Origin of the sequence: Promicromonospora sp. NPDC023805, from assembly GCF_040639635.1 — a bacterium.
Classification (GTDB): Bacteria; Actinomycetota; Actinomycetes; order Actinomycetales; family Cellulomonadaceae; genus Promicromonospora.
This window is the reverse complement of the sequence record NZ_JBFAAH010000022.1, coordinates 56,316-107,253: the sequence shown is the minus strand read 5'-3', so window position 1 is coordinate 107,253 and position 50,938 is coordinate 56,316. Positions and strand designations below refer to the sequence as shown.

At 70.1% G+C, this 50,938-nt stretch carries 44 protein-coding genes (1 of these 44 running past the window's edge); 15 read left to right on the top strand and 29 right to left on the bottom strand.

Features of this window, described 5'->3' with window-relative positions; translation table 11 throughout:
• Positions 1-149: 149 nt before the first annotated feature.
• The gene (chvE, locus tag AB0F70_RS20400) at positions 150-1,325 is read right to left on the bottom strand and encodes a multiple monosaccharide ABC transporter substrate-binding protein (protein WP_357452352.1); all 1,176 of its coding nucleotides are present in this window, start codon (positions 1,323-1,325) and stop codon (positions 150-152) included.
• A 270-nt stretch (positions 1,326-1,595) separates the two neighbouring features.
• Positions 1,596-2,696 carry a LacI family DNA-binding transcriptional regulator gene (locus tag AB0F70_RS20395; protein ID WP_357452350.1) on the bottom strand — a complete coding sequence of 367 codons (1,101 nt, stop codon included), beginning with the start codon at positions 2,694-2,696 and terminating at the stop codon, positions 1,596-1,598.
• A gap of 116 nt (positions 2,697-2,812) precedes the next feature.
• Between AB0F70_RS20395 and AB0F70_RS20390 the strand changes: the two genes are divergently transcribed.
• Positions 2,813-4,363, top strand: coding sequence for an alpha-L-arabinofuranosidase C-terminal domain-containing protein (locus AB0F70_RS20390; RefSeq protein ID WP_357452348.1), 1,551 nt, complete (start codon positions 2,813-2,815; stop codon positions 4,361-4,363).
• 66 nt (positions 4,364-4,429) lie between these two features.
• On the opposite strand, the gene AB0F70_RS20385 is transcribed toward AB0F70_RS20390, so the two are convergent.
• The 7 genes from AB0F70_RS20385 to AB0F70_RS20355 form a co-directional block, all read right to left on the bottom strand.
• Positions 4,430-5,209 (bottom strand): GTP pyrophosphokinase family protein, encoded by a 780-nt coding sequence (locus AB0F70_RS20385; protein WP_357452345.1) that lies wholly within the window; start codon positions 5,207-5,209, stop codon positions 4,430-4,432.
• Positions 5,210-5,356: 147 nt separating this feature from the next.
• On the bottom strand, positions 5,357-8,983 hold the full coding sequence (locus AB0F70_RS20380) for an alpha-L-arabinofuranosidase C-terminal domain-containing protein (RefSeq protein WP_357452342.1): 3,627 nt from the start codon (positions 8,981-8,983) through the stop codon (positions 5,357-5,359).
• Between the two features lie 104 nt (positions 8,984-9,087).
• Complete coding sequence (gene yjfF / locus AB0F70_RS20375; protein WP_357452339.1) at positions 9,088-10,086, bottom strand: galactofuranose ABC transporter, permease protein YjfF; 999 nt, start codon at positions 10,084-10,086, stop codon at positions 9,088-9,090.
• Entirely contained in the window at positions 10,086-11,150 is a 1,065-nt protein-coding gene (locus AB0F70_RS20370) for an ABC transporter permease (RefSeq protein WP_357452336.1), read from the bottom strand. The genes yjfF and AB0F70_RS20370 overlap by 1 nt, the downstream gene beginning before the upstream one ends.
• The gene (locus tag AB0F70_RS20365) at positions 11,147-12,673 is read right to left on the bottom strand and encodes a sugar ABC transporter ATP-binding protein (protein WP_357452333.1); all 1,527 of its coding nucleotides are present in this window, start codon (positions 12,671-12,673) and stop codon (positions 11,147-11,149) included. The genes AB0F70_RS20370 and AB0F70_RS20365 overlap by 4 nt, the downstream gene beginning before the upstream one ends.
• Before the next feature lie 159 nt (positions 12,674-12,832).
• The gene (locus AB0F70_RS20360) at positions 12,833-13,837 is read right to left on the bottom strand and encodes an ABC transporter substrate-binding protein (protein ID WP_357452330.1); all 1,005 of its coding nucleotides are present in this window, start codon (positions 13,835-13,837) and stop codon (positions 12,833-12,835) included.
• 169 nt (positions 13,838-14,006) lie between these two features.
• Complete coding sequence (locus AB0F70_RS20355) at positions 14,007-15,518, bottom strand: alpha-N-arabinofuranosidase (RefSeq protein WP_357452328.1); 1,512 nt, start codon at positions 15,516-15,518, stop codon at positions 14,007-14,009.
• A 195-nt stretch (positions 15,519-15,713) separates the two neighbouring features.
• Between AB0F70_RS20355 and AB0F70_RS20350 the strand changes: the two genes are divergently transcribed.
• The 5 genes from AB0F70_RS20350 to AB0F70_RS20330 are packed head-to-tail and all read left to right on the top strand — an operon-like array spanning position 15,714 to position 20,945.
• On the top strand, positions 15,714-17,063 hold the full coding sequence (locus AB0F70_RS20350; protein WP_357452325.1) for a sugar ABC transporter substrate-binding protein: 1,350 nt from the start codon (positions 15,714-15,716) through the stop codon (positions 17,061-17,063).
• Positions 17,063-17,959, top strand: a complete 897-nt coding sequence (locus AB0F70_RS20345; protein WP_357452322.1) for a sugar ABC transporter permease — start codon at positions 17,063-17,065, stop codon at positions 17,957-17,959. The genes AB0F70_RS20350 and AB0F70_RS20345 overlap by 1 nt, the downstream gene beginning before the upstream one ends.
• 16 nt (positions 17,960-17,975) lie before the next feature.
• Positions 17,976-18,896 carry a carbohydrate ABC transporter permease gene (locus tag AB0F70_RS20340; protein ID WP_357452319.1) on the top strand — a complete coding sequence of 307 codons (921 nt, stop codon included), beginning with the start codon at positions 17,976-17,978 and terminating at the stop codon, positions 18,894-18,896.
• A 1-nt stretch (position 18,897) separates the two neighbouring features.
• A complete protein-coding gene (locus AB0F70_RS20335) occupies positions 18,898-20,295 on the top strand; it encodes an arabinan endo-1,5-alpha-L-arabinosidase (protein WP_357452316.1) in 1,398 nt (465 codons plus the stop codon).
• On the top strand, positions 20,292-20,945 hold the full coding sequence (locus tag AB0F70_RS20330) for a DUF624 domain-containing protein (protein ID WP_357452313.1): 654 nt from the start codon (positions 20,292-20,294) through the stop codon (positions 20,943-20,945). Before AB0F70_RS20335 ends, AB0F70_RS20330 begins: the two co-directional genes overlap by 4 nt.
• 1 nt (position 20,946) lies before the next feature.
• On the opposite strand, the gene AB0F70_RS20325 is transcribed toward AB0F70_RS20330, so the two are convergent.
• Complete coding sequence (locus tag AB0F70_RS20325; RefSeq protein WP_357452310.1) at positions 20,947-22,011, bottom strand: LacI family DNA-binding transcriptional regulator; 1,065 nt, start codon at positions 22,009-22,011, stop codon at positions 20,947-20,949.
• A 110-nt stretch (positions 22,012-22,121) separates the two neighbouring features.
• Here AB0F70_RS20325 and AB0F70_RS20320 point away from each other — a divergent pair, with 110 nt between their 5' ends.
• Positions 22,122-23,210 (top strand): arabinan endo-1,5-alpha-L-arabinosidase, encoded by a 1,089-nt coding sequence (locus tag AB0F70_RS20320; protein ID WP_357452307.1) that lies wholly within the window; start codon positions 22,122-22,124, stop codon positions 23,208-23,210.
• A 9-nt stretch (positions 23,211-23,219) separates the two neighbouring features.
• On the opposite strand, the gene AB0F70_RS20315 is transcribed toward AB0F70_RS20320, so the two are convergent.
• The 12 genes from AB0F70_RS20315 to AB0F70_RS20260 all read right to left on the bottom strand — a co-directional run bounded on the left by AB0F70_RS20315 (position 23,220) and on the right by AB0F70_RS20260 (position 36,998).
• Entirely contained in the window at positions 23,220-23,906 is a 687-nt protein-coding gene (locus AB0F70_RS20315; protein WP_357452304.1) for a GPP34 family phosphoprotein, read from the bottom strand.
• Positions 23,907-24,144: 238 nt separating this feature from the next.
• Complete coding sequence (gene araA, locus AB0F70_RS20310; protein WP_357452301.1) at positions 24,145-25,659, bottom strand: L-arabinose isomerase; 1,515 nt, start codon at positions 25,657-25,659, stop codon at positions 24,145-24,147.
• The gene (locus AB0F70_RS20305; protein WP_357452298.1) at positions 25,656-26,426 is read right to left on the bottom strand and encodes an L-ribulose-5-phosphate 4-epimerase; all 771 of its coding nucleotides are present in this window, start codon (positions 26,424-26,426) and stop codon (positions 25,656-25,658) included. The genes araA and AB0F70_RS20305 overlap by 4 nt, the downstream gene beginning before the upstream one ends.
• Entirely contained in the window at positions 26,423-28,090 is a 1,668-nt protein-coding gene (locus AB0F70_RS20300) for an FGGY-family carbohydrate kinase (RefSeq protein WP_357452295.1), read from the bottom strand. Before AB0F70_RS20300 ends, AB0F70_RS20305 begins: the two co-directional genes overlap by 4 nt.
• Before the next feature lie 232 nt (positions 28,091-28,322).
• A complete protein-coding gene (locus AB0F70_RS20295) occupies positions 28,323-29,726 on the bottom strand; it encodes an RICIN domain-containing protein (protein WP_357452292.1) in 1,404 nt (467 codons plus the stop codon).
• A 147-nt stretch (positions 29,727-29,873) separates the two neighbouring features.
• Positions 29,874-31,223, bottom strand: a complete 1,350-nt coding sequence (locus tag AB0F70_RS20290) for a sugar ABC transporter substrate-binding protein (RefSeq protein ID WP_357452290.1) — start codon at positions 31,221-31,223, stop codon at positions 29,874-29,876.
• 58 nt (positions 31,224-31,281) lie between these two features.
• Positions 31,282-32,145 (bottom strand): carbohydrate ABC transporter permease, encoded by an 864-nt coding sequence (locus tag AB0F70_RS20285; protein ID WP_357452287.1) that lies wholly within the window; start codon positions 32,143-32,145, stop codon positions 31,282-31,284.
• Entirely contained in the window at positions 32,145-32,948 is an 804-nt protein-coding gene (locus tag AB0F70_RS20280) for a sugar ABC transporter permease (RefSeq protein WP_357452373.1), read from the bottom strand. The genes AB0F70_RS20285 and AB0F70_RS20280 overlap by 1 nt, the downstream gene beginning before the upstream one ends.
• Before the next feature lie 393 nt (positions 32,949-33,341).
• Positions 33,342-34,343, bottom strand: a complete 1,002-nt coding sequence (locus tag AB0F70_RS20275; RefSeq protein ID WP_357452370.1) for a LacI family DNA-binding transcriptional regulator — start codon at positions 34,341-34,343, stop codon at positions 33,342-33,344.
• 46 nt (positions 34,344-34,389) lie between these two features.
• Positions 34,390-35,193 (bottom strand): pyrroline-5-carboxylate reductase, encoded by an 804-nt coding sequence (proC, locus tag AB0F70_RS20270; protein ID WP_357452284.1) that lies wholly within the window; start codon positions 35,191-35,193, stop codon positions 34,390-34,392.
• Between the two features lie 22 nt (positions 35,194-35,215).
• Positions 35,216-35,869 carry a hypothetical protein gene (locus AB0F70_RS20265; protein WP_357452281.1) on the bottom strand — a complete coding sequence of 218 codons (654 nt, stop codon included), beginning with the start codon at positions 35,867-35,869 and terminating at the stop codon, positions 35,216-35,218.
• Positions 35,870-35,984: 115 nt separating this feature from the next.
• Positions 35,985-36,998, bottom strand: coding sequence for a phosphatase PAP2 family protein (locus AB0F70_RS20260; RefSeq protein WP_357452278.1), 1,014 nt, complete (start codon positions 36,996-36,998; stop codon positions 35,985-35,987).
• A 110-nt stretch (positions 36,999-37,108) separates the two neighbouring features.
• Here AB0F70_RS20260 and radA point away from each other — a divergent pair, with 110 nt between their 5' ends.
• Positions 37,109-38,566: a DNA repair protein RadA gene (gene radA / locus AB0F70_RS20255; protein WP_357452275.1), complete on the top strand. Its 1,458-nt coding sequence runs from the start codon at positions 37,109-37,111 to the stop codon at positions 38,564-38,566.
• 59 nt (positions 38,567-38,625) lie between these two features.
• Positions 38,626-39,702: a DNA integrity scanning diadenylate cyclase DisA gene (disA, locus tag AB0F70_RS20250; protein ID WP_357452367.1), complete on the top strand. Its 1,077-nt coding sequence runs from the start codon at positions 38,626-38,628 to the stop codon at positions 39,700-39,702.
• A gap of 39 nt (positions 39,703-39,741) precedes the next feature.
• Here disA and AB0F70_RS20245 read toward each other — a convergent pair whose 3' ends face one another.
• Positions 39,742-40,419 (bottom strand): hypothetical protein, encoded by a 678-nt coding sequence (locus AB0F70_RS20245; RefSeq protein ID WP_357452272.1) that lies wholly within the window; start codon positions 40,417-40,419, stop codon positions 39,742-39,744.
• 304 nt (positions 40,420-40,723) lie between these two features.
• Here AB0F70_RS20245 and AB0F70_RS20240 point away from each other — a divergent pair, with 304 nt between their 5' ends.
• Positions 40,724-41,620, top strand: a complete 897-nt coding sequence (locus tag AB0F70_RS20240; RefSeq protein ID WP_357452269.1) for an A/G-specific adenine glycosylase — start codon at positions 40,724-40,726, stop codon at positions 41,618-41,620.
• Positions 41,621-41,631: 11 nt separating this feature from the next.
• Here the strand turns inward: AB0F70_RS20240 and AB0F70_RS20235 are convergent, their stop codons facing one another.
• Positions 41,632-42,165 carry an amino-acid N-acetyltransferase gene (locus tag AB0F70_RS20235; RefSeq protein WP_357452267.1) on the bottom strand — a complete coding sequence of 178 codons (534 nt, stop codon included), beginning with the start codon at positions 42,163-42,165 and terminating at the stop codon, positions 41,632-41,634.
• A gap of 196 nt (positions 42,166-42,361) precedes the next feature.
• Here AB0F70_RS20235 and AB0F70_RS20230 point away from each other — a divergent pair, with 196 nt between their 5' ends.
• The 3 genes from AB0F70_RS20230 (at position 42,362) to glpK (ending at position 46,507) form a co-directional block, all read left to right on the top strand.
• Positions 42,362-44,107, top strand: coding sequence for a glycerol-3-phosphate dehydrogenase/oxidase (locus tag AB0F70_RS20230; protein ID WP_357452265.1), 1,746 nt, complete (start codon positions 42,362-42,364; stop codon positions 44,105-44,107).
• A 103-nt stretch (positions 44,108-44,210) separates the two neighbouring features.
• Entirely contained in the window at positions 44,211-44,942 is a 732-nt protein-coding gene (locus tag AB0F70_RS20225; protein WP_357452263.1) for an MIP/aquaporin family protein, read from the top strand.
• A 50-nt stretch (positions 44,943-44,992) separates the two neighbouring features.
• The gene (gene glpK, locus AB0F70_RS20220; protein WP_357452260.1) at positions 44,993-46,507 is read left to right on the top strand and encodes a glycerol kinase GlpK; all 1,515 of its coding nucleotides are present in this window, start codon (positions 44,993-44,995) and stop codon (positions 46,505-46,507) included.
• A gap of 230 nt (positions 46,508-46,737) precedes the next feature.
• Here glpK and AB0F70_RS20215 read toward each other — a convergent pair whose 3' ends face one another.
• The 4 genes from AB0F70_RS20215 to AB0F70_RS20200 are packed head-to-tail and all read right to left on the bottom strand — an operon-like array spanning position 46,738 to position 48,909.
• Positions 46,738-47,331 carry a helix-turn-helix domain-containing protein gene (locus tag AB0F70_RS20215; protein ID WP_357452257.1) on the bottom strand — a complete coding sequence of 198 codons (594 nt, stop codon included), beginning with the start codon at positions 47,329-47,331 and terminating at the stop codon, positions 46,738-46,740.
• The gene (locus AB0F70_RS20210) at positions 47,315-48,025 is read right to left on the bottom strand and encodes a hypothetical protein (protein ID WP_357452254.1); all 711 of its coding nucleotides are present in this window, start codon (positions 48,023-48,025) and stop codon (positions 47,315-47,317) included. Before AB0F70_RS20210 ends, AB0F70_RS20215 begins: the two co-directional genes overlap by 17 nt.
• Before the next feature lie 27 nt (positions 48,026-48,052).
• Positions 48,053-48,457 carry a HepT-like ribonuclease domain-containing protein gene (locus AB0F70_RS20205; RefSeq protein ID WP_357452251.1) on the bottom strand — a complete coding sequence of 135 codons (405 nt, stop codon included), beginning with the start codon at positions 48,455-48,457 and terminating at the stop codon, positions 48,053-48,055.
• Entirely contained in the window at positions 48,454-48,909 is a 456-nt protein-coding gene (locus tag AB0F70_RS20200) for a helix-turn-helix domain-containing protein (RefSeq protein ID WP_357452248.1), read from the bottom strand. The genes AB0F70_RS20205 and AB0F70_RS20200 overlap by 4 nt, the downstream gene beginning before the upstream one ends.
• A 70-nt stretch (positions 48,910-48,979) precedes the next feature.
• Here AB0F70_RS20200 and AB0F70_RS20195 point away from each other — a divergent pair, with 70 nt between their 5' ends.
• Together AB0F70_RS20195 and AB0F70_RS20190 are read left to right on the top strand one after the other, a co-directional pair.
• On the top strand, positions 48,980-50,275 hold the full coding sequence (locus AB0F70_RS20195; protein WP_357452245.1) for an alpha/beta fold hydrolase: 1,296 nt from the start codon (positions 48,980-48,982) through the stop codon (positions 50,273-50,275).
• A 50-nt stretch (positions 50,276-50,325) separates the two neighbouring features.
• A complete protein-coding gene (locus AB0F70_RS20190) occupies positions 50,326-50,616 on the top strand; it encodes a hypothetical protein (RefSeq protein ID WP_357452242.1) in 291 nt (96 codons plus the stop codon).
• 18 nt (positions 50,617-50,634) lie between these two features.
• On the opposite strand, the gene AB0F70_RS20185 is transcribed toward AB0F70_RS20190, so the two are convergent.
• Positions 50,635-50,938, bottom strand: the 3' end of a protein-coding gene (locus AB0F70_RS20185) for a hypothetical protein (RefSeq protein WP_357452239.1). It continues 374 nt past the right edge of the window; 304 of the gene's 678 nt are visible here — the last part of the coding sequence; its start codon lies off the right edge, out of view — the gene reads right to left on this strand; the stop codon is at positions 50,635-50,637.

The window sequence follows — 50,938 nt, the reverse complement described above, 5'->3', positions numbered from 1 at the left end:
CTCAGTTCAGGACCGAGTGGCTCCGAGCCATGGCTGGATCTGCGAGGGGATCAGGAGGAGGCGGTTTCGGAACCCGACAAGCTCGACCACCGGATGACCGCAAGAAAGTCAGCGGCGTCGGACCGGTACTACCAGGAGGTCAGTCCGTCCTACTCGTCGACCTGGCCGGACGCGACCTCTTCTTCGGTGAGGTAGCCGGACTCGACCAGCGCAGCCTCGAGGTTGTCCTTGGTGACGATCTCCGTGGGGAGCAGGAACGACGGCACGATCTCCTCGCCGTTGTCGTACGTCTCGGTGTCGTTGGCCTCGGGTGTCTCGCCCTCGAGGAAGGCCGTGGCGGCGGTGACTGCCTGCTCGGCGAGGAGCCGGGTGTCCTTGAAGATGGTCGAGTACTGCTCGCCGTCCACGATCAGCTTGGCGGAGGCCGCCTCGGCGTCCTGGCCGGTGATGATCGGCATGTCCAGGTCACCCTTGCCGTAGCCCGAGTTCTTCAGGGCGGTGATGATGCCACGCGACAGCACGTCGGCCGGGGCCAGCACGCCGTCGATGGTCTGGTCGCCCTTGGTGTAGGTCGACGTCAGCAGGTTCTCCATCCGCTCCTGCGCGCCCTCCTGCTCCCAGCGCTGGATGGCGACGGTGCCGAACTTGACCTGCTTCGAGGGCACGACGAGCGTCTTGTCGTCGATGTACGGCTGGAGCACGGACATCGCACCGTCGAAGAAGAACCCGGCGTTGTTGTCGTCGGGCGAACCGGCGAAGAGCTCGACGTTGAACGGGCCCTCAGGGGCGTCGGCGGCGGGCTCGCCGTCCTCGCCCAGGATGCCGAGCCCGGTCAGCAGCGAGGTGCCCTGCTGCACGCCGACCGTGTAGTTGTCGAACGTGACGTAGAAGTCCACGTTCTTCGAGTCGCGGATGAGGCGGTCGTACGAGATCACCGGGATGTTCGCGGCAGCGGCGGCGTCAAGCTGCGTACCGAGCGTGGTGCCGTCGATGGAGGCGATGATCAGCGCCTCGGCGCCCTTGTTGATCATCGCGTCGATCTGCGCCTGCTGGGTCGGGATGTCGTCGCCCGCGAACTGCAGGTCGACGTCGTACCCGGCCTCCTTGAGGCCCTCCTCGACAGCACCGCCGTCAGCGATCCAGCGCTCGTACGTCTGGGTGGGCATCGCGACGCCCACCAGGCCGCCCTCTTCGCCGTCCCCGGCACCGGCACCGCCACCGCCACCGGCGCCGGCACCGCCGCCGCCGCACGCAGCGAGCGAAACAGCCATCGTGCCCGTCGCCAGCGCAGCCAGACCGCGCTTGGCCCACAGCTTCCTCGCCATGACATCTCCTCTTCGAGTTTGCCCGGGCAACGTCTCTGCAACCCGGCCGACTTCACATTGTGAACGCAACAGATTGTGAACGCTCACACGTCTGTTGGTCAAAACCGGGTCGGCTGAACTTAGCCACAACCGACCGGTGACCGTGCCCACCGTAGCCGGGGTCGAGGGCTAGTAAGGAGAACTTACTGGATGGTTACGGCATCGATACAGTCAACTCTTGAATCCGGGAAGCGCCGTTCTGGGTAGTCCGCGTCACCGCACACTGCCGAGCTACCGGCTGTCCGCTACCTCGCCGACCACCTGAACGAGCTCCGTGCCGCCCTGCTGGACACCCACCACGCGGCTGTCCTGGCCCGGCACGACGTCGCCCGTCGACTCGCGGCCCACGATCCGCGAGTCCGGCACCACCTTGCGGAACGGCGCCGGATCGCCGGTCGCGCCGATGCGCTCCAGCAGCAGCTCGACGGCGGTGCGCGCGATCTGGGCCCGGCCCGGGTCGACAGAGGACAGCGCGGGAACCGCGTACTTCGCGTCGTCGACGTCGTCGAACCCGATGAGCGCCACGTCGCCCGGGACGTCGATCCCGCGGGCGTGCAGCGCGTGCAGGGCGCCGAGCGCGAGCGCGTCGTTGAGCGCGAAGACCGCGTCGATCTCGACGCCGTCGTCGAGCATGCGGCGCATCACCTCCGCGCCGGTGGAGCGGTGCCAGAGGCCCGCCTCCCCGATCAGCGCCGGGTCGTGCGGCAGGCCGGCCTCCGCCAGCCCTTCGAGGTACCCGGTGGTGCGCAGCGCGGCGGACCCGACCTGCTCCCCCTCGTGCGCCCCGATCAGCGCGATCCGACGGCGGCCGAGCGACGACAGGTGCAGGGTCGCCGCCTTGGCCGCCGCGACGTTGTTCATCGTCACGTGGTCGGCGGGTGCGCCGAAGACGCGCTCGCCCAGGATCACTATCGGGAAGTCGACGGTGAACAGGGCGATGTCGTCAGGGCCGAGCGCCAGGGGCGAGAAGATCAGGCCGTCCGTGAGGTGCCTGCGCCGGCCCGAGAGCACGTCGGTCTCCCGCTCGCGGCTCGCGCTCGTCTGCTCGATGAGCACGGTCCACCCAGCGTCGTCGGCGGCGGAGATGACGGAGTCGGCGAGCTCCGCGAAGTACGGGAGCGAGAGCTCCGGAACCGCCAGCGTGATCAGCCCCGTGCGGCGCGTACGGAGGTTCCGCGCGGACATGTTGACGCGGTAGTCCAGGTCCTCGATGGCGGCCTGGACCCGCTCCCGGGTCGCGGCGCGGATGTACGGGTAGCCGTTCACCACGTTCGACACAGTCTTGATCGACACGCCTGCGCGCTGCGCCACGTCGTGCATCGTCACAGCCACGCTGCCAGCCTCCGCTCCTGAGTTTCCCACAGGGTAGAGGACGGCCGTCGCTCACGCGTCGCCGATCGGATAGTGTGCAACGTTGTAGAACAGACCGACCGATCCAGCGAGGAACAATGACGACCTCCCGCACCCGCGTGCTGCTGCACCCCGACTTCACCGTCGGCACCGTCGACCGCCGCCTGTTCGGCTCCTTCGTGGAGCATCTCGGGCGTGCCGTCTACACGGGCATCCACGAACCGGGCCACCCGACGTCCGACAGCCACGGCTTCCGCAGCGACGTCGCCGACCTGACGCGCGAGCTCGGCGTCACCACCGTCCGGTACCCCGGCGGCAACTTCGTCTCGAACTACCGGTGGGAGGACGCCGTCGGGCCCGTCGAGCAGCGCAAGCCGTTCCTCGACCTCGCGTGGCGCACGGTGGAGCCCAACGTCGTGGGCACCGACGAGTTCCTGCAGTGGGCCGAGCGCGAGGGCATCGAGCCCATGATGGCCGTCAACCTCGGCACCCGCGGCGTCGAGGAGGCGGTGGCCCTGCTCGAGTACTGCAACGGCGAGGCGGGCACCCGCTGGGCCGACCTGCGCATCGCGAACGGCCGCGAGGAGCCCTACGGCGTCAAGCTCTGGTGCCTGGGCAACGAGATGGACGGCCCGTGGCAGATCGGGCACAAGGACGCGCACGAGTACGGCAAGCTGGCACGCAACGCCGGCGCAGCGATGAAGCTCGTGGACCCGTCCATCGAGCTGGTCGCATGCGGTTCGTCGTCCATGGGGATGCCCACGTTCGGCGAGTGGGAGCGCACGGTCCTGGAGTACACGTACGACCTCGTGGACCACATCTCGATGCACGCCTACTACGAGGAGATCGACGGCGACCGCGCGTCGTTCCTCGGGTCGGGTACCGCGATGGACCGGTTCATCGAGCGGGTGGTGGCCTCGGCGGACGCCGTCGGCGCCCAGCGTCGCTCTGACAAGCGCATCACCATCTCGTTCGACGAGTGGAACGTCTGGTACCTGACCACGCGCTTCCCCGGCGAGGCGAACCTGCCGATCCAGAAGGACGCGCCGCGCATCATCGAGGACGTCTACTCCGGGCTCGACGCCGTGGTCGTGGGCGACCTCCTGGTCACGCTGCTGAACCACGCCGACCGGGTGCCGGTCGCGTGCCTCGCGCAGCTCGTCAACGTGATCGCACCGATCATGACCGAGCCGGGCGGCGAGGCCTGGCGGCAGCCGACCTTCCACCCCTTCGCGACGACGGCGCGTCTGGCGCAGGGCGAGGCGCTCGACCTGCGCGTGTCCACGTCCACCATCACCACCAAGGCCCACGGCGAGGTACCGACGGTCACGGCGGCGGCCACCCTGGCGGACGGCGGCGCCGTCGCGCTGTTCCTGACCAACCGGTCCGCCGAGCCGGTAGAGGTGGAGCTGGCCCACCTGGGCGCGGCGCTGGAGGTCGCCGAGGGCTGGGCCATGACGGCCGACCACGAGGCCGCCGTCGTCGGGCCGGAGCATGCGGAGAAGGTGGCCGCGGAGCACTGGGGCGAGTTCGACGTCGCCGGTCGCATCGTCAGGGGTGGCGGGCGGGGAACCGAGAGCGCGACGACGAAGGTGACGCTGGCCCCCGAGTCGTGGACGGCACTGTCGGGGACCCTCAAGGCCCTCTGAGCGCACCCGTTGGCCGCGCTTGCCGGGACCCGGTCCCGGCAAGCGCGCCAGCGGTAGGGCCGGCGCCTACTTGTCGGTGCCGAAGTCGAATCCGCCGTCGGCCTCGGCCGCCCGCCAGAAGTCCCGCAGCATCTCCTCGGGCGTGTGGAGGTTGTGCCGGCTCGCCACTGGTTCCTCGTCGCCCGAGATGGCCTTGACCTCGTCGTGGATGCGCTCCATCGAGGTGTCCAGCGACCAGGCGACGTCCGCCGCGAGCTTGAGCGAGTCGGTGAGGTGCCTGGGCACGTCGCCGTCGTACTTGTAGTAGATCTTGTGCTCCAGGCTGGCCCAGAAGTCCATGGCGATGGTGCGCAGCTGGATCTCGACGATCACGTCCTCGACCCGGTCGGACAGGTACACCGGGATCTGCACGATGAGGTGCAGCGACTTGTACCCGGTCGCCTTCGGGTGCTTGATGTAGTCGCGCTCCTCCAGGAGCGTCAGGTCCGCCTGCTTGAGCAGCATGTCGCGGACGAGGTAGATGTCGTTGACGAAGCTGCACGTGATCCGGACGCCGGCGATGTCGAACATCCGCGCCCGGACGCCGTCCGGCGTCAGCGGGATGCCCTTGCGGCGGCACTTGGCGACTATCGACTCGAACGACTTGAGCCGCGAACCCACGTGCTCGACGGGGTTGTAGTTCTGCATGTGCCGGAACTCGTCGCGCAGGATCGAGACCTTGGTCATCACCTCGTCGATCCCGAACTTGTAGGTGAGCACCAGGCGGCGCAGCTCTGCGACCAGCGTCCGGAGCTCGGCTGGATCAGGTATCGGGTGTTCCCGGAGGTCCTCGGGCAGCTTGCTCACGGGCACCACCGTACGGGTAGGTGGCGCCGCCGTGGGCTCCAAGAGACCCCTGGCGAAGTAGACACGCAGCGAGGTAGTCACCCAGCGCGAACTGGGTGACTACCTCGCCGGACCACTACCTCGCTACCTGTCTACTTCGGCGCCGGGTCAGCTTCCCCCGGACTCGTTCAGGCGGAGGAACGTGATCGAGCGGGGCGCGAAGTCGTAGCTGAACTCCGTGTCGTCGCCCGACCGCGACACGTCGAGCGCCGCCCTGCCCTCCACCGGCACTATCCGCTCCGGCTGCGTCTTGGTGTTCATGGCCGACGGCGCCCCGGTCATCTCGATGACCTCGGCGTCACCGTCCACCGCGTACCCGTCGACGGACACCGCCGTCCGTGCGACCGAGTCGAACGGGTTGACGACCTTGAGCACCAGCTCGCCGGTCTCGACGTCCCGCGTCACCACCTGGTACAGCGACTCGGTGGTCGGCTCGGTGTACGTCATCTGCAGCGCGCCGTCGAGGTAGAGCTTGATGGTCCGCCCGGAGACCACTACCTTCACGTGGTAGTCCCGGCCGGTCTCCATGGAGTGGCCCTCCACTGCCGCGACCTCGCCCGCGCCGCCGCCGTCGGCCCGCTGCAGCGCCTGGCGGCTGTTGTTCCAGCCGCCCAGGTTCCACCAGTAGAAGTCGTCCTGGCCGCCTGCCGCGAACCCGACGAGGAACGCCTCGCTGCCGCCCAGCTTCCGGGCGTCGAGCTCCAGGGTGTAGTTGTCCCAGTCCTTCGTGTACGCATCGGTGATGATCGAGCGCGCGTCGGTGACGTTGCCCGCGGACTGCACGTACTCGCCGTCGGTCACACCCCACGAACCCGCCTTCGGGTCCCACTGCGCGGCGTCGTCGAACGAGTCGGTGAAGAGCACCTCGCCGGACTCGTTGTCAGTGACCTTCACGTCGTCGTAGGCGGCCTGGGTGTTCCAGGTCGACAGGAAGACGCCGCCGGAGATGTCCGCAGGGGTCTCCTCCGGGCCGTCGTGCGCGGACGGGACCACCTGGTCGCCAGTGTTCGTCATGAACATCTGCTGCGTGTAGTACGACGTCGAACCCCACGACTCGTCGTTGTCGAACCACATCAGGTCCGGGGACCACTGGACGTGGTCCTCGTTGGCGAACATCGGCGCGTAGGAGGCGAGCTCCACCAGGTCGGCGTTGCGCTCGATCCCCGTCATGTACGCGGCCTCGGACAGCGAGTTGGCCCAGGCGTTGCCGCGCGAGGCGTACTCGCCGAGGAACACGTGCGGACCCTCGCGGTCGTACGAGTCGTACCGCTCGGTGTTCGACAGGAACCACGACGGGTCGTTGTAGTAGTGCTCGTCGACCATCGCGACGTCCTGCTCGCGGTTGAAGTCCCAGAGCTCGTCGAACCGGGCGCCGGCGTCGTCCGGGCCGGAGTTCGAGATCACGGTGACCTCGGGGTGCGCGGCCTCGACGGCGTCGCGGAACCGCGGGAAGTTCGCCTGGAACGTGTCGGTGTTCTCCTCGTTGCCGAGGCCGATGTACTTCAGCCCGAACGTGTCGGGGTGGCCCAGCGCGGCGCGCTTGGCGCCCCACTCGGTGTCCACGGACCCGTTGGCGAACTCGATGAGGTCGACGGTGTCCTGCACCCAGCGGTCGATGCGGACGTCGTCGGTCATCTCGGGGATGTTGCTGCCGCACCCGTTGGCACCGACGGACAGCACGGGCAGCGGCGACGCCCCCAGGTCCTCGGCGAACTCGAAGTACTCGAGGTAGCCCAGGCCGTAGGTCTGGTTGTAACCCCAGAAGTTCCAGTTGGTCGGGCGCTCCTCGACCGGCCCGATGGTCTCCTTCCACTGGTACGTCCGACGGCGGTCCGCGCCGTCCGACTCCAGGTAGGTGTCGAACGTGCCGACGTTGGTGACGCAGCCGCCGGGGAACCGCAGGAAGGACGGCTCCAGGTCGGCGACCTTCTGCGCGAGGTCGGCGCGCAGCGTCGAGCGCCCGTTGACCGGGCCGTCCCACGTTTCACGCGGGAACAGGGAGACCATGTCCAGGCGCAGCGTGCCGGCCGCGCCGCCCGTCACGACGAGCCGGGCGTCGTTGGCGGTCCCGTTGGCGGTCAGCTTCGCCGTGTGCTTCTTCCAGCTGTTCTTGCCGTTGACGTCGATGGTCGTGGACGCGTACGTAGTGCTTCCGTCCGGCGACTCGAGGCTCACCGTCAGGCGCTGCTTGCGCTCGGCGCGCGCGAACACCGAGAAGTCGTACTTCTTGCGCTTCTCGATCGCGAAGCCCTCGTTGTAGCTCGCGTTGCGCACGCCGACGCCGGGGCCGTCAGCCTCGACGGTGAGGTAGGCGCGGTTGGCGTCGTTGAGCCACTCGCCCCGCTCGGACTCGACCGCGGCGGTGCCCGTGGACCCGCGCCGCTGCACCACGTCCCAGCCCGTCATCCCGGTGAAGTCCCGGTTGTCGGTGGCCGCGAACTCGAAGGACCGGTTACGGACCAGCTCGGCGTACAGGCCGCCGTCGGCCGCGTAGTTGATGTCCTCGTAGAAGACGCCGTACAGGTCGTCGCTCATCTCCTTGCCCGCTGCAGCGGCGTCGACGTCGAGCGTGTGCTCCTGCACCGGGGTCTCGGCCGGCGGGTACGCGGCAACGAGACGCTCCCGCTCCTCGGCAGTGATCGGCAGGACCGTCCCGTGCCGGGGGCTGGCCGGCAGGGTCGCGTCGAGGTTGGCGGTCCACTCGCCGCTGCTCAGGTCGTCGGACTCGAAGAGCATGTAGCCCTGGCCGCCGTGGTAGCTCGGCTGGTCCTGCAGCAGGTACCAGCGGTCGTCCGTGAGCGACGGGAAGAGCGTTGGCCCCTCGCCGCCGGTGAACGTGCCGCCCCACGGGTTCGGCTGCCCGAACCCGACGCGCTCCTTGATCAGGTCCCAGCCGTCACCCTCGGACACGCCCTGGGTACGGCGCAGGTCCGTCGACGACTCCTGGCGCATCCCCATGTACGACTCGTCCTTGGTGAGGCGGTAGTAGACGCCGTCCTCCTCCTGGACCGTCGAGTCGATCATGCCGAGGCCGTCGCCCTGCGGCTCGTCGATCCACGGCTTCGGCTCCGAGAAGGTCTCGAAGTCCGTGGTGGTCGCGTACAGCATGCGCTGGTACGAGGTCCGGATGTCACGCTCGGCGGGCGGGACGTCGGCCGGGTACAGGGCGGAGGCCCAGTAGACGACGAACTCACCGGCCGCCTCGTCCCAGTACGCCTCGGGCGCCCACAGGTTGCCCGCGTTCTCGGGCGCGAGCTCGATCTCGCGCTGCTCGCCCCAGCTCACCAGGTCCGTGGACTCCCAGACCATGATCTTGCGGCTGCCGGTCTCCTGGGCGTCGCCGAAGTTGCCGCCGCCGTAGATCTGCAGGTCGGTCGCGAGCAGGTAGTACGTACCGTCGCCGCCGCGGATCAGGAACGGGTCACGCAGGCCCTTGGTGCCGAGCGTGGAGCTGAGCACCGGCTCACCGCCGTTGAGCGTGGTCCACTCCAGCGGGTCCGGCCCGTCCGAGACGGCGAACGAGATGGTCTCGCCGTCGGCGGTGGACTCGCCGGTGAAGTAGGGGAAGAAGTAGGCGGCGTACTCGCCGTCCGCCGCGGCCGCCGCCGTCGTCTCCGTGGACGGCGCCGGAGCGGCGCCCGGCGCGGCGACGGAAGGCGCCACCGCTCCCGCCAGGCTCACCGCGAGTGCGGCGCCGATCGCGAGCGCACCTCGTCTATATCGTTGTAGATCCATGTCGTTTCGATCCCTTCGTCACGTCGGTGTGGAGTGGGTCGTCGTGCGGTCGTGCTGCGGCCCTGGCTCGGCGTACCGGGTACGCCGAGCCAGGGCTCGGGGGGTTACGTGCGACGGAGCGTCAGGATGCGCTGGAGGGCCACGAAGACCAGCAGCAGCACGCCGATCACGATCTTGGTCCACCAGGAGCTGAGGGTGCCCTCGAACGTGATGATGGTCTGGATCAGACCGAGCACCAGCACGCCGAGCACGGAGCCCAGCACGAAGCCGGTGCCACCCGTCAGCAGCGTCCCGCCGATGACCACCGCGGCGATGGCGTCGAGCTCCATCGCGACACCGGTCAGCGAGTAGCCCGACCGGGAGTACATGGCGAACAGCAGGCCGCCGAGACCGGCGCACGTGCCGCTCACCACGTAGGCGAGCACCTTGGTGCGGGCCACGGGCAGGCCCATGAGCAGCGCGGACTGCTCGCCGCCGCCTATCGCGTACACCGTGCGGCCGAACCGCGTGAAGTGCAGCACGAGGAAGCCGAGGCCCACGACGACCAGCGCGATGAGCACGCCCGACGACATCCGCCAGCCGCCGAAGATCTGGACCCAGCTCGCGAGCTCGCCGAACGACGCGTCGTTGATGGCGATGGACTCCGGCGCGATGAGGAAGCACAGGCCGCGGGCGAGGAACATACCCGCGAGCGTCGCCACGAACGGCTGTACCTGGAAGTACTGCACCATCACACCGTGCGCCAGGCCGATCACCGTCCCGGCGCCGACGGCGAGCGGGATCACCACTGCGGGCGGCAGGCCAGCCTGCAGCAGCGCCGCGGTGACCACCGTGGACAGGGCAAGCACCGATCCGACCGACAGGTCGATCCCGCCGGTCAGGATCACGAAGGTCATGCCCACCGCGAGCACTATGAGGTGCGCGTTGTTGATGAACAGGTTGGACACCACTGCGGGCGTCAGGAAGTTCTCGTACCGGGTGCCGCCCACGATCAGCATGAGCGCCAGCACGACGAACGTGCCCACCACCGGGAGGTAGCGCCGGTCCAGCCGGGTCGGGATCTTCAGCGAGCGCGAGGCGCGCACGGGGGCCGACGTAGCCATCAGGCCTTCACCTCCGTCGGGTCGGGGCGCGCAGCGGGCTGCGGCTCGGGGGGCGTCGTGGCGACCGGACGACGGGTGGCGGCCGTCAGCCGCTCCCGCATCCGGGGCGACTGGAGCAGGGTCACCGCGATGACGACGAGCGCCATGAACAGTGGCGTGACCAGCGGCGAGATGCCGAGGACGGTCACCGTCCGCTCGAGGGTGGCGATGACGAGCGCGCCCACCAGGGTGCCCGACAGGTTGAACTTGCCGCCCGAGAGCGCGGTCCCGCCGATCACGACCGCCAGGATGGCGTCGAGCTCGATGAACACGCCTGCGTTGTTCGCGTCGGCGGCCATGGTGTCGGCGCTGATGAGCAGACCCGCCAGGCCGGCGAACAGGCCCGACGCCGTGTACACGGTCCAGGTCAGCGTCTTGGAGCGGACGCCGGAGAGGCGGCTCGCGGCCGGGTTGATGCCGGTCGCCTCCAGGAGCATGCCGAGCGCGGTACGCCGCACCACGAGCGCGACCACCGCGAACACGCCGAACGCGATGACCGCCGCGACGGGCAGCCCGAGCCAGAACCCTGAGCCGAGCACCTTGAACGGCGCGCTGTTGATCGTGGTGATCATGCCGCCCGTGATGAGCATGGCGACGCCGCGGCCCGCGGTCATCAGGATGAGCGTCGCGATGATCGGCTGAATACCGAGCACCGAGACCAGGAACCCGTTCCACACGCCGAGCACCAGGCACAGCGCGAGGGCCAGGCCGATGGCGGTGAGCACCGTCACCGGTGACTCGGGGTTCGGCGACGACGCGATGTGCGACAGGGCGACCGCACCCGAGACCGCCACCACGGCGCCGACCGAGAGGTCGATGCCGCGCGTGGCGATGACCAGGGTCATACCGAGGGCGACGAGCAGGAGCGGCGCGGTGGTCCGCAGGATGTCGATCGGGGCACCGAACAGGTGCCCGTCCCGGATGCTGATCGCCAGGAAGCTCGGCCGGGCGATGGTGTTGGCCACCAGCAGGGCGACGAGAGCCGCGACCGGCCAGAAGAGGTAGTGGCGCAGTATCTTCGTCACTTCGTCCCACCTCCGGCGATGAGGTCGACCACCTGGTCCATAGTGGCTCCTCCTCCATCGATCTCCGCCACCTTGCGACGGTCCCGCATCACGGCGATGCGGTGGGATATACGCAGCACTTCTTCGAGCTCCGCCGAGATGAAGACGACGGACATGCCCTCGGCCGCCAGGTCGGCGACGAGCTTCTGGATCTCTGCCTTGGCACCGACGTCGATGCCGCGGGTGGGCTCGTCCAGGACGAGCAGCTGCGGCGCCGTGGCGAGCCACCGCGCGAGCAGCACCTTCTGCTGGTTGCCGCCCGACAGGTTGCGCAGCAGCGCCTCGGGGTTGGCCGGCCGGATCCCGAGCTGCTTGATGTACGACGCGACCAGGTCGTCGACCTGCTTGCGGGGCAGCGGCCGGATCCAGCCACGCCGTGCCTGCAGGGCGAGCACTATGTTCTCCCGCACGGTGAGGCCGTCGACGACGCCCTCACCCTTGCGGTCCTCCGACGTGTAGGCGATGCCGTGGCTCATGGCCGCGCGCGGCGTGCGCAGGCGGGCCGGTGCTCCGGCCACGCGGGTCTCGCCGACGTCGGCCCGGTCGGCGCCCGTGAGCAGGCGTGCCAGCTCCGTGCGGCCCGAGCCGAGCAGACCGGCGAGACCGACCACCTCGCCCTCGTAGAGCTCGAGGTCGAAGGGCTGTACCGAACCCTTGCGGCCGAGGCCGACCACCTGGAGCAGCGGGGTGGCGTCGGCGGGTCGCTCGGTGTGCTCGAGCACCTCCTCCGCTGCCTCCAGGACCTCCATGGAGCGGCCGATCATGTGCTGGACCAGCTCGGCGGGCGGCAGGTCGGCGGTGACGTACTCCCCTACCAGGCCGCCGTTGCGCAGCACGGTCATCCGGTCGGAGACCTCGTAGATCTGGTCGAGGAAGTGGCTCACGAACAGGATGGCGACGCCTTCGTCACGCAGCGTGCGCATGACGGTGAACAGGTGCGCCACCTCATCGGTGTCCAGGCTGGAGGTGGGCTCGTCGAGGATGAGGACCTTGCAGTCACCCACCGTGGCGCGGCAGATCGCGACGAGCTGCTGCACCGCCAGCGAGTGCGACCCGAGCGACGACGCCGGGTCGATGTTCAGACCCATCCGCTCCAGGTGCGAGGCTGCCTGACGGCGCATCGCCGACCAGTGCAGGCCGCCCAGGAGCCGCGGCTCGGCGCCGAGCATGATGTTCTCCGCGACCGTGAGGTTCTCGCAGAGGTTCACCTCCTGGTACACGGTGCTCACGCCGTGCGCCCGCGCGTCGGCGGGGCCGGTGAACCGGCGCTCGACGCCGTCGACCACTATCGTCCCCGCCGTCGGCGAGTGAATGCCGGTGAGGGCCTTGATCAGGGTGGACTTGCCGGCGCCGTTCTCGCCCATGAGGGCGTGGATCTCGCCGGGCCGCAGGCGAAAATCGACCCCGTCGAGGGCCTTCACCGGGGGAAACTCGACACTGATGCCGGTCATCTCGACGACGGCTGGTGCTGTCTGCTGGGTCATCCTCGACCTTCTTGTCTGGCGTGTTGCGGCGCTTGAGGGGTACGTCGCCCCGTCGCCGAAGTAGAGCGCCTGTCCGGACGCACGCTCTACCTCGGCGTGGCTCGATCACCGAAGTAGAGCGTGTGTCCGGACAGGCGCTCTACTTCGGCGACACGGACGTCAGTACTCGCGCGTGGGGAGCGCTTCCTTCGCCGACTCCTGGTCGAACGCCAGGTCCTCGACGACGATGCGCTTCTCGACCTCTTCGCCGGCGATGACCTTCTTCGCGATCTCCGCCAGGTCCGGGCCGAGCAGCGGGTTGCACTCGACGATGTAGTTGATCTTGCCGTCGGCGAGCGCCTGCATACCGTCCTTGACGGCGTCGATGGTGACGATCTTGATGTCGTCACCCGGCGTCATCCCGGCGGCCTCGATGGCCTCGATCGCGCCGAGCCCCATGTCGTCGTTGTGCGCGAACACGAGGTCGATGTCGTCGTGCTTGTTGAGGAAGCCCTCCATCACGGTCTTGCCCTCGGCCCGCGTGAAGTTACCGGTCTGGCTGTCGATGATCTCGACGTCGGTGCCCTCGATGGCGGACTCGAAGCCCTCCTTGCGGTCGATCGCCGGGGCGGCGCCCGTGGTGCCCTGCAGCTCGACGGCCTTGAAGCCCTCGCCGTCGTACTGCTCGGCGACCCACTCGCCGGCCATCTCACCCTCCTTGACGAAGTCGGAGCCGATGAACGACTCGTAGAGGGTCTCGTCGCTCGAGTCGACGGCGCGGTCCGTCAGGATCACGGGGATCCCTGCGGCCTTGGCCTCCTGGAGCACCGGGTCCCAGCCCGTCTCGACCACCGGGGAGAACGCGATGACGTCCACACCCTGGGTGATGTAGGAGCGGATCGCCTGGATCTGGTTCTCCTGCTTCTGCTGCGCGTCGGAGAACTTCAGCTCGAAGCCGTTCTCCTCGGTGAGCGTGTCCTGGATGGACTTGGTGTTCGCGGCCCGCCACCCGGACTCGGCGCCCACCTGCGAGAAGCCGAGGGTGATGACGCCGTCGTCGGCGCCGGTGGTCTCGCCTCCGCCTGCGGGCTCACCGCCTGCGTCAGATGCGCAGGCGCTCAGCGCGACCAGCGAGGCTACGGACACCGCGGCCAGAGCGGTGCGGGTCAGGATCGTGCGTGCCATGTCTCCTCCTTGAGATCCCGCACGGCTTCGTGCGAGGACTAGCGGGTATTTGCCCGCCTCGAATGTTAGCGCTCACATGGGCCGGATTCATAGTGCGCGACGTCACGTTCCAGTAACGAGTGTGCAGCGTTTCGCCCAGTGACGGAACCGCCGGAGCCGGGCGCCTGGCTCACTCCCGGACCAGGCGCAGCATCGACCAGGAGACAGCGGGCAGCTCCGCACGCACCCGGTCGTCCGCGACCTTCGCCGAGGTGTTGGGCCGCGGCAGCACGCTGGTGTCGTCGTCCGCCGTCGCGGACCAGGTGTGGTCGGGGTTCGACAGCGTGACGGCCTCGGCGAGGCGCATACCCGGGAAGCCGCGCAGGTCGACGTCGAGCACCACGTCCTCGGTCAGCGACCGGTTCACGGCGAACACCACCACGTCACCGGACTCGGCGTCGTGCGTCGCGACGGCGTCGAGCACAGCGACCTCGCCGAACCTGGCGGTCTCGTGCACCGGCGAGTCGATCGCGAGGCGCAGCACCTCGCCGGCCGCGTGCCGGGCGGTCAGCGCGAAGGGGTGGAAGATCGTCTGCTTCCAGATGCGCCCGCCGGGCTCGGTCATGATCGGCGCGATCACGTTGACGAGCTGGGCCATGGACGCCGAGTGCACGCGGTCGGTGTTCCGCAGCAGGGAGATGAGCATGTTGCCCACCACCACGGCGTCGGCCACGTTGTAGCGGTCCTCGAGCAGCACCGGCGCCACCGGCCAGTCGTCGCCCGACGGCGGCCGCGACTCGGCGCGCTTCTGGTACCAGACGTTCCACTCGTCGAACGAGATGTGCACCCGCTTGGTCTGCTTGCGGGCGGCGCGGACGGCGTCGGCGGTGGCGGCCACCGACTCGACGAAGTGGTCCATGTCCACCACGGACGCGAGGAACGACGCCAGGTCGCCGTCCTCCTCCCAGTAGTAGGCGTGGGCCGACACGTAGTCGACGTGCTCGTACGCCTCGGTGAGGACCACGCGCTCCCACTCGCCGAACGTGGGCATCTCCGATCCCGACGACCCGCAGACCACGAGCTCGAGGCCAGGGTCGATCATCCGCATGGCGCGGGCGGTCTCGGCGGCCAGGCGCCCGTACTCCTGCGGCGTCTTGCTGCCGATCTGCCACGGGCCGTCCATCTCGTTGCCCAGGCACCACATCTTGATCCGGTAGGGGTCCTCCGCGCCGTTGGCCCGGCGCTGGTCCGCCCAGAACGAGCCGCCGGGGACGTTGCAGTACTCCAGCAGGTCGAGCGCCTCCTGCACGCCGCGCGTGCCGAGGTTGACGGCCATCATGGGCTCGACGCCGGCCTTGGCCGCCCAGCGCATGAACTCGTCCACACCGACGAGGTTCGGCTCCATCGAGTGCCAGGCCAGGTCCAGCCGGGACGGGCGCTGCTCGACCGGCCCCACGGCGTCCTCCCACCGGTAGCCGGACACGAAGTTCCCGCCCGGGTAGCGGACCGTCGAGACGCCGAGCTCCCGCGTGAGGTCTACGACGTCGCCGCGGAAGCCGTCGGCGTCGGCGGTGGGGTGGCCGGGGTCGTGGATGCCGGTGTACACGCAGCGCCCGAGATGCTCGACGAACGAGCCGAAGGTGCGACGACGCACGGGGCCGACCACGAACGCGGGGTCGAGCGAGACGGTGGCGGAGTGCATGGGGTCCTCTCGTGACGGCAGCGATGCCGCGGGTATACATCGTTGTAGACGGGATGCTAGCGTGTGCCGCATCGATTCTCCATCGATGTAACTTCAAGGTCGAAGAGACAACCGGCACGCTTTGCGACACGTTGTGTCCGCCACTTCCGGCGGCACGGCCCGCACCAAGCGGCCCGGCTCACGAGAGGAACCGTGATGAAGAAGTCACGCCTGACCACCGGCATCGTCGCCGGACTGGTCCTGGCCTCCACCGCCGCCTGCGGCGCTGGTTCGGGAACTGACGACGACGGCAAGCTCACCTTCATGTTCCGCGGCGGCGAGGACGAGAAGGCCGCCTACCAGGAGGCCATCGACAGGTTCTCCGAGGACACCGGCGTCGAGGTGGAGGTCATCGTCACCGACGCCGACCAGTACGCCACCAAGCTCCAGGCGGCGATCTCGGGCAACAACGTGCCCGACGTCTTCTACATCGAGCAGGCGAACCTGCAGTCCTACGTCACCTCGGGCGTGCTGCTCGACATCACCGACCACGTCGAGGCGTCCGGCGTCGACCTGGACAACCTGTGGGACTACGGCGTCGACTCCTACCGCTACGACGGCAAGCTGCAGGGCACTCCCGAGGGCGCGCTCTACGGCCTGCCCAAGGACGTCGGCCCGTTCGCCATGGGCTACAACAAGACGATGCTCGAGGCCGAGGGCATCGAGCTGCCGAGCGCGGACGAGCCCTACACCTGGGACGAGTGGCTCGACGTGCTGAAGAAGGTCACCAAGGACACCGACGGCGACCAGAAGATCGACCAGTGGGGCACCGGCCTCAACGTCCAGTGGAACATGCAGGGCTTCGCCTGGAGCAACGGCGCCGACTGGACCAACGAGGACCGCACGGAAGTCACCGTCGACACCCCCGAGATGGCCGAGGCGCTGCAGTACATCGCCGACCTGACAACGGTGGACGAGGTGACCCCGAACGCCGAGCAGGCGGCAACGCTGGACACCTACCAGCGCTGGATGGAGGGCCAGATCGCCTTCTTCCCCGTGGGCCCGTGGGACGTGAGCACCTACAACGAGCTCGACTTCGACTACGACCTCATCCCCTTCCCCGCCGGCTCGACGGGCGAGCCCGCCACGTGGATCGGCTCGCTCGGCATCGGCGTCTCCGCGACCACCGCCATGCCGGAGGAGGCCGTCGAGCTGGTCACCTACCTGTCCGCCGACGAGACCGCGCAGCAGACCCTCGTCGATGCCGGCATCCAGGTGCCGAACCTCAAGGACATGGCGGCCGAGTGGGCCGCCGAGGAGGGCACCAGCCCGGCCAACCGCCAGGAGTTCCTCGACATCGTCGAGGACTACGGCCGCCCGATGCCCGCCGCGATGACCTACGGCGCCGCCTGGTACGACGAGATGTGGACCAACATCCAGCCGGTCATCGACGGTCAGCAGACCGCCGAGGAGTACCTGGCCGAGGTTCAGCCGCGCATGCAGACCCTGCTCGACGAGGCCAACGACCAGGCCGAGCAGGCCGCGGCCGCGAGCGCCGGCAGCTGATGATGGCTGGCTCGGCCTCGCGTCTGCACCGGTCGGAGAACCGCTGGGCGCTCGCCTTCGTCGCGGCCCCGGTGATCGGCTACCTGCTGTTCACGCTGTACCCCGTGGGCTTCGCGGTGTACGCGTCGCTGACGAACTGGAACGGCCTGGGGATCATGCGGTTCGTCGGGCTCGACAACTACGTCCGGCTCTTCAGCGACGCGAACTTCCTCGAGTCGATCTACAACACGTTCTTCTACATGATCGGCATCCCGATCGGCCTAGCCGTGTCGCTGGCTCTTGCCGTCGCGATGAACCGCAAGATCGTGGGCCTGACGGCGTTCCGCACCATCTACTACGTGCCGGTGATCTCGTCGCTCGCGGCGATCGCCATCCTGTGGCAGTGGGCGTACAACGGTGACTTCGGCCTGGTCAACCAGGCCCTGGCCCTCGTTGGGATCGACGGCCCCAACTGGCTGGCGAGCACGTTCTGGGCCAAGCCGGCGATCATCCTGATGGCGATCTGGAAGGGCCTGGGGTTCTCGATGATCCTGTACCTGGCCGCCATCCAGTCGGTGCCGCGCTCGCTCTACGAGGCCGCGCAGCTCGACGGCGCCAACGGCTGGCAGCGGTTCCGCACCATCACGCTGCCCATGGTCCGGCCGGTGACGTTCTTCCTCGTCGTGACCAACGTGATCGGCGGCGCGCAGCTCTTCACCGAGGTCAACATCATGACCCCGACGGGCGGACCGGAGTACAGCACCGCCTCCGCCGTCTGGCACATCTGGCGGCAGGCGTTCAAGTACCAGCAGATGGGCTACGCGACGGCGATGGCGATAGTGCTCGGCCTGCTCATCCTCGTCGTCACCCTGATCCAGTTCCGCCTGAACCGGCGCAACAGCTTCGACATCGAATGAGTGAGCCGGAGGAATCATGAGTATGACGACGGCCCCGAGCCGCAACACCCTCGGCTTCGAGCCTCCCGCCCGGAAGGCCCCCGGGCGCAACCCGATGAGCCGCACCACGAGCACCCGGATCGGCGACTGGCTCGTCTTCGTCCTGCTCTCGGTCGGAGCGGTGGTGATGATCGCCCCGCTGGTCTGGATGGTCTCGACGTCGCTGAAGACGAAGAACGAGGTCTTCGCCCTGCCGCCCGTGTGGATCCCCGAGGTGCCGCAGTGGGACACCTACGTGCGGATGTGGCAGGACTCCAGCATCCTGACCGGGTTCCAGAACAGCTTCATCGTGGCGGCGTCCGTCACGGTGCTGGGCATGATCACCTGCTCGATGGCGGCGTTCGCCATCGCGAAGATGCGCCTGCCGTTCAAGAACCTGATCTTCATCGGCATGCTGACCGGGATCATGATCCCGTACCCGACACTGATGATCCCGCAGTTCGTGATGTTCTCGCGGATCGGCTGGGTGGACACGCTCCTGCCGCTGATCGTCCCGGCGATCTTCGGGAACATCCTCGTGATCTTCTTCCTGCGGCAGTACCTGGAGAACGTGCCGAACTCGATCATCGAGGCGGCCAAGATCGACGGTGCGAACTTCTGGCAGATCTTCTGGCGGCTGATCTTCCCGATCATCCGGCCGGCGGTGGCCGCCCAGTTCATCCTCTGGTTCATGATGGTCTGGAACGACTACCTGGCGCCGATCCTGTACCTGAACACGCCGGAGCGGCAGACGCTCCAGGTCGTCATCGCCAACATGAACGTGCAGTACGCGACCCAGCGGGACTACCCGCTGATCATGGCCGCCTCGTTCGTGGCGCTGCTGCCGATCCTCGCGATCTTCCTGATCTTCCAGCGGCAGATCATCGAGTCGGTAGCCCTCACCGGCACCAAGGGCTGACGTGACCACCTCCACCTGGGGCGGCCGGCACGTCCACGACCCCACGGTCGTCCGCGACGACGACGGCACGTACTGGATGTTCTCCACGGACGCCCGGTCGGACGGCCCCGTCCGGGCGGGCGTCCAGGTGCGCACGTCGCGCGACCTGGTGCGCTGGGAGCTGCACGGCTGGGCGCTCGACGGCGTTCCCGGCCCGGCCGGCGACTGGTCCGGAGCCGAGGGCCTGTGGGCGCCCGACGTCGTCCGCGCTGGCGAGGCCGGGTCCGCCGAGTGGCGCATGTACTACTCGGCGTCGACGTTCGGGTCGCGCCGGTCGGCGATCGGGCTCGCGACCGCGCCGCACCCGTCAGGTCCGTGGACCGACCGCGGGACAGTCGTCGCGAGCGACCACGTGGACGGGCCGGCCGGGCTCGGGCACCCCAATGCGATAGACGCGAACCTCGTCACCGAGCGCGGCGGGCGCCAGTGGCTGGTCTACGGCTCGTTCTTCGGGGGCATCTACGCGCTGCCCGTCGACCCGGCCACCGGCTTCGTCGTCGACGCGCCCGAGCCGGGTGCGCTGCGCAGCGCGCCGGGGACGCTGCTGGCCCGCCGCCCCCGGCTCGCCGACGGCGCCGTCGAGGGTGCGTTCGTCCTCCCCCGGCCGGACGGCGGCTGGGCGCTCCTGGTCTCGTACGACTCGCTGGCCGGGACGTACCACCTGCGGGCCGCCGTCGGCGACGACGTCACCGGGCCGTTCCGCGACCGGGGCGGGCGGGCGATGACCGACGGCGCTGCCGGTACCGAGGGTGCGGTAGAGCGCGAGGGCGCCGCGTCCGGCGTCGACCCCTGGCAGGTCGGCGTGCCGGTCCTGGCCAGCCACCGGCTGGCCGGGGGTCCGGGGCTCCTCGCGCCGGGGCACGCGTCGGTCCTCACCGAACCCGGGCGGCAGCTCCTGGTCCACCACGTGCGCGACGCCGACGCCCCGACCGAGCACCGCGTCCAGGTACGCCGGCTGGTCTGGACCCACGACGGCTGGCCGCTGGTCTCCCCGCAGCCCTGGGCGGGGCCGGACCGGGAGAACGACGACACCGCCACCTGGCCCGTCTCCCCCGCGGTGTTCGGCGGCACCTGGGAGGTGCTCGACGTCGGCGCCGCGACCGCCAAGGTGGTGGACGGCCGGACGGGCGCGCTCGACGACGTGCTGGACGGTGCGCTCACCGGCGTGGGCCGGGCCCGCCCGCTCGGCGAGGGACGGTTCACCTGGGAGCACCCGGGCGGCCCGCCGGCCTCCGCCCCGCGGTGGACGTCGGTCGTCTTTCCCGGCTGGGACGCCGTCCGCGACCGTGCCACCCTGTGCCTGACAGCGGCGGACGACGCCGGTCGGGTAGTGACGGGAACGAGGGTGGACGACCAGTGAGCGAGCTCAGGCCGGACAAGCCGGGGCGCGACACCTCCGCCGGGGACGAGATCGGCTGGACCGGCGGCGTCATGCGGGTGCTCCGGCGGGTCACGCGCCTGGTCGAGGTCAACGTGCTGGTCCTGCTGGGGGCGGCCGCGGGCGGCGTCGTGCTGGGGCTCTGGCCCGCCGTCCGGGCGGCGAGCACGGTGCTGCTCGACGGCGATCCGGCGGACGCGCCCTGGCGGCCCTTCTGGCGGGAGTGGCTTGCTGGCTGGCGGCGCGCCAACGTGCTCGGCGCTCCGTTGACGGTGGGCGGCGCGGCCCTGCTGCTCGACTACCTCGTCCTCCTGCAGCTGGACGGCCCCGGGCGGGCGGCGCTGCAGCTCGGACTCGTCCTGGTGGGCGTCTGGGGTGCGGTGGTGCTGGCCTACTGGCCGCGGGTGGTGCTGCGTTACGACCGGTCCGCCCTCGAGACGTGGCGCTTCCTGCTGCTGAGCCCCGCGCTCGGCCCCGGCACCGCGGTGGGTGCGGTGGTGGTGCTCGGCGTGTGCGGCCTCGTGGCGTACGTGATCCCCCTGCTCGGGCTGCTCGCCGGGATCGCGGTGCCGCTGTGGCTCAGCGGGCGGATGGCCGACGACCGCCTGAACCACATCGACGACCAGTCTTAGGTCAGGGAATGTCCTCCAGCCAGCCCGGCAGCGCCGCCACCACTGTCTCGCCGTCCCCCTGTGTGTCGCCGGTCGACCTCCTCCCCACGATCCGCATCGGGGGCACGACCCGCCGGAACGGCTCCGTGGAGCCGGTGATCCGCTCGACCAGCAGGCCGACGGCGGTACGCGCGATCTCGTCGCGGCCCGGGTCCACGGACGAGATGGTGGGCACGGAGTAGCGGACGTCGTCGACGTCGTCGAACCCGATGAGCGCGATGTCGCCGGGGATGTCTATCCGCCGCTCGTGCAGCGCGTGCAGGGCGCCGAGCGCCATCGCGTCGTTCAGGGCGAACACCGCGTCGATGGCGGTGCCGGAGTCGAGCAGCCGGGCCATCGTCTCCGCGCCGGTCGAGCGGTGCCAGAGGCCCGCCTCGCCCACAAGGGCCGGGTCGAACGGAATCCCCGCATCGGCGAGCGCCCGCTCGTAGCCGGCCAGCCGCAGCGCCGCCGAGCCGATGACCTCGCCCGCGTGCGCGCCGACGACCGCGATGCGCCGTCGGCCCGACGCGATGAGGTGCGCGGTGGCGGCCCGGGCACCCTCGACGTTGTTCATGGTCACGTGGTCGGCCCGCGCCCCGAAGACCCGTTCACCGAGCACGACGAGCGGGAAGCCGACGTCGAAGTGGCCGAGGTCGTCGGGGCCGAGCGCGAGGGGCGAGAAGAGCACGCCGTCGCCCCGGTGACGGCGGTTCCCTGCGAGCACCTCGAGCTCCCGCTCGCGCTCGGCGCCGGTCTGCTCGATGAGTACCGACCAGCCGCGCTCGTCGGCGGCGCGGATCACCGAGTCGGCGAGCTCGGCGAAGTACGGCAGCGACAGCTCCGGCACGTTGAGCGTGATCATGCCGGTACGCCGGGTGCGCAGGTCGCGGGCAGAGACGTTCATCCGGTAGCCGAGCTCGTCGATCGCCTCCTCGACGCGCCGGCGGGTGGAGTCGCGGATGTGCGGGTATCCGTTCACCACGTTCGAGACGGTCTTGACGGAGACGCCGGCGCGCAGCGCGACGTCCTGCATCCTCACCGGCATCGGTGCGCGCCCTTTCGACGATGGTGCTCGGAGCGAGCGTCCCTCTATACTCTACATCGTTGTAGAAGCGGAGCCGTAGAAGCGCGATCCGACCAACCCGGAGGACAAAGATGTCACCACGCAGACCACTCGCGGCGCTCGGCGCGCTCGCGTTCATGACAGCCATCGCGATCGGCGCCCCGGCGTCCGGCGCGGTGGCCGGAGCACCGGGCAGCGCGCACGGGGGCAAGCCCGGCGAGATCGCCGTCGTCGGCGACACGTCGCCGATCCACGACCCCGCTCTCACCGTCGACGACGACGGCACCTGGTGGGTCTACTCGACCGGCCTGCTCAACCGCGAGAACGGCGGCACCGTGCAGATGTGGTCGTCGCACGACCGCGGCACCACCTGGGCCTACGAGGGCACCGTCTGGGACGAGATCCCGGCCTGGATCGACGCGCACTTCGCGGACGGCACCCTGCCGGACAACCTCTGGGCCCCTGAGGTCCACCAGCACGACGGCACGTACTACCTGTACTACTCGGCGTCCCGCTTCGGCACCAACAACTCGGTCACGGCGCTCGCCACGAACACCGCCCTCGACCCGGACGACCCCGACTACGAGTGGGTGGACCAGGGGCCCGTCATCAGCTCCCCTGCCCCGATCGAGGACGGCAAGGAGTTCAACGCGATAGACGCCGGCATCGTCACCGGCAAGGACGGCACGCCGTACATGGCGATCGGCTCGCACTGGTACGGCATCTTCCTGGTCGAGATCTCCTGGCCCAGCGGCAAGCCAGTGGCCGGGGCCCTGGAGAACGCCGTCCACCTGGTCGACCGGTTCGCGCCGGGCAACCGGGTCGAGGCCCCGTACATCGAGAAGCGGGGCGGCTGGTACTACCTGTACGTCTCGTTCGACGCCTGCTGCGCCGGGGCGGACAGCACCTACAAGGTGGTCGTCGGGCGGTCCCGCGACGTGACCGGCCCGTACCTCGACAAGGAGGGCCGCGACATGGTCGGCGGCGGGGGCACGGTGCTCCTGGAGTCGCACGGCCCGGTGGTCGGCCCGGGCGGCCAGTCGGTGCACGACGGCGTCCTCGCGTACCACTACTACGACGGCGCCAACAAGGAGATCCCGTACTTCCCGACGCTCGGCCTGCACCGCCTGGCGTGGAAGGCCGGCTGGCCGGTGGTGAACCTCAGCGGATCGCCAAGCTGAGACCAGTGGTCAGTTGCCTGCCGTGGCCGCGCCCGTCGCCGCCACGGTCGCCGCGACCATCGCAGCGTTGAGCTCGTCGATCGCTCGCTTGACCGCGGCGCCGGCCCACTCCGACTCGGCGATCTCCTTCGCACGGCGCTTCAGCGAGCGGCGGTCCTCGTCGGGGAAGATCTTGCGCGTCAGGTCGGTCGCGAGCAGCAGCGAGACCAGGGCCGCCGTCCGCTCGTCCACGTCCGCGCGCCCGGTCAGGGCCGCCAGCACCCGCGCGCGGACTGCCGTCTCGGGGGCCGGGTCGTGCGGGGTCCAGGTGGAGCTGGGGAACAGTCCAAGGATCTTGACCTCCTCCTCCCGCAGCACGCCCCGCGCCGCCAGCCCCTGCTGCAGCGAGTCGCGCAGTCTCCGGGCGAAGCCGCCCTGCCCCGCCTTCCGGACGGCGTCCTTGGGCTTGCGGTCGTGCGTCAGGTCGAGCACCTCGCGCTCCATCGGGTCCGACGGCGTCGCGCGGCCCGTCACCCGGAACCGGCCGGCCCGGCCGCCGTCCGCGCCGTCGGACACCTCGAGCGCACCGCGCAGGGTGAGGTCGGCGACCGACGCCCCGGCCAGGGCGAACTGCAGGTGCTGCCCGCTGAGCAGCGGCCTGCCGGAGGTGTCGTCGAGCGCGAGCAGCAGGTACTCCTCGGCAAGGCTGAGATCCATCGCGGTCTCCTTGGGACGTCGGCTGGTCTGTCAGGCCCAGCAGATCACGGCGGGTCGCACCGTGTGATCCGCCCCAGGGATGACGCGCCACCCCCGTACGACGGACCCGCGACGGCTGATGCTGGCGGCACCGACACGAACCAGAAAGTCCGCCTCCATCACGCGGTTGCGCCTGGAACTCTCGTGATCTCCAGGCGTCACCGCGTGATGGAGGCGGACTTCCGCGAAGGGGCGGCGGTCAGAGGCCCTGGGCCACGCGGTAGTAGACCTGGTTCCAGCGGACCTGGTCGGCGAACCCGCGCCGCGTCGTGTCCTCGTCGATGACGAGCAGCTCGGTGCGCGCGATGTTCGCGAAGACCTCGAACGCCTCGATGCCCGCCGCGGTCGACATGACCGTGTGGTGGGCACCGCCCGCCGTCAGCCACGACTCCGCGGAGACGTCGAACGAGGGCCGCGGATTCCACATCGCACGCGCGACGGGCAGGTTCGGCAGGTCGTGCGGCGGGGTGACGACGTCGACCACGTTCGCCGTCAGGCGGAACCGGTCCCGCATGTCAGCGAGCGAGACGACGACAGCACCCTCGACGGCGTCGGCCGAGAAGACCATCCGGACCGGGTCCTCCTTGCCGCCGATGCCGAGCGGGTGGACCTCGATGCGCGGCGTAGCGGTGGTCAGCGAGGGGCAGACCTCCAGCATGTGCGCGCCGAGGATCAGCTCGGAGCCGGGGGTGAGGTCATAGGTGTAGTCCTCCATGAGGCTCGCGCCCCCGGGGAGGCCCAGGCCCATCACCTTGGCGGCCCGGACGAGCACCGCCGTCTTCCAGTCGCCCTCTGCGCCGAAGCCGTAGCCCTTCTCCATGAGGCGCTGCACCGCGAGCCCAGGGAGCTGGCGGAGCGTGCCCAGGTCCTCGAAGTTGGTGGTGAACGCCTTGGCGCCGGCGGCCTCGAGGAAGCCCTCCAGCGCGATCTCCTGGCGTGCCGCGTAGCGCAGGGAGTCGTGCCGCTCGGCGCCGGCCCGGAGCTCGGGGGCGACGTCGTACTTCTCCTCGTACTCGGCCACCACCTTGTCGATGGCGGCCTCCTCGACGGCCTCCACCGCCGCGACCAGCTCGTTCACGCCGTGCGTGTTCACCGAGACGCCGAACCGCAGCTCGGCCTCGGTCTTGTCACCCTCGGTGACGGCGACGTTGCGCATGTTGTCGCCGAAGCGGACCAGCTTGAGCTCGTGCGTCGCCGCCCAGCCGGCCGCGCCGCGCACCCAGGTGCCCACCCGGCGCGTGACTGCCGGGTTGGAGACGTGCCCCACCACCGTGGTGCGCGCGACGCCGAGCCGCGTGGCGATGTACGCGTACTCGCGGTCGCCGTGCGCTGCCTGGTTGAGGTTCATGAAGTCCATGTCGATGTCGTCCCAGGGGAGCTCGACATTGGCCTGCGTGTGCAGGTGCAGCAGCGGTTTGCGCAGCGCGTCCAGGCCCGCGATCCACATCTTCGCGGGGCTGAACGTGTGCATCCAGGTGACGACGCCGAGGACGTTGTCGTCGCCGTTCGCGTCCAGCATGGCGCGGCGGATCGCCACCGAGTCCTTGAGGACCGGCTTCCACACGACCTTGACCGGCACGTCCGACGACGCGTCCAGCGCCCGGGCCACCTCCTGCGACTGCTCGGCGACCTGGGCGAGGGTCTCCTCGCCGTAGAGGTCCTGGCTCCCGGTGAGGAACCAGACCTCACGGTCCGCGTAGGGCTTGGTGCTCATGCCTGTCCTTCCGTGTTCTTGGTGTCGGCCGCAGTGGTGCCCGACGGCGTTGTCGCGGGCTGGCCGTAGACGTTCTGATAGCGGTCGTAGAGGGAGTCGATGTGCTGCTGTTCCATCGGGACGGGCTCGCCGAGCTGGCGGGAGATGTGCACCGTGCGGGCGACCTCCTCGACCATCACGGCGGCCTTCACGGCCGCCTTGGCGTCGCGACCGATGGTGAACGGCCCGTGGTTGCGCATCAGGACGGCGGGGCTGCGGTGGCCGCTGAGCGTCTCGACGATGCCCCGGCCGATCGAGTCGTCGCCGATGATCGCGAACGGGCCGATCGGCACGGGGCCGCCGAACTCGTCGGCCATCATCGTGAGCACGCAGGGCACCTCCTCGCCGCGCGCGGCCCAGGCCGTCGCGTACGTCGAGTGCGTGTGCACGACGCCGCCCACCTCGGCCATGTGCTGGTACACGTAGGCATGCGCCGCGGTGTCCGACGACGGCGACCGCGTCCCGTCCACGAGGTTGCCCTCGAGGTCGCACACGACCATGCCGGCGGGGGTGAGGTCGTCGTAGGAGACGCCGGAGGGCTTGATGACGAACAGGTCGGCGCTGCCGTCCGGCACGTCGGGGTTCGGCACGCGCTGGGAGACATTGCCCGCCGTCCAGACCACGAGGTCCCAGCGCGGCAGCTCGGCGTGCAGGTCGGAGACGATCACGCGGACGCGCGCCACCTCCTCCTGGACTGCCTGCGAGTAGTCGGTCAGTGCCTTGCTCATCGGTCGCTCTCCTGCGTCGTGTCTCGGGTCCGGAGCGTCTCGACGGCGGCGCGCTCGATCGCGAGGCCCGCGCTGTAGCGCTCCAGGTAGGCGGAGAAGCCCGCCACGTCACCGGCGTCCGGCTCGACGACGTCGAGCGCGGCGTCCGCGAAGACCTCGGCGCCGAGGTAGGCGCCAAGGCTCTGCTCGGGGACGGCCGCGCCGTTCGCGGACGCCCGGTAGGCGGCGAGCACCGCGATGCCCCAGGCGCCGCCCTCGCCCGCCGTCCGGCCGACGGCCACCGGCGCGCCGAGCGCGGCGGCGAGCAGACGCTGGGCCACACCCTCGGTCCGGAACAGGCCGCCGTGCGCGAACATGGAGTCCAGCCCGACCTGCTCCGCGGCCAGCACCCGCATGCCGAGGCTCAGGGTGCCGAACACGCTGTAGACCTGCGTGCGCGCGAAGTTGCCGAGGGTGAGCCGGCTGTCGGGCGTGCGCGTGAACAGCGGGCGGCCGGCCTCGAGGCCCGTGATGGGCTCGCCGGACAGGTAGTTGTAGGCGAGCAGGCCGCCGCCGTCGGCGTCGCCGTCCAGGGCGGACCGCAGCAGCGCACCGAACACGGCGTCCGGGGCGGCAGGCTGCCCGAGAGCCGTGGCGAACTGGCCGAACAGGTCGGCCCAGGCGCCGAGCTCGCTGGCCCCGTTGTTGCAGTGCACCATCGCGACGAGGTCACCGGCCGGGGTCGTCACGAGATCCAGCTCCTCGTGCACGCGGTCCAGCGGCTTCTCCAGGACGACCATCGCGAAGATGCTGGTCCCGGCGCTGACGTTGCCGGTGCGGGGCGCCACGGAGTTGGTGGCGACCATGCCGGTCCCTGCGTCGCCCTCGGGCGGACACAGCGGGATGCCGGGCCGCAGCGTTCCGGTGGGGTCCAGCAGGGCGGCACCCTCCGCGGTCAGCGCGCCCGCGTCGGTGCCGGCGGGGAGTACCCGCGGCAGCAGGTCGGTGATGCCCAGGCCCGGGCCGCGGTCGCCCACCAGCTCGTCGAGCTGGGCGATCATCCGCTGGTCGTAGTCCTTCGTCGCCGGGTCGATCGGGAACATGCCGGAGGCGTCGCCGACGCCGAGCACCTGCTGCCCGGTCAGGCGCCAGTGCACGTAGCCGGCCAGCGTGGTGAAGTGCCGTACCTGTGACACGTGCGGCTCGGCGTCGAGGATCGCCTGGTACAGGTGAGCGACCGACCAGCGCAGCGGGATGTTGTACCCGAACAGGCCGGTCAGCTCGGTAGCGGCGCGCTCGGTGCTGGTGTTGCGCCACGTGCGGAACGGCACGAGCAGCTCGTCGGTCTCGTCGAACGCGAGGTAGCCGTGCATCATCGCCGAGACGCCCAGTGCGCCGACGGTGGTGAGCCGCACGCCGTACTGCCGCTCGACGTCGGCCAACAGCGCTGTCATCGACTCCTGCAGACCGGACCACACAGCGTCCAGCGAGTAGGTCCACACGCCGTCGACGAGCTGGTTCTCCCAGTCGTGGCTGCCGCTCGCGAGCGGCGCGTTGTCCGGGCCGACGAGGCACGCCTTGATCCTGGTGGAGCCGAGCTCGATGCCGAGAGCGGTGCGCCCCTGCTCGATCGCCTCCCGGAGGCCGGCGAGCCGGTCCACTCCGTCGTCCTGCCGCTCCACCATCGTGGGCCGCTCCGTCCTGCCCGCATCGTCGCGTGGCGTCGTTCGTGTAGCCGTCGGTCGACCGTCACGGGTAAGCCGTGGCCTGACCGCCCACGGCGATGTTAGCGCTCACACGATACGTTACGACAACCGGGTAAGAACAGGTCCGCCTTGAGAACGACCTGGGGCGCCGAACCGTGCCCGGTTCGGCGCCCGAGGTCATCTCGGAGCGGACTTCAGGGCCGACCTGCCGTCAGCCGCGGGTCCACTGCTGGTTGTTCGCACCGTTGCAGGTGTAGGTGATCAGCGCCGCACCGTTCGCGGTCGCGCCGCCGTTGACGTCCAGGCACTCGCCGGTCGCGCGCGACCGGATCGTCACATAGCTGCCCGACGCCGCGACCACGGACCACTGCTGGTTCGTTCCCGTGCCGCAGCTCTGCTGGGTCACCGTCGCGGCGTTCTCCTGCACGCACAGCGCGCTGTGCCGGGCCACGAGGTTGTAGTAGCCGCTGCCGGCGCTGCGGAACCAGAAGCGCTGGTTGCCGCCGCTGTTGCAGTCGTACTGCTTGATCTCGGCACCCGCTGCGTACGACTGGCTCGTCACGTCGGCGCACCGGCTGGAGTGCCGTGCGGTGAGCGACTCGAACGGCCCGCCCTGACCGGTGATCGTGCCCGCCGCCGCGTCTATCGAGAGCTCCGGGAAATAGCTGAACGACATGGAGGTCGACGTCGGGAACGTGATCGGCGCCCACACGTACCGGGAGCCGTTGACGTTGGTCCCTATCGAGTTGCCCCAGCGGTCACCCATGTACAGGTACGACGTGCCGGACGTGCCCTGCACCGGCAGGACGAACGTGGTCTGCGAGCCGAACGCGGTGGCGTCACCGGCGTTCTGCATCGCCGACCAGCCGGACGCCAGGTTGCTGGTCGTCGCGTACTTCTGCTGGTTCGGGTTCCAGCCCGTGGCGCCGGAGGTCAGCATGAAGTACGTGCTGCCCCGCTTGAACAGTGCGGGCGCCTCGCGGTGACCGCCCGGCCACGGGTTGGCGACCAGGCTGGCCACGTCCGTGTAGTCGCTGTTGAGGCGGTAGATGTGCAGGTCGTAGTTCTCGTTGGCGGCCGAGTACATGTAGCCGGCGCCGTTCGTGTCGACGAAGACGCCGATGTCCCTGGACATGTGCCCGAGCGGCCGGAAGCTGCGCTGGTAGGTGTAGTTGCCGTCCACGGTGTCGCTCACGGCGACCGCTGCCCGGGCCTCCGAGTAGTCGGTGCCGTTCTCCTTGTGCATCCACATCACGAACTTGCCCGTGGCCTGGTTGTACATCACCTTGGGCCGCTCGATGTTGGCCATGCCGAGCTCCGGGTGGCTCGCCTCGGTGAGCACGTGGTTGCGGAACTCCCAGTGGACGAGGTCCGTCGACCGGTAGGCCGAGACGTACCGGAACGTGTTGTCCGTGTTCCGGTTCTCGCCGAACCAGTAGTAGTACTGACCCACCTTGACCACACCGCCGCCGTGGGCGTGCAGCGGGTTGCCCGACGTGTCGGTGAACTGGGTCGCGTTGACGACCGTCTCGGGCTGGGCCTGGGCGGAGACCGCGCCTACAGCGGTCGCCAGTACGCAGGCCAGGGCAGCGAGGGCAGCATGAAGACGCCTCACAGGTACCACACTCCTTCATCGCAGTGCAGGGATCGGGGGTAGTGCAGGGCGGTGCGGTGGTGCGGTCGTGCGGTCTCACAGAGCGGGGATCCCGTTGCCCGGGATCCCCGCTCGGTCAGAACTTCTGTGTGGTCGACGCCGACGGCGTCAGCCGTTCACCGTGAATCCCTGGCCGGTGCCGTAGGAGACGTTCTCCTCCTGCCAGGCCGCCAGCCCCTCCAGGAGCGACGACTTGTCGAGCCAGGCCTGGCCCACCGTGTCCGCGAAGATGCTGTTCGCGTACGACTGCCACGGCAGGTACTGCCAGCCCTCGTTGACGTCGGCAGCGCCGGCGCCGAGCACCTCGTTGATCTTCTGTCCGCCGAAGTACTCGGACTCGTAGCCCAGGAACTCCTCGGACTCGAGGTGCTCGACGGTCGCCGGGAAACCGCCGGTCTCCATGAAGGCCTTGATCGACTCGTCGCTCGAGTTGAGCCACTTCAGGAACCCTGCCGCGAGCAGCTTGTTCTCCGACGCCTCCGGGATGGACTCCGTGCTGCCGCCGTTCTCGGCGTTGGTCGGGGTCCCGTCGTACGTCGGCATCGGGGCCACGCGCCACTTGCCCTTGCCGTCGGGAACGCCGTCCTCGAGGATGCCGGGCATCCACGCGCCGAGTGCGACCGACGCGATGGTGCCGTCGCCCAGCGCCTGGTACCACTCGTCGCTCCAGCCGGGCAGCTGGCAGATCAGCTCGTCGTCGATGAGCGGCTGGTACATCTCGGCGAACCGGGTGGTGCCCTCGTCGCCGAGGTCGATCGTGACCGCTTCGCCGTCGTTCTGGAACGGGGTGCCGCCGGCCTGCCAGATCATGCTGGTCGTGAAGCCCGGGTCACCTGAGTCGTTGGCCAGGCAGCGGTCGGGGTTGTCCTCCTTGATGGCACGCGCGACCTCGATGTACTCGTCCCAGGTGGTGGGGACCTCGACACCGACCTCGTCGAACACCTCCTGGTTGTAGAAGAACGCCATGGGGCCGGAGTCCTGGGGCAGGCCCCAGATCCCGTCGTTCTGCGACACCGAGCCCCAGGTCGACGCCGTGTACAGGCTCTCCAGCTCGTCGAACCCGTACGCCGTGAGGTCGGCCAGCTGGCTCTGCAGCTGGAACTGCGGGACGGACTGGTACTCGATCTGCACGACGTCCGGCACGCCCTTGCCCGCGGCGATGGCGTTCTGCAGCTTGGTGTTGCCCTCGCCGGCCCCCACCGTGTCCACGAGCGTCACGTCGACCTCGGGGTACGCCTTCTCGAACGCCTCGACCTGCTTCTCGGCCTGCGGGGTCCACGTCCAGTAGGTGACGCTGCCACCCTCCTGGAGCGCGGCCTCGATCTCCTCGGCGCTCGCTCCCTCGCTCCCGCCACCCCCACCGCCGCCTTCCTCCCCGCCCGAGCAGGCGGTGAGAGAGGCGGCCAGCAAGGTGGCCAGGGCCCCGAGCGCGACACGTCGGTTGCGGGTGATGGTCATGGTCTTCCTTCTTCCACGTCGTCGTAGTTCAGGTCGTTCGATGTTTCGGTCACATCGGTCATGCCTTCACACCACCCGCACTCAAGCCCGACTGCCAGTACCGCTGGAGCACCAGGAACACGACGACGATCGGCACGATCGTCAGGAACGAACCGGTGATGACCAGGTTGAACACTGGCTGGGCCCCGATACCCGACGCGTCGGCCAGCCACTGGTACAGGCCGAGCGTCAGGGGATACAGATCCGGGTCGTTGAGCATGATCAGGGGCAGGAAGTAGTTGTTCCAGGTGGCGACGATCGCGAACAGCGCCACCGTCACGATGCCCGGCGCGAGCAGGCGGAGCGAGATCGTGAAGAAGGTGCGCCACTCACCCGCGCCGTCGACCCGTGCCGCCTCCAGGATCTCCGTCGGCACCGCCTCCGCGGAGAACACCCACATGAGGTAGAGGCCGAACGGTGAGACCAGTGAGGGCAGGATGATCGCCCACATGGTGTTGGTGAGGCCCCACTGGCTGAACAGCAGGAACGTGGGCACGGCGAGGGCGGTGCCGGGCACCGCTATCGACCCGAGGATGGTCGCGAACACCGCGTTGCGGCCGCGGAACCGGTACTTGGCCAGCCCGTATCCGGCAGCCGTCGCGAGGACCGTTGCGCCACCGGCGCCGACGACCACGTAGACCAGCGTGTTGCCGAACCACTTGAGGAAGATGCCGTCGTCGTGGGTCACGACCTGCTGCAGGTTGTCGAACAGCGCGAACGGGCCAGAGAACCAGAGCCCGAACGAGCTGAGCAGCTCGGGCTGCGTCTTGGTGATGCTGAAGAGCATCCAGGTCAGCGGCAGCACCGAGTAGACGAGCAGCGCGCCCAGCAGGACCGTCAGGGTGATCGACTTGCGCGGCCGATCGTAGGAGTAGCGGGCCATCACGAGTCCCTCCGCGTCCCACGAAGCTGCACGATGTACGCGATGATGGCCGTCACGAGGCCCATCACTATCGCGACGGTTGCCGCGTAGCTCACCTGGTTGCCCGCGAAGCTCAGGTTGTACGCGTAGATGTTGGGTGTGTAGTAGGACGAGATCAGGGCCGGCTGGATCTCCTTGAGGATGGTCGGCTCGTTGAAGAGCTGGAAGCTGCCCAGGATCGAGAAGATGGTCGCGATGACGAGCGCCCCTCGGACGGCGGGCAGCTTGATCGCCTGCACTATGCGGAACTGGCCCGCGCCGTCGATGGCCGCGGCCTCGTAGACCTCGGTGGGCACCGTCTTGAGCGCCGCGTACAGGATGAGCATGTTGTAGCCCACGAACTCCCACGTCACGATGTTGCCGATCGCGGTAAGGATCCACTGCTTCGTGTACGGGTCGATGAGGGCGAAGCCCACCAGGTCGTTGACGCTCCCGGTGAGGCCGAGGCGGTCGTCGTACATGAAGCCCCACATCAGCACCGCGACGACGCCGGGCACCGCGTACGGCAGGAACAGCGCGACCCGGAAGATCTCCTTGCCGTGCAGGCGGCCGCTGTCGATCGCGAGCGCGGCGATCAGCGAGAGCGCCAGCATGATCGGGACCTGGACCAGGAGGAACAGCCCGACGCGGCCGGCTCCGTCCCAGAGCTTGGGGTCGGAGAAGGCGGCCATGTAGTTGGCGAGCCCCGCGAAGGTCGTACCGCCCATGAGCTGATTACGAAACAGGCTCAGGTACATGGAGTAGACCAGCGGGGTCACGATCATCAGCGCGAACACGACAAGGAACGGCGCGACGAAGCTCCAGCCTGCCGCGGACACGCGGAGACTCGGTGAACGACGGCGGCCCAACAGAGGTTGGCGACGATCTGGCGCCAATGGGCGACTGCCTGGCACGGGCGGCACCCCTTTCCCCGGACAGCAGCGTCCGGACTCACCTGGACGTCAATGTCCTTGGCACGCGTCGGGCAACAGCGTTGCTCCACGACGGAATGTGAACGTAAACATCCTCGTGCGCGGTGACTCTGCCACTGCGCTGCGGACGTGTCAACGCCTCACTCAGCGGTGCGCCGACGACGTTGCGCAACCGCAACTTTGGGGTCCGGGTCCAAACGATTTCGTCCGTTTACGCGCGCGGAGGCGCCGCACTCCTGCGTACGGCTACGCGCGCGGAGGCGCAGCGCTCCTGCGCACGACGAGCTCTGGCGCGATCAGCTCTGCCGCGGGCTTGCCGCCGTCCATCGCCGCGAGGAGCAGTGCGACGCTCCGCCGGCCCAGGTCGACGAACGGCTGGCGCACGGTGGTCAGCGGCGGGATGAAGTGGCCGGAGCCGTCGACGTCGTCGAAGCCCACCACCGAGACGTCGTCGGGCACGGAGACTCCGCACTCCCAGAACGCCCGCAGCAGGCCGAGGGCGAGCTGGTCGTTGGCCGCGAAGACCGCCGTCGGGCCGGAACCGGCCTTGACCCGCTGCGCCAGGTCCAGGCCCACCATGTAACCGCGGTCCGCGCTCCAGCCCGCGATCACGGGCTCGGGCACCGGGAGGCCGTGCTCGGTCAGGACGGCCCGCCAGGCCTCCTCACGCTCGACGGCGTCCAGCCAGTCCGGCGGACCCGCGACGTGCAGGATGCGCGTGTGCCCCAGCTCGATCAGGTGCTCGACGGCGAGCCGAGCCCCGGCCCGCTGGTCCACCGCCAGCGGGATCGTCGGCACGTCCGGATCCAGCTCTCGGGCGGCGATGAGGACCACCGGAACGGGGGCACGGAACGACTCCACCGCGTCGGCCACGTCGGTATGCGGGGCGATGACGACGATGCCCTCGACCGCCTGGTCCATGAAGTGCTCCATGGCGTTGTGCATGGTCGCGGCGTCGTACCGGCGCAGCGTCGCGACACTGACGTACCAACCCTGCTCGCGTGCTGCCTCCTCGACGGCGATCAGGGTGCTCGACGGGCCGAACAGCGGGGACCCGGTGGTCACCACACCGACGGTGTCCGAGCGCGCGGTGACCAGTGCCCGAGCCGCGCTGTTGCGGCGGTATCCGAGCTCGGCGATCGCCGCCAGCACCTTCTCCCGGGTCGCCGGGCGCACGCTCCGGTGCCCGTTGAGCACGCGGGAGACGGTCTGGTGGGACACGCCGGCGAGCGCCGCTACGTCGGCCATTGCCGGCGGCCGCGTCATGGCGGGTCGAGAGATGGTCACGGGAGGATCATCCACCCAGCTCGCGGGCGCGGTCACGCGCGGCGGCCGCCGCGGCCAGGAACGAGGCGCGCACACCGCCGTCGTCCAGGGCGCGCAGGGCCGCCGCCGTGGTGCCACCCGGCGAGGTGACCTTCTCCCGCAGGAGCACCGGATGTTCCCCCGACTCGTCCATGAGGCGGGACGCGCCGAGCAGGGTCTGGACCGCGAGGCGACGCGCGACGTCACGCGTCAGGCCCAGCAGGACACCCGCCTCGGCGAGGGCGTCGGCGACGTAGAAGACGTACGCGGGGCCGGATCCCGAGATGGCCGACACGGCGTCGAGGTCCTTCTCCGCCGCGCGCACCACGGCGCCCGTACCGGCGAACAGGTGCTCGACCGCCTGCAGATGGGCCTCCGTCGCGGCGGCGCCGGGCGCGATGGCAGTGATGCCCGCACCGATCGCCGCGGGTGTGTTCGGTACCGTCCGGACGACGGCGGTACCCGCGGGCAGCCGCTGCTCGTAGAACGCAGCCGGGTGGCCGGCAGCGACCGTGACCACCACGGCGCCGGGCTCGATCCCGTGCGCTATCTCGTCGAGCAGTGCGCCGACGTCCTTCGGCTTCACACCCACGAGGACAAGACCCGCACCCCGCACCGCAGCCACGTTGTCGCTGGTCGTGGCGACCTGGTAGGTCTCGCGCAGGTGCTGGGCCCTGGCCTCGGTACGCACGGTGGCCACGGCGTCGGCCGGCGCCCAGCCCGCCGACAGCGCACCCGCGAGCACCGCCTCGCCCATGTTCCCGGCCCCGAGCACTGCAAGTCGCTGGTTCACGACGTCATTCTCCCCCGCGCGCTCACAGGGGGAACGCCGCGTAGAAGTCCTCCATCGTGTCGGCCGGACCGGATGCCCGCATCACCGCGGTCCCGTTCTGCCAGACGACGACGGCCTTGCCACCCTTGGCCGGCACTATCGCGTACTGCCCGACCACCTTCTTGCCGACCTTCACGTCGCCCTCGCTCTCGGCCTCGCCCGCCGACCTGGTCCAGGCGGCGGCTGCGGTGGCCGCCTCGTCCTCCGTCGCCCACTGGCCCGCCAGGAGCGCCACCTCACCCGTGTCGCCGTCGGCGTACTCGGCGTTCCAGGCCTCGAGCGCGCCCTCGCCCTTTGGCTCCTTCGCCTCGGTGAGCGAGCCGAGCGCGAACTGGAGCACCGCGGACGGGAGCGCCTTCTGGAAGGCGGTCTCCTCGCCGCTGCGCTCCATCGCCTTGACCGTGGGCGTCGGTACGGCGGCGGTGACCGTCACCGTGGGTACCGGCTGCGGCGTCGCCCCGCTGCGCCAGAAGCCCGGCCACACGAAGCCTGCGACGAGCACCAGGAAGAGCACGATGACGAGCAGGCCCACGACCACCACGAGCCGTCGCCTGCGGTACACGGCGGGCGACGCCTTCTTCGCGGCCACCGACGCGGTCGCGCCGGTGCGCGGTGAGTTCACGCGCTGCTCGGTCATGTCCTTGCTCCCCCGTGCTCTGTCCACCGGGTGCGTCACGGTGGCTCAGCCGAAACCTTATGTCGGGGCACTGACATTCGGGCGGAGGCACGCCCGGTGCTGGACGAGCGTCCGATCAGGCCCGACGGCTCCCTGGTGCCGTTCGGCACACCCAGAGCAGCACGGCGAACCCGAACGCCGAGATGGCGCACACCGCAAGGAGCCCTCCGAGGTAGGCGGTCAGGCCGTCGTCCCACGGAGCCGTAGCCAGGAGGCGGCCCTCGGTCGCCGCGGCCGCCAGGACGGAGAGCACTGCCATCGGCACGGCGGCGGTCCCGAGGAGCGCGATCACCGGCAGCGCAGCGCCGTCGCCGCCCCCGGCCGGGCCGGCACCGTCCGGGCCAGCACGGTCCGGGCCCGCCCAGCCGGCCGGTGCGAAGGCACACACCAGCGAGGTCCACGCCACCACCACGAGCACCGCCGCGACGACGTCGGACGGGCGGTGCCAGCGGTCGGCGACCGTCGCAAGGCTCATGGCGCAGGTCGCGGCGGCGCCGGCGAGCGCGGTCGCCGGCCGCCAGCCGCGCGGGACGACCAGCAGGAGCGCCGCCCAAGCCGCGGCCACCACCGTGACGTGGCCGCTCGGCAGGGTGTTGATGTCCCGGTTCCACTCGCCGACGAGGCCCGTGCGGTGGAACACCCCGTCCTTGATCACCTGGGTGGTCAGGTTCGACCCGAGGATCACGACGGCGGCCAGGCTCGCGGCAGCCGGCCTCCGGCGCAGCAGGCCGATCCCGCACACCGCCAGGAACCCGGCCACGAGCCATGGCGGCGAGCCGAGGAGCAGCACCGGCTCCACCAGGTGGTTGACGACGTCCTGGAACCGGTCGGCCGTCTCGAAGACCCGCTCCTCGACACGTTGTCCGGGCCAGGTGGTGACCATCGCCCACCAGACGAGCCAGGTGCCCAGCGCGGCGGCGAAGGCCACCGTCAGGCCGGTCGCCCGGGCCGTCGGACGGCGCGGGCCGGACGGGGCCGCGGAGTGGGACGCCGAGTGGGACGCTGATTGGGACGCGGAATGGGACGCGGAGTGGTGGGGGCCGGTGCGCGATCCGTCGTGGCGCGCCAAGCGCCGTTCGGAGGTCGGCATGGTCGAAAAATACCTGATGCCGGACGTCGTCCCTGTCGGTAGCGCCGTCAGAATCGCCCTCGGTGTCCCTGCCGGCACCACTGTCAGTGGCGGCACGTACGGTGGCGCACGTGACCTCATCGACCTCCAAGCGGGCACGGCCCGCGTACCGCTGCACCGAGTGCGGCTGGACCACCGTCAAGTGGGCCGGCCGCTGCGGGGAGTGCCAGGCGTGGGGCACCGTGAGCGAGGAAGGGCCTGCCTCGTCCGGGCCGCGCACGGCCGCCGTGTCGCCCGCCCGCGAGCCCGCCCGGCCCATCGCGGACATCGACGTGGAGTCGGCACGCGCCAACCCGACCGGCATCGGGGAGTTCGACCGGGTGCTCGGCGGCGGGCTGGTCCCGGGCGCGGTGATCCTGCTCGCGGGTGAACCGGGTGTGGGCAAGTCGACCCTGCTGCTCGACGTGGCGAGCAACGTGGCCGACGGCGCCCTCGGACCCAACGGGTTCGAGTCGCCCCGCACCGTGCTGTACGTCACGGGTGAGGAGTCCGCCGGCCAGGTCCGGCTGCGCGCCGAGCGCATCGGTGCGCTGTCGCCCACGCTGCTGCTCGCCGCGGAGACCGACCTCGGGACGGTGCTCGGCCACCTGGAGGTGAACCAGCCGGACATGCTCGTCGTCGACTCGGTGCAGACCATCGCGTCCGGGCAGGTGGACGGCGCACCAGGCGGCGTATCGCAGGTGCGGGAGGTCGCCGCCGCCCTGATCGCCGTGGCGAAGGAACGCCAGATGCCCACGATCCTCGTCGGCCATGTGACCAAGGACGGCTCCGTCGCCGGTCCGCGCACGCTCGAGCACCTGGTCGACGTGGTGTGCCAGTTCGAGGGCGACCGGCACTCGCGCCTGCGCATGATCCGCGCGGTGAAGAACCGGTACGGCCCGACCGACGAGGTCGGCTGCTTCGACCTCTCGGAGAACGGGATCGTCGGGCTGCCCGACCCGTCCGGGCTGTTCCTGTCGCACGCTAGCTCGGGGGTCGCCGGGTCCTGCATCACGGTGACGCTGGAGGGGCGGCGCCCGCTCGCCGTCGAGGTGCAGGGGCTCGTGGCCCCGAGCCCGCTGAGCAACCCGCGCCGCGCGACGAGCGGCGTCGACTCCAGCAGGCTCGCCATGATCCTCGCCGTGCTCCAGCGCCACGGCGGCCTCCGCCTGGCCGACCAGGACGTCTACGCCTCGACGGTGGGCGGTGCCCGGATCACCGAGCCCGCGTCGGACCTCGCGGCCGCGCTGGCGCTCGTGTCCGCACGCGACGGCAGACCGCTGCCGGGTGCCACGGTGGCCATCGGCGAGGTCGGCCTGGCGGGTGACCTGCGTCCGGTCGCCGGCCTGGACCGCCGGCTGGGCGAGGCCGCACGCCTGGGCTTCGCGCACGCCGTCGTGCCGCACGGGACCGGGGTCAAGGCGCCCGAAGGACTCAAGCTGGTCGAGGCCTCGCACATCCGCGACGCCGTGGAGTGGGCCCAGTCGGCGGGCGGGTCGACCGGCAGGCCGACGGGCGGCAGATCACTCCGCGCCGTCGACGACGATTGACCGGTTCGTGAAACGAACTGCTTGTGAGCCGGCGCACAGCGTAGGATTTCTTCGTGGCCATGACCTCCTCGCACCCTGACGAGCTGCTCCGGGAGACCTTGGCCGCTGTCGCGCCCGGGACCGAACTCCGCGACGGGCTCGAGCGCATCCTGCGCGGCCGTACCGGCGCGCTCATCGTCCTGGGCCTCGACCCGACGGTCGAACAGATCTGCTCGGGCGGCTTCGCGCTCGACGTCGACTTCTCCGCCACGCGCCTGCGTGAGCTGTCCAAGATGGACGGTGCGGTGGTGCTCGACCGGGCTGCCACCCGCATCCGGAAGGCCGCGGTGCAGCTGCTGCCCGACCCGACCATCGAGACCACGGAGTCCGGCACGCGGCACCGCACGGCCGAGCGGGTCGCCAAGCAGACCGGCTTCCCCATCATCTCCGTGAGCCAGTCCATGCGGATCGTCGCCCTCTACGTGGGCGGGCAGCGGCACGTCCTGGAGGACTCGGACACGATCCTCGGCCGCGCCAACCAGGCCCTCGCGACGCTCGAGCGGTACCGCGCCCGCCTCGACGAGGTGTCGGGCACGCTGTCCGCGCTGGAGATCGAAGACCTGGTCACCGTGCGCGACGTGTGCTCGGTGGTGCAGCGCCTCGAGATGGTCGGCCGCATCTCCGACGAGATCGCGGGCTACGTCATCGAGCTCGGGGTGGACGGCCGCCTGCTGGCGCTGCAGCTCGACGAGCTGATCGGCGACGTCGGCTCGGACCGCGAGTTCGTGATCCGCGACTACGTGCTGGGCCGCAAGGACCGCACGCTCGCCGACGTGCAGGCCGAGCTCTCCGCGCTCACGTCGCAGCAGCTGCTCGACATGGGGCAGATCGGCCGGATCCTGGACCTGCCCGGCGGCGGGGACGCGCTCGACGCGGCAGTGGCGCCGCACGGCTACCGGCTCCTGTCCAAGGTGCCGCGCCTGCCGAACACCACCATCGAGCTGCTCGTCGGCCACTTCAGCAGCCTGCAGAAGCTCCTCGCCGCGAGCGTGGACGACCTCATGTCGGTCGACGGTGTCGGTGAGCAGCGCGCCCGGACCATCCGCGAGGGCCTGTCCCGGCTCGCGGAGTCCAGCATCCTCGAGCGGTACGTCTGACCCACCGCACCCGCCCACCGCATCCGGCCGGTAGCGGCGTCAGGGCTTCTTGTCGGCCTCACCGCTCGGGTCGGGCGACGCGCTCGGGTCGGGCGACGCGCTCGGGTCCGCCGAGGCCTTCCCGGAAGAGCTGGCGGACGGGCTGCCCGACGGCGACGGTGACCTGCTCGGCTCCGGCACCGTGTACGTCAGCTGGACGACATCGCTGGAGGCGCCCTCGGTGCCCTCGAGCGTGACCTGGGCCGTGTACTGACCGGCGGACGGCTTGGGCTGACCCGGCTCGCAGCCGGGCACCGACCGGGAGTCCGACCAGCTCACGTCGGTGACGTCGACGTCGCCGGGGCCGAGGAGGAGGAGCCGCTCCTCCTCGTTGACGCAGTCGGCCGACGACCATGCGCGCTCCGCCGTCGGCTCGCCCACCTCGCCCTCGTAGACGGTGACGGCGAGGTTGTGCCGGGATGCGTCGACCAGGCACTGCACCTCTCCCTCGTTCCGCAGCGAGACCGTGAACCCGACTCGCACGCCGGGTGTGACGGCGACGCGGTCCGCGGCGAGGCCTATGTCGAGATCCTCGGGCGCGCACGGTGCCGCCGCGGCGTTCGGGTCCACGGGGGCCGGCGGGTCCTCCTTGGCCGAGACGATCGGCGCCTCGGACCGGGGCCACGTGACAGCCGCGCCGACACCGCCGACCACCAGGACGGCCAGCACCGCGATCACGCGCCCGACTCGGCGCGGGCGTCTGGCGACGGGCGCCTGTTCCCCGCCATGCTCCTGGGTCCGCTCGGCTCGATCCGGCGCACTGACCACCTGCTGGACCTCTCGCTGAGTCCTGTAGAAACCGTCTGACGTGCGGTGACATCCCGCAGCCACCAAAATACGACGTCGTGCACCGCCTCCGTGGCAGCCGCGCCGCCAAGTCGGTCACGTGTCCTATTTCACGGGCTTTGTGCGGTCCGGTGGGGCACCGCGCGGGCGGCGCCCGGCTTCGGCTGAGCGCACCGGTGCGGCAGGATGAGACACCGTGACAGCACGGGAAGCGACACGGCGTACCGAGGTGCGCTCCGGCGTCGTGCAGTGGTTCGACGGCGCCGCGCGTGAGCTGCCCTGGCGCGCACCCGACCGGACGCCGTGGGGTGTGCTCGTCAGCGAGGTGATGCTCCAGCAGACCCCCGTCGTGCGCGTGGAGCCCGCCTGGCGCGCGTGGCTGGAGCAGTGGCCCGCGCCCGCGGACCTGGCGGAGGCGCCGACCGCCGACGTGCTGCGCGCCTGGGGCCGGCTCGGCTACCCGCGCCGCGCGCTGCGGCTGCAGGAGTGCGCCAAGGCGATAGTCGAACGACACGACGGCTTCGTACCGCGCACCGACGAGGAACTGCGCGCGCTGCCCGGCGTCGGCGAGTACACGGCCGCCGCGGTCCTGGCGTTCGCGTACGGGAAGCGGTCGGTGGTGGTGGACACGAACGTGCGCCGGGTGCTCGCGCGGGCGGTCGGCGGGACTGCCCTGCCTGCGCCGTCGTACACGGCGGCCGAACGCGCCCTGGCGACCGCGCTCGCACCGTCCGGCGACTCGGAGGCTGCCCGCTGGGCCGCCGCATCGATGGAGCTGGGTGCGCTGGTCTGCACCGCGAAGGCGCCGAAGTGCGGTGCCTGCCCGGTCGCGGGGTTGTGCGCGTGGCGACGCGCGGGATCACCCCCGGACGCGCACGCCGACCGACGTCGTACCCAGGGCTGGGCGGGCACCGACCGGCAGGCGCGCGGCCGGGTCATGGCCGAGCTCCGGCAGGCGACCGAGCCAGTGGACCGGGCCCTTCTCGCATCCCTGTGGCACGACCCGGGGCAGCTCGACCGCGCGATCGCCGGCCTGATCGAGGACGGCCTGGCGGAGCAGGACGAGGCGAACCGCCTCCACCTCCCCCGCTAGGACCTTGGCGGTCAGAGCTCCAGGAGCATGCGGGAGTTGCCCAGGGTGTTGGGCTTCACGCGGGCCAGGTCGAGGAACTCGGCCACGCCCTCGTCGTACGAGCGCAGCAGCTCGGCGTACACCTCCGGGGTCACGGGGGTGCCGTCGATCTCCCGGAACCCGTGGGCGGCGAAGAAGTCGACCTCGAACGTCAGGCAGAACACGCGACGCAGGCCCAGCGCTCGCGCCCGCTCGATCAGCGCCTCGAGCAGCGCGTGCCCGACCCGGCGGCCCCGCCAGTCGCGGTGCACGGCCAGCGTGCGTACCTCAGCGAGGTCGTCCCACATGACGTGGAGCGCCCCGCAGCCGACGGCGGCATCGCCCGCGGCACCGGCCGGGTCGGTCGCCACCAGGAACTCCTGGACCGCCTCGTAGTACCCGACCATCTCGTACGGCCGGAGGATGCGCTCCTGGCTGAGCGGCTCCACGAGATCGCGGATGGTGCGCACGTCGGCAGGGAGGGCGGGTCGGATCACGGGCGCGGTCCGCGACTCGGATGTCGTCACGCCGACACACTACGGCCGGAGCCGTGAGCCGTGCCCGCGGCCCCCACCAGGCGGGCGTACCAGGCCACGACCCCGGCCGGGCGGATCAGACGGATCGAAGGGCGAATCGGAATGTGAGCAAGAGAACCTCCCAACACACCCCACTTCACAGGGCAAAGGTGTTGCCAAGTGACGGAATGCGTGGTGAGTTTGGCGCATGGCATCCACACGGCTGACCGCAGACGCGAGAACACAGGCGCTGGCCGCACTGGAAGCCAGCGTGAGTCCCTCGGCCGAGCTGGACGTACTGGTGATCGGTGGCGGCGTCACCGGCGCCGGAATCGCACTGGACGCGGTCACGCGCGGGCTGTCCACCGCCGTGGTCGAGGCGCAGGACTGGGCGCAGGGCACCTCCAGCCGCAGCAGCAAGCTGGTCCACGGCGGGCTGCGCTACCTGCAGATGCTCGACTTCGAGCTGGTCCACGAGGCCCTCACCGAGCGCGACCTCCTGCTCCGGGACCTCGCACCGCACCTGGTGCGACCGGTCCCGTTCCTGTATCCGCTGGAGCACCGCGTCTGGGAGCGCGCCTACGTGGGCGCAGGCATCCTGATGTACGACGTGCTCGCGACGCTCACTCCGGGCCGCCGCCCGATGCCGTTCCACCGGCACCTGAGCAAGAACCAGATGGAGGCCAAGTTCCCGGACCTGGCGCACGACGCCGCCGTCGGCGCCGTCCAGTACTGGGACGCCTCTGTCGACGACGCCCGCCTGGTCGCGACCCTGATCCGCACCGCGGCGAGCTACGGCGCGCACGCCGCGAGCCGCACCCAGGTCGTGAGCCTGACGCAGGGCGCGACGGGCGCGGTGAACGGCGCGGTGGTCGTGGACCTGGAGACGGGCAAGGAGATCACCGTCCGAGCCCGCTCGGTCATCAACGCGACAGGCGTGTGGACCGAGGAGACCGAGGCCCTCGCGGGTTCCGAGGGCGGGCTCCGGGTGCTCGCCAGCAAGGGCGTACACATCGTCGTCCCGCGGGAACGCATCCGTGGCAACGCCGGGCTGATCCTGCAGACGGAGAAGTCCGTGCTGTTCGTCATCCCGTGGAGCCGGTACTGGATCATCGGGACCACCGATACCCCGTGGAATCTCGACCCCACCCACCCCGTCGCCACGAGCGCCGACATCGACTACGTGCTCGACCACGCCAACGCCGTGCTGGCCCATCCCCTGACCAGGGAAGACATCATCGGCACCTATGCGGGCCTGCGCCCGCTGCTCCAGCCGGGCACCAAGGCCGGCACGAGCAGCGCGAAGGTCAGCCGCGAGCACACCGTCGCCTCGCCGACGCCGGGCCTCACCGTGATCGCCGGCGGCAAGCTGACGACCTACCGGATCATGGCCAAGGACGCCGTCGACTTCGCGATCGGGCAGCGCTCGGCCGCGCTCCCCTCGATCACGCACCAGATCCCGCTCACGGGCGCGGTGGGGCTGCGGGCCGTGCAGCGGCAGGCGCGCACGTGGGGCAAGCGGTTCGGCTGGACTCCCCCGCTGCTCGACCACCTGCTGCACCGGTACGGCGCGAACCTCGCCGAGATCGTCGAGCTGTGCGACGCCGACCCCACGCTCGCCGCACCGCTCGAGCACGCCCCGGCCTACCTCCGCGCCGAGGCCCACTACGCCGTCAGCCACGAGGGCGCCCTCCACCTGGAGGACGTGCTGGCGCACCGCACGCGACTCGTCTACGAGATCGTGGACCGGGGCACGGAGGCGGCCGCGGAGGTCGCGTCCGTCGTCGCGCCGCTGCTCGGCTGGGAAGCGTCCGACGAGGAGCGGGAGGTCCGCGCGTGGCAGGAGCGGATCGAGGCAGAACGCCATGCCGAGGAAGCACCCGACGACGAGGCTGCCGAACGGGCACGCCTGGCCACCCCTGACGTGGCTGCCATGCAGCCGCTCCGAAACTAAGGATCCCAGGACACCACCAGCAGACCGCCGACGGCTACCGCAGAGGCACCGCCGGGTTCACCCCCGTACGCCGACAAAGTAGTCGGCAGAAAGCGAGTCAGTGATGAACGCATTCACGGACATCATGGTGCCGGAGTTCCTCGGCACCATGATCCTCATCCTCGGCGGTGCCGGCGTCGTGGCCAACGTCATCCTCCCCAAGACCAAGGGGTTCAACGGCGGCTGGTTGCTGATCAACTTCGGCTGGGGCCTCGCGGTCTTCGCCGGTGTGTTCGTCGCGATGAGCTCCGGGGCGCACCTCAATCCCGCGGTGACGCTCGGCATCCTCACCAGCGGGGCCAAGGACTTCGCCGAGGGCGTCCCGGCCAACTTCGTCAACATGCTCTTCTACTGGGTCGCACAGCTCGTCGGCGCCTTCGTCGGTGCCGTCCTCGCGTACCTGGCGCACAAGCAGCACTTCGACCTGGACGCCGATCCGGCCGTCAAGCTCGGCGTCTTCTCCACAGGCCCGGAGATCCGCTCGTACACGTGGAACTTCGTCACCGAGGTGATCGCCACGTTCATGCTGGTCTTCGTGATCCTGTCGTTCGGCAACTCGCCCGTCGACCTGGGCCCGCTCGCGGCCGCCCTCCTCGTCGTCGGTATCGGCGCAAGCCTCGGTGGCCCCACCGGGTACGCCATCAACCCGGCGCGTGACTTCGGCCCGCGCATCGCACACTTCGTCCTGCCCATCCCGGGCAAGGGCTCCAGCGACTGGGCCTACTCGTGGGTGCCGGTGGTCGGGCCGCTGGTAGGCGGCGCGCTCGGCGGCCTGGTCGCGGCAGCCGTCTCCTGATCCGACGCGGCACACAAGCAGACTGAAACAGACAAGGGGAGTCAACACAGATGGCTGACTACGTACTCGCGATCGACCAGGGCACCACGAGCACCAGGGCGATCGTGTTCAACCACGCCGGGACCATCGTGTCCAGCGGCCAGCTCGAGCACGACCAGATCTTCCCCAAGGCCGGCTGGGTGGAGCACAAGCCCGACCAGATCTGGGACAACACCCGCCAGGTCGTCGCGCTCGCGCTCACCAAGGCGAACCTCAACCACACCGACCTCGCCGCAGTGGGCATCACCAACCAGCGCGAGACCGCCGTGGTGTGGGACAAGACGACCGGCAAGCCGGTCTACAACGCCATCGTGTGGCAGGACACGCGCACGCAGGCCATCGTCGACGAGCTGGCCGGGTCCGAGGGCGTCGACAAGTACAAGTCGATAGTCGGCCTGCCGCTGGCCACCTACTTCTCCGGCCCCAAGGTGAAGTGGATCCTCGACAACGTCGAGGGCGCCCGCGAGGCCGCCGAGCGCGGTGACCTGCTGTTCGGCAACACCGACGCGTGGGTCCTGTGGAACATGACCGGCGGGCCCGACGGCGGCGTGCACGTCACCGACGTCACGAACGCATCGCGCACGATGCTCATGGACCTCGACACGCTGTCCTGGCGCGAGGACATCGCCGCGGACATGGGCATCCCGCTCTCGATGCTGCCCGAGATCCGCTCCTCCTCCGAGGTGTACGGCAAGGGCCGCCCGCGGGGGATGGTGCCCGGCGTGCCGATCTCCGGCATCCTCGGCGACCAGCAGGCCGCGACGTTCGGGCAGGCGTGCTTCGAGGTCGGTACCGCCAAGAACACGTACGGCACCGGTAACTTCATGCTGCTCAACACCGGCACCGAGAAGGTCCCGTCCGAGAACGGCCTGCTCACCACCGTCTGCTACAAGATCGGTGACGCGGCCCCGATCTACGCCCTCGAAGGATCCATCGCCGTCACGGGATCGCTGATCCAGTGGCTCCGCGACAACCTGGGCCTGTTCCACGACGCGCCCGACGTCGAGTGGTACGCCCGCAAGGTCGAGGACAACGGCGGCGCCTACTTCGTGCCCGCGTTCTCCGGCCTGTTCGCGCCGTACTGGCGGCCCGACGCCCGCGGTGCGCTCGTCGGCCTGACCCGGTACGTCAACCGGAACCACATCGCGCGGGCCGCGCTGGAGGCGACGGCGTTCCAGACCCGCGAGGTGATGGACGCCATGAACGCCGACTCCGGCGTGAACCTCACCGAGCTCAAGGTCGACGGCGGCATGGTCGCCAACGAGCTGCTCATGCAGTTCCAGGCGGACCAGCTCGGGGTGCCCGTCATCCGGCCCGTCGTCGCGGAGACGACGGCGCTCGGCGCGGCGTACGCGGCGGGCATCGCTGTCGGCTTCTGGAACGGTGAGGCGGACGTGATCGCGAACTGGGCCGAGGACCGGCGGTGGGAGCCCTCCATGGAGGAGGAAGAGCGGGAACGTCAGTACCGGAGCTGGAAGAAGGCTGTGACGAAGACGTTCGACTGGGTGGACTCTGACGTTTCTTGAGTTTCGCCGCTCTCCGTGGCTGGGTCCGGTGGCTGGGTCCGCGGAGGGCAAGGAAGGCCTTGTCCGGCAGCGTTCACGCGCCCCAGGGGGCGCTCCACTTCGGGAACGTCTTACTGCCGGACAAGGCCTTCCTTGCCCTCCGCTCATCTTTCGCGTCGCCTTGGTCGTGGGGTGCGTCCACCAGTCGTTTGGGTGGGTTGGCGGGAGGTGGCAGGTGGCAGGCGGGGCGGTCAAGGGGCTAGGAAGCGGCGGGCCGTTTCTAGGAGGACCGGTTTCTCGGTGTGGGGCGTGAAGGTTTCCTCGTCGGCGATGCGGCCGAGGAAGCCGTCGGTGAGGAGGTAGAGCCATGAGGTGATGCGGGCCGGGGTGAGGTCGGTCCTGATCTGCCCCGCCTGCTGGGCCTTCTCGACCCAGGGCAGCAGCAGGTCGCGCTGGGTTCGGGCGTCCTCCTCGAGCTTGGCGGCGACGTCCGGCTGCTGCATGATGCCGCCCACCGCGCGGACGAAGCCTGGCATCCGGGGGTCCGCGGCGTCGTCCGCGCCGCGCTCGACGATGTCGAGCAGCACTCCGAGCGGGTCGGTGCGGTCCGCGTAGAGCTCGGCCTGCTCCCGCACCTCCGCGATGCCGAGGGTCAGGATCGCGAGCAGCAGCTCCAGCTTGGTCGGGAAGTAGTGGAAGAACGTGCCCGACCCGATGCCCGCCCGTCGGCAGATCTCGGCGGTCGTTGCGCCGTCGTACCCGCGCTCGGCGAAGACCGTCAGGGCGGCGTCGATGATGACGAGCCTGCGCGCCTCGTGGCGCGCCGGGTCAACGGTCCGTGCCACGCGCGCCTTCGTCGGCCGACGCCGTCCGGCGCACCTGGATCCGGTCGTCGCGGACACGTGCCACCAGGCCGAGCGCGGCCAGATCCTCGTCCGCCTTGCGGAGGCCGGCAGCGTCCTTGCGGTCCTCGAGACGACGGCGGAGCGCCTCGTTCTCGGCGGCGGTGAAGCCGGGGCGGCCGTCGAGCCAGCGCTCGAACCGCTCCTCGTAGGGGTCCGCGTCGCGCCACGGCCAGCGGTGCTGCTCCAGGGCGGCCCGGACCTTGGCCCAGGACAGGGTGTCGGCGTCGAGCCGGGCGCGGAACCCGCCGTCCGGCCGCAGGAGCACGAGGTACCTCGAGTCGCGGAACGCGGAGCCGACGTCGGACCGCTCGATCCACACCTCGTGCTCCTCCTGCCGGTGTTCCAGGTGGTCGTCCGCGACGCTCAGGGCGGGTGCCTCACCCACCGTCATGAAGGCGATGAACGCGCCGCCGAGCAGGCCGAGCCCGCCCAGGATGCCGAGGGTCCAGGCCGGCGGCATCGACTCGATGAGCTCGACCAGCCTGGGCACCGGCAGCGGCGTCGCCTCGATCAGGCCTGCGAGGCCGCCGGCCAGAGCGGAGGCGAACCAGCCGAGCACGAGGCCGATCACGAGCACGCCCAGGCCGAGCAGGACGGGTAGCGCGGGGTGCTGGCGCACCTCTGTGGTCGTCATGGGTCAATTATTGGAGCACGCACTCCACTAATGCAATGGGTTTTGCTCGGGATCGACCAGCTGCGCGATCATCCGGGGCACGCGGTTCTCCAGCGCTCGCCACACGAGCTCGTCGTCCACGCCGTCATACACGTGGGCGATCAGGTTCCGCATGCCCTTGAGTGCCTGCCACCCGACGTCGGGATGCAGCTCCTTGAACCAGTCCGGGAGCCGCTCGGCCACAGTCGCGATGTTCAGCACTATGTGCTCGCCGAAACCTCTGCTCCGCTCGCCGTCGAACGTCCGGGTCAGATAGGACTCCCGCCCTTCGGAGACCAGCTGGCGTGCTTGCTCACCGAACCGGGACAGGTCTGCAAGGTAACGGGCCACCTTCTCGCGGTCGGCCGCGTCCTCGCCCGTGCCGTCGAGGGGTGCGGCGTCGACGCCGGTCACAGCGGCACTGCTTCGGCCGTCGCACGCGCAACGGTGGCGCCGCGAGCATCGTCTGGAACCACATCGACGTGCACACCGAGCGCTTCCTCCAGCGCCTCGGTCAGCATGACCTTGTCGAAGATGTCGAAGTCCGCCGGGGTCGTGACGAGCAGGTCGACGTCCGACTCCTCCGTGTCCTCGCCTCGCGCCACGGAACCGAAGACACGTGGGTTCGTGACCTGGTACCGGCCGAGCACCTCCCGGACCTGCTCGAGCGCGTTCTCCAGCAGGATCGACGGCCGCACCCGGAGGGCAGCGTCGAGCCGAGCACGGGTCTCCAGCGCGGGACTGCGGACACCATTCTCGATCGCGGCTATCGCCGGCTGCGAGGTGCCGGATCTCGCTGCCAGCTCGCGCTGAGTCAGACCGGCACGCAGACGCCGGGCACGCAGATCCGTCCCGTAGTTGTTCATGGCCCGATTATATCGACCTGTGATCAGAGCTCCCTGTTGAAGGATCGGCCCGCACCGATAGCGTGACCCCGTGCCCATCAGCTACACCCTTCCCGGCGTCCACATCACCGACCACTCCGTCGACGTCCCGCTCGACTGGTCCCAGCCCGACGGCTCACCGACGATCTCGGTGTTCGCCCGTGAGCTCGTGGATCCCACGCGCCGCACCGAGGACCTGCCCCTCCTGGTGTTCCTGCAGGGCGGACCCGGCGGCAAGGGCCCGCGTCCGACCGGCCCGGACGGCTGGGTGGGCACCGCACTGCAGCGGTTCCGCGTGGTGCTGCTGGACCAGCGCGGTACCGGGCGCTCCAGCGCGGTCCGGGCGGGCTCGCTCGGCGCCCTCGGCACCGCCGAGGACCAGGCGGAGTACCTCAGCCACTTCCGCGCGGACAACATAGTGCGCGACGCCGAGCACGTCCGGAAGACGTTGTTCGACGGCCGCCGCTGGACCTCGCTGGGCCAGTCCTACGGCGGGTTCATCACCATGACGTACCTGTCGTTGGCGCCCGAGGGCCTGAACGCGAGCCTGGTCACCGGCGGTCTGCCGGGCCTCACTGCGTCGGCCCGCGAGGTCTACGAACGCACCCAGCCACGCGTGGTCGCCAAGAACGAGCAGTTCCGCGCACGCTACCCGCATGCGGTGAAGACTCTCGGCAACATCGCCGACCGGCTCGCCACCGGCAGCGTGACGGAGCCGGGCGGCGATGTCCTGACGACCCGCCGGTTCCAGACGCTCGGCATGGACTTCGGCATGCAGCCCGGGTTCGAGCGGGTGCACTGGCTCCTCGACGAGGCGTTCGACTCCCCGCACGGCGGTCCCCTGACCGACACGTTCCTCGCCACGGTCGCGGCCGAGACGTCGTTCGCGACCAACCCGCTGTACGCGGTGCTGCACGAGTCGATCTACGCCCAGTCCCACACCGGCCCGACGGCGTGGGCCGCCCAGTCCGTGCGCGACGCCGACCCGGCCTTCGCCGAGAGCGCCCGGCCGCTGCTGATGACCGGCGAGATGATCTACCCCTGGATGTTCGCCGAGATCAGCGCCCTGCGCCCCTTCGAGGCGGCAGCGCACGCCCTCGCCGAGCGGCAGCACTGGCGCGACCTGTACGACCTGCACCGCCTCGCCGAGAACGAGGTGCCCGTTGAGGCCGCCGTGTACTTCGACGACATGTTCGTCGACTCGGCGCTCTCGCTCGAGACGGCGGCGCACGTGGGAAACGTCGAGCCGTGGGTCACCAACGAGTTCGAGCACGACGGCCTGCGCGTCGGGGACGTCCTGTCCCGGCTGCTGGATCGTCTGGACGCCCGCGGCGGCCCGCTCCGCTGAGCTGCGGTCGGCTCACTCCGACACAAGATCCGAACCGAACAAAGGGAATCATGACCAACAGCGCGACCCCAGAGGGCCTTGACACCAAGGACGACACGAACGGTCCGAGAGTCACGACCGCCGGCGTGACCACCGTCGCCCTAGCCGTCCTTGTGGCGGGATCGCTCCTCGAGCGCTTCGCGGGAGTCGACAGCGCCTACATCGGCTCGCGCATCGTGGCCGCGCCCATCATCCTCGTCGCGCTTGCCATCGGCATCCGGCGACGCACGGGGCGTGCGCTGATCTGGCCGGCGATCCTGCTGGTGCTCGTCGCCGCGACGTTTGTCGCCGAGGTGGCCTAGCGCACCGGCCGACAGCGCTCAGCCGCGCAGGGCCGGCACCGAGGCGACGACGTAGCCGTCCACCTCGACGACGTCGCCGGCTCCGAGCTCCGGCTTGCCCGCCGGGACGCAGAGCGTCACCTGGAAGCCCGCGGTCTGCACCCGTGCGGCGGTGAAGGCCTGGCCGGTGCGGCCGACGGCGCGCTGCTCGATCGCGAGCACGACGCCGGTCAGGTGTGCGGTGGCGTCTGTCGACAGCGCATACGCGCCGGTCGGCTCGAAGCTCAGGTCCGGCACGCCGTCGTCGGACCGGCCGAGCACCTGGACCGAGTTGCCCAGCACG

Excerpts from the sequence above, each read along its gene's own strand:
- chvE (WP_357452352.1), bottom strand. The coding sequence starts at position 1,325 with ATGGCGAGGAAGCTGTGGGCCAAGCGCGGTCTGGCTGCGCTGGCGACG.
- AB0F70_RS20390 (WP_357452348.1), top strand. The coding sequence starts at position 2,813 with ATGACGACCTCCCGCACCCGCGTGCTGCTGCACCCCGACTTCACCGTC.
- AB0F70_RS20380 (WP_357452342.1), bottom strand. The coding sequence starts at position 8,983 with ATGGATCTACAACGATATAGACGAGGTGCGCTCGCGATCGGCGCCGCA.
- yjfF (WP_357452339.1), bottom strand. The coding sequence starts at position 10,086 with ATGGCTACGTCGGCCCCCGTGCGCGCCTCGCGCTCGCTGAAGATCCCG.
- AB0F70_RS20365 (WP_357452333.1), bottom strand. The coding sequence starts at position 12,673 with ATGACCCAGCAGACAGCACCAGCCGTCGTCGAGATGACCGGCATCAGT.
- AB0F70_RS20360 (WP_357452330.1), bottom strand. The coding sequence starts at position 13,837 with ATGGCACGCACGATCCTGACCCGCACCGCTCTGGCCGCGGTGTCCGTA.
- AB0F70_RS20355 (WP_357452328.1), bottom strand. The coding sequence starts at position 15,518 with ATGCACTCCGCCACCGTCTCGCTCGACCCCGCGTTCGTGGTCGGCCCC.
- AB0F70_RS20350 (WP_357452325.1), top strand. The coding sequence starts at position 15,714 with ATGAAGAAGTCACGCCTGACCACCGGCATCGTCGCCGGACTGGTCCTG.
- AB0F70_RS20345 (WP_357452322.1), top strand. The coding sequence starts at position 17,063 with ATGATGGCTGGCTCGGCCTCGCGTCTGCACCGGTCGGAGAACCGCTGG.
- AB0F70_RS20340 (WP_357452319.1), top strand. The coding sequence starts at position 17,976 with ATGAGTATGACGACGGCCCCGAGCCGCAACACCCTCGGCTTCGAGCCT.
- AB0F70_RS20325 (WP_357452310.1), bottom strand. The coding sequence starts at position 22,011 with ATGCCGGTGAGGATGCAGGACGTCGCGCTGCGCGCCGGCGTCTCCGTC.
- AB0F70_RS20320 (WP_357452307.1), top strand. The coding sequence starts at position 22,122 with ATGTCACCACGCAGACCACTCGCGGCGCTCGGCGCGCTCGCGTTCATG.
- AB0F70_RS20315 (WP_357452304.1), bottom strand. The coding sequence starts at position 23,906 with ATGGATCTCAGCCTTGCCGAGGAGTACCTGCTGCTCGCGCTCGACGAC.
- araA (WP_357452301.1), bottom strand. The coding sequence starts at position 25,659 with ATGAGCACCAAGCCCTACGCGGACCGTGAGGTCTGGTTCCTCACCGGG.
- AB0F70_RS20305 (WP_357452298.1), bottom strand. The coding sequence starts at position 26,426 with ATGAGCAAGGCACTGACCGACTACTCGCAGGCAGTCCAGGAGGAGGTG.
- AB0F70_RS20300 (WP_357452295.1), bottom strand. The coding sequence starts at position 28,090 with ATGGTGGAGCGGCAGGACGACGGAGTGGACCGGCTCGCCGGCCTCCGG.
- AB0F70_RS20290 (WP_357452290.1), bottom strand. The coding sequence starts at position 31,223 with ATGACCATCACCCGCAACCGACGTGTCGCGCTCGGGGCCCTGGCCACC.
- AB0F70_RS20285 (WP_357452287.1), bottom strand. The coding sequence starts at position 32,145 with ATGGCCCGCTACTCCTACGATCGGCCGCGCAAGTCGATCACCCTGACG.
- AB0F70_RS20280 (WP_357452373.1), bottom strand. The coding sequence starts at position 32,948 with ATGATCGTGACCCCGCTGGTCTACTCCATGTACCTGAGCCTGTTTCGT.
- AB0F70_RS20275 (WP_357452370.1), bottom strand. The coding sequence starts at position 34,343 with ATGGCCGACGTAGCGGCGCTCGCCGGCGTGTCCCACCAGACCGTCTCC.
- AB0F70_RS20265 (WP_357452281.1), bottom strand. The coding sequence starts at position 35,869 with ATGACCGAGCAGCGCGTGAACTCACCGCGCACCGGCGCGACCGCGTCG.
- AB0F70_RS20260 (WP_357452278.1), bottom strand. The coding sequence starts at position 36,998 with ATGCCGACCTCCGAACGGCGCTTGGCGCGCCACGACGGATCGCGCACC.
- disA (WP_357452367.1), top strand. The coding sequence starts at position 38,626 with ATGACCTCCTCGCACCCTGACGAGCTGCTCCGGGAGACCTTGGCCGCT.
- AB0F70_RS20230 (WP_357452265.1), top strand. The coding sequence starts at position 42,362 with ATGGCATCCACACGGCTGACCGCAGACGCGAGAACACAGGCGCTGGCC.
- AB0F70_RS20225 (WP_357452263.1), top strand. The coding sequence starts at position 44,211 with ATGAACGCATTCACGGACATCATGGTGCCGGAGTTCCTCGGCACCATG.
- glpK (WP_357452260.1), top strand. The coding sequence starts at position 44,993 with ATGGCTGACTACGTACTCGCGATCGACCAGGGCACCACGAGCACCAGG.
- AB0F70_RS20210 (WP_357452254.1), bottom strand. The coding sequence starts at position 48,025 with ATGACGACCACAGAGGTGCGCCAGCACCCCGCGCTACCCGTCCTGCTC.
- AB0F70_RS20200 (WP_357452248.1), bottom strand. The coding sequence starts at position 48,909 with ATGAACAACTACGGGACGGATCTGCGTGCCCGGCGTCTGCGTGCCGGT.
- AB0F70_RS20190 (WP_357452242.1), top strand. The coding sequence starts at position 50,326 with ATGACCAACAGCGCGACCCCAGAGGGCCTTGACACCAAGGACGACACG.